At 60.2% G+C, this 55,137-nt stretch carries 59 protein-coding genes and 1 pseudogene (2 of these 60 only partly in view); 27 read left to right on the top strand and 33 right to left on the bottom strand.

Annotated features, from left to right (window positions below):
• Positions 1-1,038, top strand: partial view of an MFS transporter gene (locus LOY35_RS17635; RefSeq protein WP_041021329.1) — the 3' portion only. 174 nt of this gene lie to the left of the window's left edge; the window shows 1,038 of its 1,212 coding nt (coding positions 175-1,212); its start codon lies beyond the left edge, outside the window; its stop codon occupies positions 1,036-1,038.
• Between the two features lie 303 nt (positions 1,039-1,341).
• Here LOY35_RS17635 and LOY35_RS17630 read toward each other — a convergent pair whose 3' ends face one another.
• Complete coding sequence (locus LOY35_RS17630; protein ID WP_258625209.1) at positions 1,342-1,842, bottom strand: DUF3916 domain-containing protein; 501 nt, start codon at positions 1,840-1,842, stop codon at positions 1,342-1,344.
• A gap of 497 nt (positions 1,843-2,339) precedes the next feature.
• Here LOY35_RS17630 and LOY35_RS17625 point away from each other — a divergent pair, with 497 nt between their 5' ends.
• Positions 2,340-2,975: a hypothetical protein gene (locus LOY35_RS17625; RefSeq protein ID WP_258625208.1), complete on the top strand. Its 636-nt coding sequence runs from the start codon at positions 2,340-2,342 to the stop codon at positions 2,973-2,975.
• A gap of 144 nt (positions 2,976-3,119) precedes the next feature.
• Here the strand turns inward: LOY35_RS17625 and LOY35_RS17620 are convergent, their stop codons facing one another.
• The gene (locus tag LOY35_RS17620) at positions 3,120-3,665 is read right to left on the bottom strand and encodes a hypothetical protein (RefSeq protein ID WP_258625205.1); all 546 of its coding nucleotides are present in this window, start codon (positions 3,663-3,665) and stop codon (positions 3,120-3,122) included.
• Positions 3,666-3,801: 136 nt separating this feature from the next.
• On the opposite strand from LOY35_RS17620, the pseudogene LOY35_RS17615 reads away from it, so the two are divergent.
• The 8 genes and pseudogenes from LOY35_RS17615 (at position 3,802) to LOY35_RS17580 (ending at position 10,335) form a co-directional block, all read left to right on the top strand.
• Positions 3,802-4,198 (top strand): annotated as a pseudogene (locus tag LOY35_RS17615) (GFA family protein).
• 337 nt (positions 4,199-4,535) lie between these two features.
• Positions 4,536-5,123, top strand: coding sequence for a DUF805 domain-containing protein (locus tag LOY35_RS17610; protein ID WP_258625203.1), 588 nt, complete (start codon positions 4,536-4,538; stop codon positions 5,121-5,123).
• 281 nt (positions 5,124-5,404) lie between these two features.
• On the top strand, positions 5,405-5,968 hold the full coding sequence (locus tag LOY35_RS17605) for a hypothetical protein (RefSeq protein ID WP_258625200.1): 564 nt from the start codon (positions 5,405-5,407) through the stop codon (positions 5,966-5,968).
• A gap of 222 nt (positions 5,969-6,190) precedes the next feature.
• Positions 6,191-6,871: an EcsC family protein gene (locus tag LOY35_RS17600; protein WP_258625197.1), complete on the top strand. Its 681-nt coding sequence runs from the start codon at positions 6,191-6,193 to the stop codon at positions 6,869-6,871.
• 222 nt (positions 6,872-7,093) lie between these two features.
• Positions 7,094-7,582, top strand: coding sequence for an ATP-binding protein (locus LOY35_RS17595; protein WP_258625195.1), 489 nt, complete (start codon positions 7,094-7,096; stop codon positions 7,580-7,582).
• Positions 7,575-8,021, top strand: a complete 447-nt coding sequence (locus LOY35_RS17590) for a MarR family winged helix-turn-helix transcriptional regulator (RefSeq protein WP_258625192.1) — start codon at positions 7,575-7,577, stop codon at positions 8,019-8,021. The genes LOY35_RS17595 and LOY35_RS17590 overlap by 8 nt, the downstream gene beginning before the upstream one ends.
• Positions 8,022-8,531: 510 nt before the next feature.
• Positions 8,532-9,491 (top strand): hypothetical protein, encoded by a 960-nt coding sequence (locus LOY35_RS17585; RefSeq protein WP_258625190.1) that lies wholly within the window; start codon positions 8,532-8,534, stop codon positions 9,489-9,491.
• Positions 9,492-9,654: 163 nt separating this feature from the next.
• Positions 9,655-10,335, top strand: a complete 681-nt coding sequence (locus tag LOY35_RS17580) for a phytanoyl-CoA dioxygenase family protein (protein ID WP_258625188.1) — start codon at positions 9,655-9,657, stop codon at positions 10,333-10,335.
• Positions 10,336-10,351: 16 nt separating this feature from the next.
• On the opposite strand, the gene LOY35_RS17575 is transcribed toward LOY35_RS17580, so the two are convergent.
• The 10 genes from LOY35_RS17575 to LOY35_RS17530 all read right to left on the bottom strand — a co-directional run bounded on the left by LOY35_RS17575 (position 10,352) and on the right by LOY35_RS17530 (position 19,738).
• Positions 10,352-10,909 carry a GNAT family N-acetyltransferase gene (locus LOY35_RS17575; RefSeq protein ID WP_258625187.1) on the bottom strand — a complete coding sequence of 186 codons (558 nt, stop codon included), beginning with the start codon at positions 10,907-10,909 and terminating at the stop codon, positions 10,352-10,354.
• 432 nt (positions 10,910-11,341) lie between these two features.
• Entirely contained in the window at positions 11,342-12,409 is a 1,068-nt protein-coding gene (locus tag LOY35_RS17570; RefSeq protein WP_258625186.1) for a chemotaxis response regulator protein-glutamate methylesterase, read from the bottom strand.
• 2 nt (positions 12,410-12,411) lie between these two features.
• Complete coding sequence (gene cheD, locus LOY35_RS17565; RefSeq protein ID WP_408981162.1) at positions 12,412-12,921, bottom strand: chemoreceptor glutamine deamidase CheD; 510 nt, start codon at positions 12,919-12,921, stop codon at positions 12,412-12,414.
• The gene (locus tag LOY35_RS17560; protein WP_258625184.1) at positions 12,918-13,754 is read right to left on the bottom strand and encodes a protein-glutamate O-methyltransferase CheR; all 837 of its coding nucleotides are present in this window, start codon (positions 13,752-13,754) and stop codon (positions 12,918-12,920) included. Before LOY35_RS17560 ends, cheD begins: the two co-directional genes overlap by 4 nt.
• The gene (locus LOY35_RS17555) at positions 13,751-14,287 is read right to left on the bottom strand and encodes a chemotaxis protein CheW (protein ID WP_258625183.1); all 537 of its coding nucleotides are present in this window, start codon (positions 14,285-14,287) and stop codon (positions 13,751-13,753) included. The genes LOY35_RS17560 and LOY35_RS17555 overlap by 4 nt, the downstream gene beginning before the upstream one ends.
• 38 nt (positions 14,288-14,325) lie before the next feature.
• Complete coding sequence (locus LOY35_RS17550; protein WP_258625181.1) at positions 14,326-15,984, bottom strand: methyl-accepting chemotaxis protein; 1,659 nt, start codon at positions 15,982-15,984, stop codon at positions 14,326-14,328.
• A 33-nt stretch (positions 15,985-16,017) separates the two neighbouring features.
• Positions 16,018-18,108 (bottom strand): chemotaxis protein CheA, encoded by a 2,091-nt coding sequence (locus LOY35_RS17545; protein WP_258625179.1) that lies wholly within the window; start codon positions 18,106-18,108, stop codon positions 16,018-16,020.
• Positions 18,109-18,145: 37 nt separating this feature from the next.
• Entirely contained in the window at positions 18,146-18,430 is a 285-nt protein-coding gene (locus LOY35_RS17540) for a lipid asymmetry maintenance protein MlaB (RefSeq protein WP_258625176.1), read from the bottom strand.
• 16 nt (positions 18,431-18,446) lie between these two features.
• Positions 18,447-18,815 (bottom strand): response regulator, encoded by a 369-nt coding sequence (locus tag LOY35_RS17535; protein WP_003203044.1) that lies wholly within the window; start codon positions 18,813-18,815, stop codon positions 18,447-18,449.
• Between the two features lie 11 nt (positions 18,816-18,826).
• Positions 18,827-19,738, bottom strand: a complete 912-nt coding sequence (locus tag LOY35_RS17530) for a methyl-accepting chemotaxis protein (protein ID WP_392396973.1) — start codon at positions 19,736-19,738, stop codon at positions 18,827-18,829.
• Between the two features lie 721 nt (positions 19,739-20,459).
• Between LOY35_RS17530 and LOY35_RS17525 the strand changes: the two genes are divergently transcribed.
• Both LOY35_RS17525 and LOY35_RS17520 read left to right on the top strand, forming a co-directional pair.
• A complete protein-coding gene (locus LOY35_RS17525; RefSeq protein ID WP_258625171.1) occupies positions 20,460-21,806 on the top strand; it encodes an MATE family efflux transporter in 1,347 nt (448 codons plus the stop codon).
• A gap of 141 nt (positions 21,807-21,947) precedes the next feature.
• A complete protein-coding gene (locus LOY35_RS17520) occupies positions 21,948-22,613 on the top strand; it encodes an HAD family hydrolase (protein WP_258625169.1) in 666 nt (221 codons plus the stop codon).
• A 130-nt stretch (positions 22,614-22,743) separates the two neighbouring features.
• Here the strand turns inward: LOY35_RS17520 and ppnN are convergent, their stop codons facing one another.
• On the bottom strand, positions 22,744-24,117 hold the full coding sequence (gene ppnN / locus LOY35_RS17515) for a nucleotide 5'-monophosphate nucleosidase PpnN (RefSeq protein WP_024777331.1): 1,374 nt from the start codon (positions 24,115-24,117) through the stop codon (positions 22,744-22,746).
• A gap of 217 nt (positions 24,118-24,334) precedes the next feature.
• Between ppnN and LOY35_RS17510 the strand changes: the two genes are divergently transcribed.
• Positions 24,335-24,868 (top strand): DUF3087 domain-containing protein, encoded by a 534-nt coding sequence (locus tag LOY35_RS17510; RefSeq protein ID WP_258625165.1) that lies wholly within the window; start codon positions 24,335-24,337, stop codon positions 24,866-24,868.
• A 57-nt stretch (positions 24,869-24,925) separates the two neighbouring features.
• Here LOY35_RS17510 and LOY35_RS17505 read toward each other — a convergent pair whose 3' ends face one another.
• The 8 genes from LOY35_RS17505 to LOY35_RS17470 all read right to left on the bottom strand — a co-directional run bounded on the left by LOY35_RS17505 (position 24,926) and on the right by LOY35_RS17470 (position 31,493).
• Positions 24,926-25,153 carry a hypothetical protein gene (locus tag LOY35_RS17505; protein WP_258625162.1) on the bottom strand — a complete coding sequence of 76 codons (228 nt, stop codon included), beginning with the start codon at positions 25,151-25,153 and terminating at the stop codon, positions 24,926-24,928.
• A 63-nt stretch (positions 25,154-25,216) separates the two neighbouring features.
• Positions 25,217-25,399, bottom strand: a complete 183-nt coding sequence (locus LOY35_RS17500) for a general stress protein (protein ID WP_258625160.1) — start codon at positions 25,397-25,399, stop codon at positions 25,217-25,219.
• A 276-nt stretch (positions 25,400-25,675) separates the two neighbouring features.
• Positions 25,676-26,239 carry an ATP-dependent Clp protease proteolytic subunit gene (locus LOY35_RS17495; RefSeq protein ID WP_139648624.1) on the bottom strand — a complete coding sequence of 188 codons (564 nt, stop codon included), beginning with the start codon at positions 26,237-26,239 and terminating at the stop codon, positions 25,676-25,678.
• A 105-nt stretch (positions 26,240-26,344) separates the two neighbouring features.
• Positions 26,345-27,400 (bottom strand): DNA topoisomerase IB, encoded by a 1,056-nt coding sequence (locus tag LOY35_RS17490; RefSeq protein ID WP_258625157.1) that lies wholly within the window; start codon positions 27,398-27,400, stop codon positions 26,345-26,347.
• Between the two features lie 228 nt (positions 27,401-27,628).
• On the bottom strand, positions 27,629-28,708 hold the full coding sequence (modC, locus tag LOY35_RS17485; RefSeq protein ID WP_258625155.1) for a molybdenum ABC transporter ATP-binding protein: 1,080 nt from the start codon (positions 28,706-28,708) through the stop codon (positions 27,629-27,631).
• A gap of 3 nt (positions 28,709-28,711) precedes the next feature.
• On the bottom strand, positions 28,712-29,392 hold the full coding sequence (gene modB / locus LOY35_RS17480) for a molybdate ABC transporter permease subunit (RefSeq protein WP_258625153.1): 681 nt from the start codon (positions 29,390-29,392) through the stop codon (positions 28,712-28,714).
• A complete protein-coding gene (gene modA, locus LOY35_RS17475) occupies positions 29,393-30,145 on the bottom strand; it encodes a molybdate ABC transporter substrate-binding protein (protein WP_258625151.1) in 753 nt (250 codons plus the stop codon).
• Between the two features lie 274 nt (positions 30,146-30,419).
• Positions 30,420-31,493 (bottom strand): nitronate monooxygenase family protein, encoded by a 1,074-nt coding sequence (locus tag LOY35_RS17470; RefSeq protein ID WP_258625150.1) that lies wholly within the window; start codon positions 31,491-31,493, stop codon positions 30,420-30,422.
• A 149-nt stretch (positions 31,494-31,642) separates the two neighbouring features.
• Here LOY35_RS17470 and LOY35_RS17465 point away from each other — a divergent pair, with 149 nt between their 5' ends.
• Positions 31,643-32,131, top strand: coding sequence for a GyrI-like domain-containing protein (locus tag LOY35_RS17465; RefSeq protein ID WP_258625148.1), 489 nt, complete (start codon positions 31,643-31,645; stop codon positions 32,129-32,131).
• Here the strand turns inward: LOY35_RS17465 and ada are convergent.
• From ada to LOY35_RS17440, 5 genes are all read right to left on the bottom strand, one after another.
• Positions 32,095-33,168 (bottom strand): bifunctional DNA-binding transcriptional regulator/O6-methylguanine-DNA methyltransferase Ada, encoded by a 1,074-nt coding sequence (ada, locus tag LOY35_RS17460; RefSeq protein WP_258625147.1) that lies wholly within the window; start codon positions 33,166-33,168, stop codon positions 32,095-32,097. The two genes, LOY35_RS17465 and ada, sit on opposite strands and share 37 nt — an antisense overlap.
• Positions 33,169-33,256: 88 nt before the next feature.
• Complete coding sequence (alkB, locus tag LOY35_RS17455) at positions 33,257-33,934, bottom strand: DNA oxidative demethylase AlkB (protein WP_258633666.1); 678 nt, start codon at positions 33,932-33,934, stop codon at positions 33,257-33,259.
• A complete protein-coding gene (locus LOY35_RS17450) occupies positions 33,924-34,646 on the bottom strand; it encodes a 2OG-Fe(II) oxygenase (RefSeq protein WP_258625146.1) in 723 nt (240 codons plus the stop codon). The genes alkB and LOY35_RS17450 overlap by 11 nt, the downstream gene beginning before the upstream one ends.
• A 262-nt stretch (positions 34,647-34,908) precedes the next feature.
• Positions 34,909-35,079: a hypothetical protein gene (locus LOY35_RS17445; protein WP_258625144.1), complete on the bottom strand. Its 171-nt coding sequence runs from the start codon at positions 35,077-35,079 to the stop codon at positions 34,909-34,911.
• Positions 35,080-35,105: 26 nt separating this feature from the next.
• A complete protein-coding gene (locus LOY35_RS17440) occupies positions 35,106-35,408 on the bottom strand; it encodes a DUF1883 domain-containing protein (protein ID WP_258625143.1) in 303 nt (100 codons plus the stop codon).
• 207 nt (positions 35,409-35,615) lie between these two features.
• On the opposite strand from LOY35_RS17440, the gene LOY35_RS17435 reads away from it, so the two are divergent.
• The gene (locus LOY35_RS17435) at positions 35,616-35,966 is read left to right on the top strand and encodes a hypothetical protein (protein ID WP_258625142.1); all 351 of its coding nucleotides are present in this window, start codon (positions 35,616-35,618) and stop codon (positions 35,964-35,966) included.
• Between the two features lie 26 nt (positions 35,967-35,992).
• On the opposite strand, the gene LOY35_RS17430 is transcribed toward LOY35_RS17435, so the two are convergent.
• Together LOY35_RS17430 and LOY35_RS17425 are read right to left on the bottom strand one after the other, a co-directional pair.
• Entirely contained in the window at positions 35,993-36,274 is a 282-nt protein-coding gene (locus LOY35_RS17430; RefSeq protein WP_258625140.1) for a hypothetical protein, read from the bottom strand.
• Positions 36,275-36,392: 118 nt separating this feature from the next.
• Positions 36,393-36,608 (bottom strand): hypothetical protein, encoded by a 216-nt coding sequence (locus LOY35_RS17425; protein ID WP_258625138.1) that lies wholly within the window; start codon positions 36,606-36,608, stop codon positions 36,393-36,395.
• A 234-nt stretch (positions 36,609-36,842) separates the two neighbouring features.
• On the opposite strand from LOY35_RS17425, the gene galU reads away from it, so the two are divergent.
• The 4 genes from galU to ahpF all read left to right on the top strand — a co-directional run bounded on the left by galU (position 36,843) and on the right by ahpF (position 41,840).
• Positions 36,843-37,682 (top strand): UTP--glucose-1-phosphate uridylyltransferase GalU, encoded by an 840-nt coding sequence (gene galU / locus LOY35_RS17420; RefSeq protein WP_003182953.1) that lies wholly within the window; start codon positions 36,843-36,845, stop codon positions 37,680-37,682.
• Between the two features lie 378 nt (positions 37,683-38,060).
• The gene (gorA, locus tag LOY35_RS17415; RefSeq protein WP_258625136.1) at positions 38,061-39,416 is read left to right on the top strand and encodes a glutathione-disulfide reductase; all 1,356 of its coding nucleotides are present in this window, start codon (positions 38,061-38,063) and stop codon (positions 39,414-39,416) included.
• Between the two features lie 173 nt (positions 39,417-39,589).
• Entirely contained in the window at positions 39,590-40,153 is a 564-nt protein-coding gene (gene ahpC, locus LOY35_RS17410; protein ID WP_258625134.1) for an alkyl hydroperoxide reductase subunit C, read from the top strand.
• A gap of 124 nt (positions 40,154-40,277) precedes the next feature.
• Positions 40,278-41,840 carry an alkyl hydroperoxide reductase subunit F gene (gene ahpF, locus LOY35_RS17405; protein WP_258625132.1) on the top strand — a complete coding sequence of 521 codons (1,563 nt, stop codon included), beginning with the start codon at positions 40,278-40,280 and terminating at the stop codon, positions 41,838-41,840.
• A 187-nt stretch (positions 41,841-42,027) separates the two neighbouring features.
• Here the strand turns inward: ahpF and gloA are convergent, their stop codons facing one another.
• Positions 42,028-42,549 (bottom strand): lactoylglutathione lyase, encoded by a 522-nt coding sequence (gene gloA / locus LOY35_RS17400; protein ID WP_139648649.1) that lies wholly within the window; start codon positions 42,547-42,549, stop codon positions 42,028-42,030.
• Between the two features lie 172 nt (positions 42,550-42,721).
• Here gloA and LOY35_RS17395 point away from each other — a divergent pair, with 172 nt between their 5' ends.
• Positions 42,722-43,258 (top strand): DUF4946 domain-containing protein, encoded by a 537-nt coding sequence (locus tag LOY35_RS17395; protein ID WP_258633664.1) that lies wholly within the window; start codon positions 42,722-42,724, stop codon positions 43,256-43,258.
• 91 nt (positions 43,259-43,349) lie between these two features.
• Here the strand turns inward: LOY35_RS17395 and LOY35_RS17390 are convergent, their stop codons facing one another.
• Together LOY35_RS17390 and LOY35_RS17385 are read right to left on the bottom strand one after the other, a co-directional pair.
• Positions 43,350-43,715 carry a histone-like nucleoid-structuring protein, MvaT/MvaU family gene (locus tag LOY35_RS17390; RefSeq protein WP_258625130.1) on the bottom strand — a complete coding sequence of 122 codons (366 nt, stop codon included), beginning with the start codon at positions 43,713-43,715 and terminating at the stop codon, positions 43,350-43,352.
• Positions 43,716-44,037: 322 nt separating this feature from the next.
• On the bottom strand, positions 44,038-44,904 hold the full coding sequence (locus tag LOY35_RS17385) for a LysR family transcriptional regulator (RefSeq protein ID WP_258625129.1): 867 nt from the start codon (positions 44,902-44,904) through the stop codon (positions 44,038-44,040).
• Between the two features lie 230 nt (positions 44,905-45,134).
• Between LOY35_RS17385 and LOY35_RS17380 the strand changes: the two genes are divergently transcribed.
• Positions 45,135-46,079 (top strand): DMT family transporter, encoded by a 945-nt coding sequence (locus LOY35_RS17380; protein WP_258625127.1) that lies wholly within the window; start codon positions 45,135-45,137, stop codon positions 46,077-46,079.
• Positions 46,080-46,327: 248 nt separating this feature from the next.
• Positions 46,328-47,404, top strand: coding sequence for a 4-hydroxyphenylpyruvate dioxygenase (gene hppD / locus LOY35_RS17375; RefSeq protein WP_258625126.1), 1,077 nt, complete (start codon positions 46,328-46,330; stop codon positions 47,402-47,404).
• A gap of 104 nt (positions 47,405-47,508) precedes the next feature.
• Here hppD and rarD read toward each other — a convergent pair whose 3' ends face one another.
• Both rarD and LOY35_RS17365 read right to left on the bottom strand, forming a co-directional pair.
• Positions 47,509-48,393 (bottom strand): EamA family transporter RarD, encoded by an 885-nt coding sequence (rarD, locus tag LOY35_RS17370; protein ID WP_258625123.1) that lies wholly within the window; start codon positions 48,391-48,393, stop codon positions 47,509-47,511.
• A gap of 177 nt (positions 48,394-48,570) precedes the next feature.
• Entirely contained in the window at positions 48,571-49,584 is a 1,014-nt protein-coding gene (locus tag LOY35_RS17365) for an aldo/keto reductase (protein WP_258625121.1), read from the bottom strand.
• Between the two features lie 333 nt (positions 49,585-49,917).
• On the opposite strand from LOY35_RS17365, the gene LOY35_RS17360 reads away from it, so the two are divergent.
• The 5 genes from LOY35_RS17360 to LOY35_RS17340 all read left to right on the top strand — a co-directional run.
• A complete protein-coding gene (locus LOY35_RS17360) occupies positions 49,918-51,054 on the top strand; it encodes a glycerate kinase (protein ID WP_258625119.1) in 1,137 nt (378 codons plus the stop codon).
• A gap of 7 nt (positions 51,055-51,061) precedes the next feature.
• Entirely contained in the window at positions 51,062-51,199 is a 138-nt protein-coding gene (locus LOY35_RS17355; protein ID WP_258633779.1) for a hypothetical protein, read from the top strand.
• Positions 51,200-51,291: 92 nt separating this feature from the next.
• On the top strand, positions 51,292-52,482 hold the full coding sequence (locus tag LOY35_RS17350; RefSeq protein WP_258625118.1) for a pyridoxal phosphate-dependent aminotransferase: 1,191 nt from the start codon (positions 51,292-51,294) through the stop codon (positions 52,480-52,482).
• A gap of 215 nt (positions 52,483-52,697) precedes the next feature.
• Positions 52,698-54,722 (top strand): hypothetical protein, encoded by a 2,025-nt coding sequence (locus tag LOY35_RS17345; protein WP_258625117.1) that lies wholly within the window; start codon positions 52,698-52,700, stop codon positions 54,720-54,722.
• 104 nt (positions 54,723-54,826) lie between these two features.
• A protein-coding gene (locus LOY35_RS17340) for a hypothetical protein (RefSeq protein ID WP_258625116.1) crosses the window boundary here: on the top strand, positions 54,827-55,137 show its 5' portion. The gene runs 1,651 nt beyond the window's last position; 311 of the gene's 1,962 nt are visible here — the first part of the coding sequence; its start codon is at positions 54,827-54,829; its stop codon lies beyond the right edge, outside the window.

Genomic DNA, 55,137 nt, shown 5'->3' with positions numbered 1-55,137 from the left:
CAGGTGGGACTGATCACCCTGACCTTCCAACTGACCGCCTCCCTGTTGCAACCCTGGGTGGGCTATCACACCGACCGTCACCCCAAACCCTGGTTGCTGCCTGCCGGCATGGTCTGCACCCTCATCGGCATCATGATGCTGGCGTTCGTCGGCAGCTTTGGCGCGATCCTCCTGGCCTCCGCGCTGGTGGGCATCGGCTCGTCGACCTTCCACCCGGAAACCTCGCGTGTGGCCCGGCTTGCTTCAGGCGGTCGCTATGGCCTGGCGCAGTCGACCTTCCAGGTCGGCGGCAATGCGGGCAGCGCCTTCGGTCCGTTGCTGGCCGCGGCCATCGTGATTCCGTTTGGTCAAGGCCATGTTGCCTGGTTCGGCCTGTTTGCCGTCTTCGCCATCTTCGTGCAGTACGGCCTGAGTCGTTGGTACCGTAACCACCTCAACCTGTTCAAGTTGAAACAGGGCGGCAAGGCAACCCATGGCCTGTCCAAGGCGCGGGTGACCGCTGCACTGGTGGTCCTGGCGTTGCTGGTGTTTTCCAAGTATTTCTACATGGCGAGTTTCACCAGCTACTTCACGTTCTACCTGATCGAGAAATTCCACCTGTCGGTCACCAGCTCCCAGTTGTACCTGTTCCTGTTCCTGGGAGCGGTGGCCGCCGGCACGTTCTTCGGTGGCCCCATCGGCGACAAGATCGGCCGCAAGAAGGTCATCTGGTTCTCGATCCTGGGCGCGGCACCTTTCACCCTGGCGCTGCCTTATGTGGACCTGTTCTGGACCGGCGTGCTCAGCATGATCATCGGCTTCATCCTCGCCTCGGCGTTCTCCGCCATCGTCGTCTTTGCCCAGGAGCTGGTGCCGGGCAATGTTGGCATGATTGCCGGCGTGTTCTTCGGCCTGATGTTTGGTTTCGGCGGCATCGGCGCGGCGTTGCTGGGGTATCTCGCGGACATCCACGGCATCGAGTATGTCTACACGCTGTGTTCCTACCTGCCGTTGTTGGGTGTGTTGACCATTCTGCTGCCTTCGACCAAAGGCGTTTAAAGGCGGGACGGCTTTATTGGCCGGTGTCTCACATTTCCTGAGGTGGTCACAGGGTCCGCGTCCGCTGCAAATCCTGCGGGAGCAAAGCTTGCTCGCGATAGCAACAGACCAGTCAACGTTGTTGCTGACCGAACTCCCGCAATCGCGAGCAAGCTTTGCTCCCACAGGTCTATGGCTTAACTGACTGGTATTAGGGCAAGCCCAGCTCCCACAGGTCCGGCGCTGTAAGCAGATGGCGTGAACCTCGCAAATCCCCTGTGGGAGCGAGCCTGCTCGCGATAACGGTGTGCCTGGCATTGACCATCAGGCAGGCTCTCCGATACACCACCAGTGGACCTCGACCTCATCGTCGCTCTGGGTTACGTCATGTCCATGCTCAATGAATGAATCAGGCACGTCCAAGGCAAGCTTGTCACTCAAACGGAGCGGAGCCAGGGTGTTGTGTTGTCCCAGAAAGCCCAAGTAGTAGTCACGATCGTAAAACACCGTGACTTCACTTTGGTGCAACGAGGGCCATGTCAGCAGGCAGGCGACGCGGTAGTAGCCCTGGCTGCGATCCGCCGCCCGGGATAAATGGGCCGCCGCTTCGAGCAACTGCTGAACACAGAAGGCTTGCACTTCGATGGAAGCCTGCGGCCCCTGCACCAGGAAAACGTGTACCGGGATTTTCCAGTGGTCGTAACGCTGGTCCTCATAGCGACGAGGAAAGTAGTTGCCATTGAAACTCGCAGCCCAGCGCTCCAATGCACGGAGACGGCGGGGGATACCTCGGAGCTTTTTGTCGCTGAGGGCTATTTGACGCAAGGGAATGTCCTTATATTGCCTGACGGTAACGGGTGTTCGACTATCCAACCAGTCAGATGCTGCCTGTGATTTGCGTGCAGATCCGTTCGCCACGATATGCGCAGAAAGAGGGCGGAATCATCATCGTAAGATGCGTGGAGATTAACCTGTCAGGTGCGCGGCGAGATCATGGATACGGGGCAATGCTGAGGGAAAATAATGACATTGAGTGTCGAAAGGTTGGTCAAGCTGGCAATGGCCAATCCAATGCTGAAACCACCTCGCGCCTGTCTTCACTCCGTTTGAATTAATATTTCCTCACCGCAGGCTGCCTTTTCCAAGCTGTCTGGAATCATCAGGCGCGTCTGTCGAATGAGTGGGCAAGCTCGCTGGCAGGTGCGGGACTAACCGGTTCGCAAGTAATCCGGGTAGTGGCCTTTTGATTTCAATCGGATCCCGCTAGAATCCGCACCCCCTCTCCGTGAGCGGCATATAGCAAATTACGCAAGGAAGTTGATATGCAATTTGGAAAAGCCATAGGTCTCGCCCTGGCCCTGAGCCTCACTGGCTGCGCCAGCTTCACCAAAGATGAAGTCGCCCCAGTGAACCTGCCTTCGATGGCCAGCTACTCGAACAAGCCTAACGTCTATGTCGACTTCGATTTCTATCAGGGCGAACCCGACAACGCCAAGGCCACCGAGATGCCGCAAGCCCGGGACATGCTCAAGCCTGAGCTGAAACGAACCTTCGATGAGTCAGGGCTGTTTGGCCGTGTGATTTTCGACGAATTCCAGAAGCAACCCGGCGACTACAGCTTGCGCTTGAAGGTCTACAACCACGCGCCAGGCGGCGGTCAAATGGTCCTGGCGTTCATCAGCGGTTTTTCGCTCGGGGTTATTCCCGCACTGGGAACGGACCAGTACACCATGAGCCTGGAAACACTGGATGAGCACGGCCAGCCGTTGAGCAAGACCAGCAACCACGATGCGATCAACACGTGGATCGGCATCTGGTTCCTGCCACTGGCAGGCAACACGCCCAAGGCTGCCGTCACCGATACCTTCAACCGCCAGGTCAATGCGCTGTTGAAGAACTGGGTCGACAACAACCGCATGAAATACTCCGCTGTCGACACCCAAATTCCACGGGGCTGACACCGATAAAAAAGAGCCGCGATTACGTAATACCAGTCAGTTAAGAATCAAACGGCGCAAAACCTGTGGGAGCAAAGCTTGCTCCCACAGGTTTATGGCTTAATTGACTGGCCTTAGCCGCGACTGCGGCTCTTTTTTTTGTGCTTACTTCAACGCTTGAGTGAACTGCGGGTCGCTGTACAAGTTCTTGAGCAGGTCCTGCACCATCGGGTTGTAGTTGTTCGCTGCAGCCGGGATGGCGATCGGGCCGAAGAAACTGCTATCCCATTCACGCTGCACGTCCTTGGTGGTTTCGTAGAGAACCTGGTCACCCTTGCGCAGCGTGAAGCGCGCAGACAGCTCGCCATGACCGCTGCTCATGCCGGCAGTCAGCTGGTTCTTGACCAATTGAACCTGCAATTGCCGATCGGCACGTGGGTCCAGCAGACCCGCCTGGCGCAGCTCATCGTTGATTGCCGTCTGGATGTGCAGTGGAACGCTGCCTGCGGGCGAAGAGATCGGGTTCATCCGCACCATCAGCGACCCTTGGCCGGAATCGGCATTCACCTGGGCTTCGCGCAGAGGCTGCATCGGCTCGTGTTGCTTGAGCTGCTGAACGTTCTGGAAATTGGGTTCATAGCGGGCCATGGTCACGCCGCAGCCTTGGAGCAACAGTGCGCAAAATGGTAGAGCCAGGTAGAGCTTCTTCACAGCAAATCCTTATGTGCTTTTTTGGAAGGGGGATTATCGGTGGATGGCACTAAGCTATCAAGGATTGGAAGTGCTGGTGTGCTCTGAAAACATCGAGATGATAGGATCAGGCCCCTTCACATGCGCGATTGACAACATGGACCAGAGATTCCAGGGAAGCTGCTTGTGCTCAGCGGTCAGGTACGAACTACTCACTTCGCCAATGTCATTGCAGTCATTGCAGTCAGTGCCGTAAAGGCCATGGAGCCGCATTTGCTTCATACGGCAGCGTTCCGCGTAACGCGCTACGGATAGTTGAGGGCGCTGCCAGTATCAAGGCATTTGCTTCCTCGAAGACGGTATTACGCGAGTTCTGCGGGGAGTGTGGTTCGGGCTTGTTCTGGTCGAAAGCTGAAGGTCAGTTCGCTGATTGGGTATCGGTAGCGTTGGGTACTCTTGATATGCCCTTCGTGCCTGGGAAGCAGAAACATGTGTATGTGGACGCTGTAATCGATTGGTATACGCCATTGGAATCAGGTTTTCAGAGTGACTGAAGCCTTGGGATGGGACTCTGGTCGTTCGGGCGGTAATGGATCAAGAGGTGCCTTTTGTGACCGGCAGTGATGGGGCGACTTCAGTCTTTCGCGACGGGCAGCAATCGGCCAGAAGCCGTCGGTCAGAGTAGGGACATGACCCGCCTTCTTACTAGCGGCGAAACACTTCATAAGGTGTACTGCGCGCACCATGCGACAGGCCCACACATGCTGTGGTGCACACAGCCCCCCTTACACGATAGCGTTTTCTCTTGAGCTTGATGCCAGCCTTCGATTAGATACGAGGCGTAAACGTTGTGACGTGAATAGCACCATCAAACACGAGGGATAGCACTAAATGGCAAGGATAGAACCTGTTTTCGGCAGCATCAGCAGCGAAATCGAAAATCCATACCAACTGGGCGACGCCCAACTGATTGACGACGAGGTTGTCACGTTTTCAAAACCCAGGATTCTTGATTTTTCCGGGCGTATTTCTCTGGCGCGCTTCTGGCTGATTCGTGTGCCCTTGGTGTTGGTTCTTCCGTGCATTTTGCTGGCGTTCTTTATGGTGGGGTTGCGCCATCAATTGGTGGTTTTGCTGATAGTCGGTGTCACCGTTGTCGTTCCTGCCATCCTGCTCGACGTGTCTCTACTGGTACGCAGGGCACGTGATCTAGGCTGGAGTCCGATGATATGGGGAATTCTCTTCGTGTTCCCTGTTATCGGTTTTGTGGCAACGCTTCCGCTCATCATGCTTCCGGGGCGTAAAGCGATTAATAAATACGGCCCGCCCAATCCACCTCTCTCGACGTTGGTAAAGCTACTTACCGCGCTGTTGGTGGTGCTGGCGCTTGTAACTTCAACCGTGCTAGTTGTGTATTTTCCCCAATACCACCCACAGGCACTCTACGAGTGGTTCGTTAATGCATTGGTTCAGGCATAACGTTAGCGTACGCGAAGTCCATGCTTCGCCTTGTTGCGCGGCGCCAAGTGCTCAGGTGCCTTTGTAGAGAGCGCTGCGCGCACTACGCGATAGCCCTGCATACGCCGCGGTGATGTCCATTGGGAAAAGAGAACAGATTTATTTCTCTACTCTAAACGTCCGCTCTTGGCCGAATGCGGTCATTCCTGAGCAGCAGCCATCGGCCAAGAGCTGACGCTCCAAGGGATATGCACTTAGGCCGCCAAATAAGAGGCCTCTCAAATATTCGCGAGTAAAAATCCATGACTACACCTGCAACCCTGTATCCAATAGAGAAACACAAACACCTTTATGCCAGATGGTGCGCCGCCGCCGCGTATGGTCGCGGCCTGGCCGGCGGGGGTAATTCCTTGGCTTTCGAGCTGATAGAGACAAGTGGCCTAGGCCAGGTAACCGGGCCAGAGCAAATTGGCCAGAACGTCGATAAATGGCAGATGAGCTTTATGAAGAAGATCGAAGCCGAGGCTGCACGCGTGGGCTTGACCGATTTCTCCTTCGGCCGTGCCCAGAAGCTAGTCAACATCTACTTGAAAACAGTGCTCGTCTGCGGTGGCCACCACCAACACCCGAGCGTTGCCTTGCTCCATCCGCCGCTGGACTTTGAACTATTTAAAGGGTTGCGCAGTTTTCTATCGAAGAACCGCGCCGCGATGGGTAAGGCGCGCTCAGCATTCATCGCCGCACAAAAGCGTAATCCGCGATGGACTAAGTTCTCTGAGGCTGATTACGTGGCGCACATAGATGTCATCAAGTTGCTGATGGTCGGCAAGCCGCTCTATCAGGTCGAGGAATATTGGATGCTCTGAGCAGGTAAGGGGCTGTAGCGAGTTATAGCCTACTTGGAACGGCAACTGTGGGTCGATAACAGCCGTCCACAAAAGGCTCGGCCTCCACTCGGAGTACCGCCGAACCTCTTCACGACATATAGCCAGGAGGGTGATGTTGTTTTGATATCAATTGTGCCATTCTTCATGTCAGCGCTCAGACTCGAAAAGCGGCCAATAAATATCTCTCGAAAGGAATCCGGCATGACAACAGGAAAAGGCGAAGACAGCTCCTCACTGATGAAGATGGTGGAAGCCATCGCCATTAGCCCGCAGGATGCCCGTGAGCTGGTTGACCAGTATAAACGCCAGGCACGTAGCTTGGCGTCGTCCGCCACGGACGAAAAGATTCAAGACGCTGTGGTCGACAAAATTATCAGCCGCTACTCAAAGCTGGCCGCGACATCTGGCGCAGCCACTGCCCTTCCGGGTGTCATTCCCGGTATCGGTACTGTGGTGAGCGCTGTTGGGGGAGGGCTGGCGGACATCTCCGTGTGCATGAAGCTGCAGATCGACATGACCATGTGCCTGGCAGTGGCCATCAACGGCAAGATGTCAAACGAAGATGCCAAGCACATGTCGTACATCATCGCGCTGTACGGTTCCCTGGAACAGATGGGGTCTTCCAGCGCAACCAAAATCGCCAGCAAGGCCGGCGTGCGTATGGTGCATCAATATTTGAAGGGGCCGACACTTCAGATCATCAAGGAGTTGTTCGCGAAAATCGGTATCTCGTTCACTCAGAAAGCCGCAGCAAAAGTGATTCCGTTCGGAATCGGAGTTCTCGTTGGCGGAACGGCGAATTATGCGCTTACCACCTACGTGGGAAAAACCGCTCGTGACACTTTCCGCCTGAACCTGAAAGAAGAGGCGGCTACAGAGTAACTGTCAGCGTTAACTGGGCCGCGCAAAGCGGCCCATCGAATTACAGATCGTTTTCGGTCTCTCATGATCACACGCTGGCAATTTCACCGAAAAGGGGACAGATTTATTTTCCTGATAATAAATCTGTCCCCTTTTCGCTTGTCCCCTTTTCGGTGTGAATTGACAACGCCAGTCTGACGTCTAGATACTGTATCGGTAAAGTACCTGGAAACAAGGTGACAGATGAGCGCCGTACACATTATTTTCGGCCCTCTCGGGGCCGGTAAGTCGACACTAGCTCGGCAGATAACGGCCCAGCTAAACGCAGTCTGCTTCTCGATTGATGAATGGATGCAGCGTCTATACGGCCCAGATCTGCCTCAGCCCCCTAGCCTGGAATGGGTGCTTCCCCGTGTTAGACGTTGCGAGTCGCAAATATGGGAAACGTGCGTTCAGGTTCTAGCGTCGGGTAAGGACGTGGTGCTGGATCAAGGCTTTATGACGAAAGCAGACCGCACTCAAATCCGACGGCAGGCCCACAACGCGGGATATGAGGTGCTTAGCCACTTCGTAAATGCAGATAAGCCGCTACGCCGTGAGCGCGTACTGCAACGAAACCTAGAAAAAGGTGCGACCTATTCGTTCGAAATAACGGCCCAAATGTTTGATGTCATGGACGCGCGCTTTGAACACCCATCCCCATCCGAACTGAAGGAGTGTCGCAATGTCTGACTACACACCGGGTGCGGAAGGCACTTCGCCCTCAACACTTGAACGCTATATCCGCATATCCCGGGCATACACTGCCGCCACTCGGCGTATCGACGCGAAACTCTCCGCCGTGCATGGGTTGAGCTTTAGCGACTTCATGATTCTGCACCATCTTAAACAAGCCCACGGCGGCAGGCTTCGTCGTGCAGATTTGGCAGAGTGCATGGGCTTAACTGCGTCAGCCGTAACCAAGTCCCTTCTACCCTTGGAGAAAATAGGTTGGGTATCTCGTCAAAGCGATCCCCGCGATGCGCGCGTTGGTTACGCATGCTTAACCAACGCGGGCGCGCAGCTTGTTGACGACGCGGTGCTGACCGCAGAGAGTTCGTGTCAGGAGGCCTACCAAGCCATCTTCGGCGAGATGACCGTCTCCCTTGAGCCAATCGCCGCGAGCGAGTGATAGTCGCTATGACAAGTTACGCATATGCACTCGGGTAACTGAGAAGCATCCGGAGGCATACAGGCGGTTTGAGCATCATTTTTTCCCGCTTCAAGGTCCGCTCCTGGTCGATTGCTGTTGTTCACTAATGGAAACTTTCAACGGCTATTGACCGTTAGATCCAGAGCCAAAACGGTCATTGCCGGCGGGCAAAAACCGGTCAGCGCCCGTCAGAACTTAATGAACCAACGTCCCAAAAACCGAGGCAAAGGGGAAGGATCTGCATCCGGGCTGAGGTGACTAGCGGTGACTACCGAATAGATGCACACACATTTTACCAGCGGCAAGGTTACTCGACTGACGAGCGTCGGTTTGTAAAACGGTATGGATATTCCGAGACAGAGTAACGTTAATTCGGCGCGCACATTACCCTGATTAAAATATCCGAGAGCGTTGTAGGTATCGTGAGAGTTCTGCGCGGAAACGAACCAACATTTTCAGGATTCGTAGGATAGTGGGAAGGAGTTCTGCATGTTGATCGGCCACCGCTTCGAACGCACTGCCCAGGATGACCTGCACATCCACTCGCATAATCGGGTGCAAAGTACCGCCGTGCTGCTGGTAGGCGCGCTTGCCTTCCTCTTGCCGATGGCGTTCGCCGTGTTCGCGGTCGCTGATGGACTTTCGCCATCGGCTGGCCTTGATCCGCTGTCCTCACTGCTCATCGTTCTCGGGCTGCTGCTGATTCCGGCCCTTGGCCTGATGCTGATGGTTTATACCGGCATCCGCGAGACCTTGGTGTTGTCGCGCGTCGACGGTGAAGGCAAGCGTCTGACCCGGAATTTTTTTGGACGTCGCGAGTGTGTGCAATCGGTATTCAGGATCGATGCCGTCAAATGCCTTGAACTTCGTCGTCTTCCGCAGGCTGAGCAAGCCCGAACCCAGCTGTGGCTGGTGATGCGTGATGGCAGTGAGCATCGCCTGACCACCGATAACGTTCCGGTAGTGCCGGGCAGTCAGCGCACCGATTTGTGGTTGCGTGAGTTGGCCGATTACCTGAACGTGGCGGTGCCTACCGAGGTCGTCGGTGCTTCGGCGATGGCGGCGAAGGCCGCCTACAGACCGGCTCCAGCGCCCACCAGCGGCAAGGCGGTGAGGGAAGCCAGGCGGCGCAGAGGGAAGGGGGGCACCGCTGCGCCCGAATCGAGTGCGAATCTCGGGATGCCTGCACGTGCCTTGCTTATGTTGTTGGGTACTTTCCTGGCGGTGCTGGAGCTGATTAACCTCGTCGCATTGGTGCCGTCTCTGTTTACCGGACGGCTGCACGCCAGCGGTTTTCGAACCGGCTCGACGATCTTCTACTGGGCCGAGCAACCGCTGACCTTTTCCTTCAATTTGCTGGTGGGGGGCGCGGAGGTGTTGATTGTTGGAGCCATAGCCTGGGGATGCTTGCGCATGGCGTTTCGGGGGCGGATGGGTTCCAATTACTGAGGACAGTTTTAGAGCCTCGATGGGGGCCGCTTCGCAGCTCAGCGGGGATGAATCCCCTCGCCACAGGGTATCTGTGTGGTCTTAGGGTAGAGGGCAAATCGCAAAAGCAGCCGCTGATTTCTACTGTTACTCGACGCATGGACACAAGGAAATTGCCAGCGCCATGACCAACCGTAATCAACTCCACCAGAATGGCTACGTCCTCCTGCACCGAGCGATCCCAACCGAATGGCTCGCAGGGCTGCGTAGCCTATTCGATGCGGGCGTAATCCCGTCGGATCAATGGCCAACCCCCCGTGGCTGGGACTGGCGTCATTCGCTACTGGACTGCAATCCAGCGATACAGACGGTGTGTCGGCTGCCACCGTTGCTGGCGGCAGTGGGTGAGTTGATCGGCGAGCGGTTCTTTCTCGCGCAGGTGGAGGGACGCGAGCCCCTGGCAGGTGGTGGTCATCAGCAGTTGCACCGCGACCTGTCGGCCCAGCGGCCAGGCGATACGGCTGTCGCGCTGGCTTTTTTCGACGACTACGGTCCCGAGAACGGCGCGACACGTATCGTGCCCGGCAGCCATCGCCCGCCAGCGCAAATGCCGCCCTTCGATTTCGCTGACGAGTCCCACTCCGTGCAGCTTTCGGGGTGCGCCGGCGACATTCTGGTGTTCGATGCCGAGCTGGTCCACGGGGCCAGTCTGAATGTGAGCGGAGCACGTCGTCGCTCGATTCTGATGGGCTATTTTTCTGAGCGGCTCTATGAGGCGCACCTGGAGACAGCGCACTTACGGAATATCCGGATGGACACGAGCGAGCGATTCGAGCCTGCCGATTTTGTCTTTGGTTCGACATAGCCGGTGCAGTAGTCAATTACCGTATCTGCGCAGTACGCCCTAGCCACTGCTCGCGGTCCAACGCCCAAACTTCCTTGTCCAATTCCCCGCTGACAAATCGCCCCCGTTCAGTCCTGAGCAATCGCATTCCCTCCCGCTCGGAAATGCGCCGCGAGGCCTGGTTGCCAACAGCCTTGGGCACCACCATCACCGTGCGATCAAGCGTCACGAACCAGTACTCGTTGATCACTTCACACGCCTCGCCCATGTAGCCGTGGCCCTGCCATGGCGGTGACAGCCAAAAGCCACGGTGGTTGTCTGGTTGGTCGAAGAGGGAAATGCTGCCGATGATTTGGGTCGCGTCGAACGCCAAGCGGATCACCCAGTGCCATTCTTCGCCGCGCTCGATAGCGGGCAGGGCGTGGTCGCGTACGTAGGTCAGCGCGCCGTCGGCGGGGTAGGGCCAGGGCACTCGGCTATCGAGGTAGCGGACCACTTCCCAATGGGGGAACAGCGCCTGGATGGCGGGTGAGTCGGCCAGTTGCAGTGGGGTGAGGATCAGGCGTTGGGTTTGGAAGGTTGGGAGGTGGGGCATGCGGTCGGTCCTTGAGCGCGGAGAAGTGAAGATAGTTGGGTTTGGGTAATGGTGTCGATAGCGGTGGGTCTGCTGGCATTGGTGCTGAATGCACCGCCGTCATCGCGAGCAGGCTCGCTCCCACAAAAAGCAGAGGGCTTCGACAGACTCGGGATTCCTTGGTGACCCTATCGAGGGTCGTGGCGAGGGCATCTGATCCGGTTTTTTTGCTGGCAGGTGCAGCTGTAATGCAATCTGAGTTTCAAGCCAGAATCCTGTGGGAGCGAGATGGCTGCTTGCTGTGTATTTCTTTCAGGAGTGCTTATGACGAAGATGGCGATTTTTCTGGGTGGCTTCCTGGCGTTGACCTTGCTGATTGGCGTGCTTGCGACCATTCCGCCGGTGTAGACCGACTGTGGTGAAGGGGATTCATTTGTGGCAAGGGACTCATGGCTACCGATGCAAAATCACCTGGGCAATCTCCTGCAACCCCATCACCCGTTGCGCGGCGTTGAGCTTGATGGCTTCCTTGGGCATGCCGAAGACCACGCAGCTGGCTTCGTCCTGGGCCACGGTGGTGCTGCCGGCGTCGAGCATTTCCTTCAGGCCGCGGGCGCCGTCGTCGCCCATGCCGGTCATGATGATGCCGGTGGCATTGCGGCCTGCGAACTTGGCCACCGAGCGGAACAGCACGTCCACCGACGGGCGATGGCGATTGACCAGCGGCCCGTCCACCACCTGCACGTGGTAGAACGCGCCGCTGCGGGTCACCATCATGTGCTTGCCGCCGGGGGCGATGAGGGCCAGGCCCGGGTGGATGCGGTCGTTGTTGCGGGCTTCGCGGACTTCGATCTGGCACAGGCTGTTGAGCCGGGCGGCGAACGAGGCGGTGAATTTTTCCGGCATGTGCTGGACGATCACGATGCCCGGGCACACCCGTGGCAGGGCGGTCAGCACCGCTTCCAGGGCCTGGGTGCCGCCGGTGGAAGTCCCCAGGGCGACGATGCGTTCGGTGGTCTGCGCCATGGCGTGGCCGTTCGCGGCGGGCAACATGGCATCGGCGCTGAGCTTGGTGGCCGGTACCAGGGGCGCGGGGCGCTTGCCCAGGTTGCGGACGTTGACCTGGGCGGCGCCCCTGATCGCCGCCACCAGTTCCGGCGCCGATTCCAACAGAAAGCTCTTCAAGCCGCTGGTGGGCTTGGTGATGATCTCCACCGCGCCGGCGGCCATTGCCTGCAAAGTGGTTTCCGCGCCCCTGGGGGTCAGGGACGAGCAGATCACCACCGGGGTCGGGCGCTCGCTCATGATCTTCTTCAGGAAGGTGATGCCGTCCATGCGTGGCATTTCCACATCCAGCACGATCACGTCCGGCCACTCCCGGGCCAGCTTGTCCATGGCGAAAATCGGATCGGAGGCCGCGCCCATGACGTGGATGTCCGGGGTGTCACTGAGAATCGCCAGCAGTACCTGGCGGACCACGGCAGAGTCGTCCACCAGCAATACATTGATCTTTTTTGACATGGTTAATGCCGGGTCCTTATCGGTTGGTGCCTGACCCACACGTCGCCGCTGCACAGGTCGAAGATGATGCTCCGGTAGCCGGTGCTACCCATGTCCTGGGCAATCAGGTCCAGGCGATAGAGGGCGGCCATTTCCAGTGCCGCATTGACGTTCAGCCGCGCAACGTCGCCGAAGGGGACTTGCCGTTGCAACTCGGGGAACATCTCGCCGCCGCCGAACAGCTTGAGCTGGTATTCCTCGGGTTCGGTGTGATGGGCCCGCGCCTCGCGGATGAACAGTTCGATGGCTTCGTCGGCGTACATGCCGTTGAGGGCCGTGGAGCAGCGTACGCGGCTGGGCAGCATGAAGTGGCACATGCCGCCGATCCGGTGCTCTGGATGCCACAGGGTGATCGCCACGCAGGAGCCGAGGATAGTGCGCAGGCGGGTCGGGCACGTGGCGAAGCGGAATTCACCCGGTGCCAGGTAGACCTCGGCAACGTCCCTTGTCGCGAGTTGCAGGGCGGCGCTCATGGTTTGCGATAAATCGATGGCATCACCATTTTCAACGCATCGGACACCCCGTTGAGGCTTTCCGAATGGCTCACGATGAAGTACCCGCCGGGCTTGAGCCGAGGGATCAATCGGGCAACCACTTTGCTCTTGGTGGGTTGGTCGAAATAGATCATGACGTTGCGCAGGAAAATCACATCGAACTCCCCCAGCTCCGGCAAGGTTTCGTTGAGGTTGACCTGGACGAAGTTGACGCGGTTGCGCAACGCCCGGTCGATCAGGAACGTGCCTTGCTGGCTGCCTGTACCCTTGAGGCAGTATTTCACCAGCAGCGGCTGGGGCAGGGTGCGGGCGCGCTCCATCGGGTAATGCCCGGAGCGCGCCTTGGCCAGCACCTGGGTGCTGATGTCCGAACCGATGACTTCCCAAGGCGTGGTGCCCAACCCTTCGGCCAGGGTCATCGCCAGGCTGTAGGGTTCTTCTCCCGATGAACTGGCCGCGCTCCAGAGGCGAAAGGTCTTCCCCGGTACGGCCTGGGGCAGCACGTGCTGACGCAGGAAGTCGAAATGCTTGGGTTCTCGGAAGAAGTAGGTTTCGTTGGTGGTGAGCAGGTCCAGCGCCACCTGCAGTTCGTCGCTGCGCTGGCCGTTCATGATCAGTTTGAAATACTCGCCGTAGCTGCCCAGTTCATAGTGCTTTAGGCGCTTGGACAAACGTCCGGCCACCAGGGCTTTCTTGGCGTCGGACAGGTTGATGCCGGCAGCCTTGTACAGCCAGGATTGAAACTGGCTGAACTCTCGATCACTGAGGGCCAGTGAGTTCACGGTGCGTTCCTTGCAGATGGCGGTGTTCACTGGTTTTCAAACTCCAGCGCGGTGGGGCTGGCTTCGGCCAGTTGGGACATTTCGTCGATGGACAGCACACGGCCCACCTCCAGCACGATCACGAACTTGCCGTCGACCTTGGCCATGCCGCTGATGAAGTCGGCACGGATCTTCGCGCCGAAACCCGGCGGCGGTTCGATCTGCGAGGCCGGGATTTCCAGTACCGCCGACACCGTGTCCACCAGCAGACCGATGTCCTGGGCGTGGCCGTCTTCGGTGTTGGCCTCGATGATCACCACACACGAGCGCCGCGTAATCGACGAGTTCTGCCGGCCGAAACGGGCCGACAGATCCACCACCGGCACCACCGCACCGCGCAGGTTGATCACCCCACGGACGAAGGCCGGCATCATCGGCACCACGGTCAGATTGCCGTATTCGATGATCTCCTTGATGCAGAGGATGCCGATGGCAAACATCTCCGTGCCCAGCATGAATGTCAGGTATTGCGCTTCTTCCTCGACCGCGATGGCGGTTTGACGGGTGGTAGCGATGGCGCCCATGGCTTTTCTCCTTTAAGCGAGCCTGTGGAACCGGACCGTCAGAACCGGGTGAATTCGGATTCGTCCGGCGCGCTGGCCATGTTGTAGGCAAACGCCTTGGGCAACGTGGTCACCGAGGCCCGGGCCGGCTTGCGGCTGGACGGCCCGGGTGTGTGGTCGACCTTCACCGGCAGGCTGGCCGATTTGGGCGGCGTGTCCAGGGTGAAGAAACTCATGGCCTGTTGCAGTTGTTCTGCCTGGCTGCTCATTTCCTCGGCGGTGGCGGCCAGTTCTTCGCTGCTGGAGGCGTTCTGCTGGGTCACCTGGTTGAGCTGTGTCATGGCGGTGTTGATCTGCGCAACGCCTGCGGCCTGCTCTTCGGAAGCGGCGCTGATTTCCTGGACCAAGTCCGAGGTCTTGTTGATCGACGGCACCATCTCGTCGAGCAGATTGCCGGCTTTCTCGGCCATGTCGACGCTGCTGGAGGACAGTTCGCCGATTTCCTGGGCGGCGACCTGGCTGCGTTCGGCCAGTTTGCGCACTTCGGCGGCAACGACGGCGAAGCCTTTGCCATGCTCGCCGGCGCGGGCGGCTTCGATGGCGGCGTTGAGCGCCAGCAGATTGGTCTGGTAGGCGATGTCGTCGATGATGCTGATGCGCTGGGCGATTTTCTTCATCGCCACCACGGTCTGTTGCACCGATTCGCCACCGTCGGTGGCTTCCTTGGCGGCCTTGCTGGCCATGCCGTCGGTGACCTTGGCGTTCTCGGTGTTCTGGTTGATGCTGGCGCTCATCTGCTCGATGGAGGCGCTGGTTTCCTCGACGCTGGCCGCCTGTTCGCTGGTGGCCTGGCTCATGGACTGGGCGGTGGCGCTGACCTCTTCGGAGGCGCTGGCCAGATTGTCCGCCGCGTTGCGCACTTCACCGATGATGTGGGACAGCTTGCCCACCATGTTCTGCATGGCGTTGAGCACCATACCGGTTTCGTCCTTGGAGCCACCCTCGATTTTCGCGTTCAGATTGCCTTCGGCCAGTTGTTCGGCCACCTGCGCGGCCTGCTTCAAGGGGCGGGAAATGACCCGGGAGATGAACAACGCCAGGCCCAGGCCGATCAGCAGGGCGGCAGCCAGCACGGCGATGATCGACAGGCGCGATTTTTCAAACAGCGCCGTGCCGCGGTCGCTGGCCGCGTCGGCACCGGCATCATTGAGTTCGACCAGCTTTTGCAGGTCGCTGGTTACCAGGTCGAATCGACGCTTGGACTCGCCCCGCAGCAGCGCATGGGCTTCATCGGACCGATTCTGCCGGGACAGGGCGAGCAGCTCTTTACTGACCGCGAGATAGGCGACCCAATCATTGCGGGTTGTCTCGAACAGTTGGCGGTCTTCGGCGCTGGAAAGCAGTTTTTCATAGGTCGCCAGACGGGACTCGACCCCTTTCCTGGCTTCTTCCGCTTCCTGTTCGACCGTGGTGCGCTCCTGCTCGGAATCGGCGGTGATATGGCGGTTTTCCTTGAGGCGATAGTTCGCGCCATAGAAACGCATGCCGGACGCCGCGCGCATCGATGGCATCCAGTTTTCGCGGATTTCGGTGGTGATGCCGTTCACCTCGCCCAGCTGGATGATCGAGAACACTCCCATGACAGCGGTCAGGGCCAGCACCACAAGAAATGACGTGATCAGTTTGGTGGCGATTCTAAGATCGTAGAACCATTTCATTGGGAAATACCTCTCCATGGAGTTGCTAAAGCGTCAGCGAGCGTTGGCTTGTGAGAATTGGGTGGATGTGTAGCGGTTTTCTATCTGGGCGATCTGGGTGAGCAGCGCCGGCACGTCGAGAATCAGCGCCACGGCGCCGCTGCCCAGGATGGTCGAGCCGCTGATGCCGCGCAGGGCGCCGAACAACTTGCCCAGCGGCTTGATGACGGTCTGGAATTCACCCAGCAAGTCATCCACCACCAGTCCGGCCTTGAGTTCGGCATAGCGCACCACCACGACGTTCTGCCGGCGTGAAGCCGGGCCTTCGTGATTGAAGTGATCGCGCAGGTACACTAGGGGCAGCACCTCGCCGCGCAGGTCCAGGTAACCCTGCTCGCGGCTGGCGGTGCCGTCGTCTTCGCTCAGCTCGATACACTCCTGGACCATGTCCAGCGGAATGACATAGGTGGACTGGTCGATGCCCACCAGGAAGCCATTGATGATCGCCAGGGTCAGCGGCAAACGGATGCGCACCACGGTGCCCTGACCCGACTGGCTGTCCAGGTCCACGGTGCCGCGCAGCAGGGTGATGTTGCGCTTGACCACGTCCATGCCCACGCCCCGTCCCGACAGGCTGGTGACGGCCTGGGCGGTGGAGAAGCCAGGTTCGAAAATCAGGTTGTAGATCTCCTGGTCGGTCGGGCTGGCGCCTGGGGCGACCAAGCCACGTTCCTGGGCTTTTTCCAGGATCCGGTCACGGTTCAGGCCGGCGCCGTCGTCGGCGATTTCCAGCACGATACTGCCCGAGTCATGGTAGGCGTTGAGGTGCAGATGCCCCTTGGCCGGCTTGCCGGCCGCCAGCCGCGCTTCGGCGGTCTCGATGCCGTGGTCCATGGCGTTGCGCAGCAGGTGCATGAGCGGGTCGCCGATTTTCTCCACCACGGTCTTGTCCAGTTCGGTTTCCGCGCCGCTGATGATCAGGTCGATGTCTTTGCCCAGTTCCTGGCTGACATCGCGCACCACCCGGCGGAACCGGTTGAAGGTTTCACCGATGGGGATCATGCGCAGGCGCAAGGCGCCGTCGAGGATTTCCTCCACCAGCCCGGATACCGTCGAGGTGGCTTCCTGTAACGAATCGTCTTGACAGTTACGGGCCAGCAGGCTGGTGCCGGCACTGGCGATGACCAGTTCACCCACCAGGTTGATCAACTCGTCGAGCTTGTCGGCATTGACCCGCACGTAGGCGCCGTCCTTGGCTTTGTTTTCACTGCTGGCCGGCGGCCTGTCGGCCGGGAGTTGGGCAGACGTTCGTGGGGTCTTGCGCTGGTCCGGCAGCAGGTCGCCGACGGTGACCAGCGCGGTGCTTTCGTCGCTGGGTTCCTGGACGGTGGCAACCAGACCGGTGTTCGCCCGGTCATCAACGGCCACGATTTCGATCAGGCAATCTTCCCGGACGAAATCGAAGACTTCATTGATTGCCCCGTGGCTGGCGGCCGAGCGGAAATCGATGTCGAACCCCAGGTAGCAGGATTCGGCGTCAAAAGCTTCGACGCTGGGCAACGCCTCGGTCAGTGTGTCGAGGTGGACGATTTCACCGAGGGTCTGCAGATAGCGCAGGAATGACAGCGGGTCCATGCCGTTGCGGAACACGTCCTGGCCGAAGCGCAGGCAAATACGCCAGAGGCGCGTTTCGGACGGCGCCTGCGTAGTGGTTTCAGCCGCCGGTGCCGGGGCGTCGTCAGGCGGGGGCGCCTGGTACTCCTGCAGGACCTGGCACAGCTCCATCTCCCGTTTCAGGGCCGGCGGCGTCAGCGTCCCGCCCTGGTTGGCCACCACGTTGATCAGTTCCAGCATGTGATCGCTGGACTTGAGCAGCACCGCGATCAGGCCTGTATCCACCTCGACGCTGCCGTTGCGCAGGCGATCGAGCACGTCTTCGACGATGTGGGTGAAGCTGACGATGGGTTCCAGGCCGAACAGCCCGGCCGAGCCCTTGATGGTATGGGCCGCACGGAAGATCGCACCGATGGCGTCATCGTCGCCCGGGTCGTTTTCCAGTTGCAGCAGGGATTCTTCCATCGCCTGCAACTGCTCCCGTGCCTCGACGATGAACGTCTGTTGTGCCTGGTCGAGATTGATGCTCACGCTCATATCCTTTGTCGTGTCGGGCGGTGATGCGGGGCTATGCCAGCAGGTTGCACAGCTCGAGTGTTTCGCGGACGGTCTTGCTGCGCGCGGTCAGGGTCAGCCGGCTACCGGCCTTCGGCGCTTCACGCTGGGCTATCAGCAGCAGTTGCAGGCCGGCCCCGTCCATTTCGGTCACCTGTGACAGGTCCAGTTCCAGGTGCGGCGTATTGCCCAGGCATGGCAGCAATTGCGCGGCCAGGTCGGCGGCGGTGTAGATCGTCAGCTCGCCGTCGATCCGCACCTGCGCGGTGTCACCTTGTGTTTCGTACAGCAGCGGCATTACAGCCTCCGGCCCTCTAAGGCAGAATCAGTTTGGATACCGCCGCCAGCATCTGCGCCGGTTGGAACGGCTTGACCACCCAGGCCTTGGCACCTGCCGCCTGGCCTTCCTGTTTCTTCGATTCCTGGGATTCGGTGGTCAGCATGATGATCGGCGTGAACTTGTAGCTGGCCAGCTTCTTGACCTCCTTGACGAAGGTGATGCCGTCCATGTTCGGCATGTTCACGTCACTGATGATCAGGTGCACTTTCTGCCCGTTGAGCTTGCCCAGCGCATCCTTGCCATCGCTGGCTTCGATCACGTCGTAGCCGGCACTTTTCAACGCAATGCCGACGACCTGCCGAACGCTCGCGGAGTCGTCGACAACCAATACACTTTTAGCCATGAACGGCTCTCCTAGAAGAAGGTTATTTCCTGTGAAGCTTGTTGCACGCCCGAGTCGCCGTGGTGGTTGCGGCGTTGCTCGTCGGTGGCATAGGTGGTTTCCATGCGGGCCAGCCATTGGCGGGCATCGATGGACACGGCCTGGTCGGGCGACTGGTGGGCCTGCTGCATATGCACGTGCAGGTCCTCGATGTTGTCGCGCACGTGGCTGAGGATCTGGCTGACCCGATCCTGGAATTGCAGGCTGACCAGCACCTCGGTGAGTTCGTCGCGGATGCCGAAGCTTTCCTGTTGCAGCAGGTCCGCCGACTCGGCGAGCTGCCCGGTTACGCTTTTGAAACGTTCCAGTACGCGCTGGATACTGTCTTCGGAACTGGACACCGAATGGCTGTCCTGGTCGGCGCCACTGGAGGCGGCCTGGACCAGTTGGGTGATGGCGGTATTGATGATGTCGACCTTGGCTGACATCTGTTGGCCGGTCTCGCTGGATTTGCTCGACAGGCTGCGCACGGCGTCGGCCACCACCGCAAAACCGCGCCCGGCTTCACCGGCCCGGGCGGCTTCGATGGCGGCGTTGAGGGCCAGCAGGTTGGTTTGCGCGGCAATCGCGGCGACGTCGGCGGCCATGGTCCGCAGCTCGCCGGTGTAGGCGGTGAGGTTGCGCACCTGGGCCAGGGTTTCGTCGCGGCTGGCTTGGGTGGCTTTCAGGGAATCGATCACCCGCACCAGTTCATTTTCGCTCTGGGCCAGCACCTGTACGGCGCCACCGCTGCTTTTCCCGGCCAGCTCACCGGCGGCCAATTGAGAGGCTTGCACGGTTTCTTCCAGGCGCGACGAAATGCCGGTGAAGCGGCTGGTCAGCGAGACGATCGCGGTCTCGGTCTGCTGCCGGGAGCTTTCCACCTGCTTGGCCCAGATCGGCATGGCACCGAGGATGACTTCGTTGAGTTGCGCGCTGGCTGTGCGGGGGGCGTGCTCGGCGGCTTGCAGGTCTTGCCGGGCGATGGTCGCTAGCGCGTCGTCGAACTGTCGACGCCGTGCCCGCGCGCCCCATAGGCCTGCACCCAGGCCAACGACCAGCAGCGCTGCGCTGAAACCGATGTTCTGTGCATTCGTCTCGTTGAGCGCCAGCACGCCGACAGCGCCGGCAACGGCCACGAGCACGGGGCTCCAGAGAACGCGAGGCGGGGTTGCGGAAAGGGAGTGACCGTGTGGGTACGACGTCATGGTTCGGTCCTTGAACAGTGTTGCTAACTGGTTATTGGCGAATAACTGGTTATCTGCGACCTCGGATTTGACTTGAAGACCAGTCGTCCGATTTCCGAATGCTGTAGGCAAAGGCCTACTCAGGGCGTGGCACTGTGCTACTTCAGATTAGCCCCAGTCTGTGAAATGTCGAATCGGCCTGACAGGATGAAACCGATGGGAGCAAGGCTTGCCCTGATACCAGTCAAGCCACGAACCTGTGGGAGCAAAGCTTGCTCGCGATAGCGGCAGACCAGCCAAAATGGTTGCTGGCAGACTTACGGCAATCGCGAGCAAGCTTTGCTCCTACAGTTTTCGCGCCGCCTTGCTCCCACAGTTTGCTCAGGATTGCGCTAAATTACCGACACCTGAATTGTCGAACCTGCCATCAAGAGCCCTCATGCCGACCCAGCCGCTCTGGAAAACCTATCTCCTGTTCCTCACCCCCATGGTCCTGTCCAATTTCCTGCAGTCCATGTCCGGCACGCTCAACAGCATCTACATTGGCCAGATGCTTGGCACCCAGGCGCTGGCGGCGGTGTCGGGGATGTTTCCGATCCTGTTCTTCTTCATCGCGCTGGTGATTGGCCTGGGCGCGGGGGCCGGAGTGTTGATCGGGCAGGCTTACGGCGCGCGGGAAACCGGCACGGTGAAGGCGATTGCCGGCTCGACGCTGCTGCTGGGGGCGATCATCGGTCTGGTGGCGGCAGTGCTTGGCAGTATTTTTACCCGTCAGGCCCTGCAAGGCTTGGGCACGCCGGCCGATGTGCTGGAGGACGCCGTTGCCTATGCCCGGGTCATGATGTGGATTCTGCCGATATTGCTGGTGTTCGTCCTGTTCACCCAGTTGTTGCGAGGGGTCAGCGATACGCTGACGCCTTTGCTCGCGTTGCTGGTGTCCACCGGGGTTGGGATGCTCCTCACGCCAGCGTTGATTCGTGGCTGGTTGGGACTGCCGCAGATGGGCATCCAGAGCGCGGCACTGGCGGGGCTGCTGGGCACGGCGTCGGCGATGGTGTTGCTGGCGTGGCGCTTGAACCGTCGCGAGCACGCCCTGGCACCGGACCGGGCGTTGTTCGCGGCGATGCGCCTGGACCGGGAGATCCTCGGCAAGGTGCTGCGCATTGGTCTGCCGACGGGGTTGCAGATGGTGGTGATCTCCCTGTCGGAACTGGTGATCCTGGCGCTGGTCAATCGCCACGGTTCCCAGGCCACGGCGGCCTACGGCGCGGTGACGCAGATCGTCAACTACGTGCAGTTTCCGGCCTTGTCGATTGCCATCAGCGCCTCGATCCTCGGTGCTCAGGCCATTGGCGCCGGACGCCTGGAGCGCCTGGGGCCGATCCTGCGCACCGGGCTGCTGATCAACGTCTGCCTGACGGGTGGCCTGGTGTTGTTGGGGTACCTGTTGTCCCACTGGCTGTTGGGGCTGTTCATCACCGACCCGGCGGCACGGGTCCAGGCCGAACACCTGCTGCACATCATGCTTTGGAGCTTGCTGGTGTTCGGTTTCCAGGCCATTGTCGGCGGCATCATGCGCGCCAGCGGCACGGTGTTGATGCCGGTGGCGATCTCGATTTTCTGCATCGTCGGCGTACAGGTGCCGGCGGCTTACCTGCTCGACGCCCACTTCGGCCTGGAAGGGGTATGGATGGCGTTTCCCGTGGCGTACCTGAGCATGCTGTTGCTGCAGGTGCTGTATTACAAACGGGTCTGGCAGCATCAGTCGATCGAGCGGTTGGTATAAATACCCCAGACACCATAACCCCTGTGGGAGCGAGCCTGCTCGCGATAGCGGTGTGTCAGGCAACCTCCATTCGACGGTGCCGACGCCTTCGCGAGCAGGCTCGCTCCCACAGGGGTCCAATGTTTTGACTGTGAGAATCCGATGTCCTTAAAGCACTCACCCAAGGCCTACCACGCCTTCCTCTTCGACATGGACGGCACCCTCCTGAACTCCATCGCCGCCGCCGAGCGGATCTGGACCCGCTGGGCGCTGCGCCACGGCGTGGACGTGGCGACATTCCTGTCCACTATCCATGGCGTGCGCGCCGTCGACACCATCGCTCGCCAGCATCTGCCGGGGGTGAATGCCCAGGCTGAAGCGGAGCAGATTACCCGAGAGGAAATCGAAGACGTTGAAGGCGTGGTGCCGGTGCCTGGCGCCGTGGCGTTCTTGAACGACCTGCCGCCGGAGCGCTGGGCGATCGTCACCTCGGCCCCCATGGCACTGGCCTTGCGTCGAATGGAGGCCGCCGGCATTCCGCGTCCCGCCGTGATGGTCACCGCCGAAGATGTCAGCGACGGCAAACCCAACCCGGCTTGCTATCGACTGGCTGCCGAGCGATTGCGGGTGGCAGCGGAGGAGTGCCTGGTGTTCGAGGATGCCGACGCTGGTATCCGCGCCGGTGAGGCGGCGGGGGCGGAGGTGATGGTGGTGACGGCGACGCATGTGCATCCGGTGGAGACTGATCATCCGTCGATCGAGGATTACCGTGGGTTGGGCGTTGGATTGGATGAGTCCGGCCTGATGTGGCTGAACACCACTCTATAACCGCCGCAGATCCCTGTGGGAGCGGGCTTGCTCGCGAAAGCGGTGGTTCAGTCGCATTCATGTTGAATGAGCCGACGCCTTCGCGAGCAAGCCCGCTCCCACAATGGGCACAGTGGGTGCTTGCGAGTGCTCAGGTCACCACGCGATAGCACGGCACATAGGCCGCGCCGCCCGGCAGTTTCATCCGGTGCTGGGCGACGAAGGCCTGGAGCAGGCGGTCGAGGGGTTCCATGATGGCGGGGTCGCCGTGGATCTCGTAAGGGCCGTGTTCTTCGATCAGGCGGATTCCCTTGTCCTTGACGTTACCGGCCACGATCCCGGAGAACGCACGGCGCAGGTTGGCGGCCAGCTCATGGGACGGCAGGTCGAGGCTCAGGCCCAGGCTGGCCATGTTGGCGTGGGTCGGATCGAACGGACGCTGGAAGCCTTCATCGATCTTCAGCAGCCAGTTGAAGTGGAAGGCGTCGTTGCGCTCGCGGCGGAACTGTTTCACTTCCTTGAGCCCCTGGGTCATCTGCCGTGCCACTTCGGCCGGGTCGTCGATGATGATCTGGTAATGCTTCTGGGCCGCTTCGCCGAGGGTCGCGCCGACAAAGGCATGCAGCTGATCGAAGTACGGCGCGGCGCTTTTCGGCCCGGTGAGGACGACCGGGAAGGGCAGGTCCTGGTTGGCCGGGTGCATCAGGATGCCCAGCAGGTACAGGAACTCTTCCGCGGTACCGGCACCGCCCGGGAAGATGATGATGCCGTGGCCGACCCGCACGAAGGCTTCCAGGCGCTTCTCGATGTCCGGCAGGATCACCAGCTCGTTGACGATCGGGTTCGGCGCCTCGGCGGCGATGATGCCCGGTTCGGTCAGGCCCAGGTAGCGTCCGCCATGGATGCGTTGCTTGGCGTGGGCGATGGTGGCGCCTTTCATCGGGCCTTTCATCACGCCGGGGCCGCAGCCGGTGCAGATGTCCAGGCTGCGCAAGCCCAGTTCGTGGCCGACCTTCTTGGTGTACTTGTATTCTTCGGTATTGATCGAGTGACCACCCCAGCACACGACGATCTTCGGCTCCACGCCGGGACGCAAGGTGCGGGCGTTGCGCAGCAGGTGGAACACGTAGTCGCTGATGCCCTGGGACGAACTCAGGTCGATGCGCTGGCTATCCAGTTCGTTCTCGGTGTAGACGATGTCGCGCAGGGCGCTGAACAGCATTTCCCGGGTACTGGCGATCATCTCGCCGTCGACGAAGGCGTCGGCCGGCGCGTTCAACAGTTCCAGGCGCACGCCACGGTCCTGTTGATGAATGCGGATCTCGAAGTCCTTGTAGGCTTCCAGGATGGTCTTGGCATTGTCGACATGGGCGCCGGTATTGAGGATGGCCAGGGCGCACTGGCGGAACAGGGTATAGATGCTGCCGGAACCGGCTTCGCTCAGTTGCTGGACTTCGCGCTGGGACAGGGTTTCCAGGCTGCCTTTCGGGCTTACCGAAGCGTTGATTACATGTCTTTGAGTCATTCAGCTTTCCTTGAAAACGATGCCGTGCACACTGAGGCGGCATCTTGAAAAATACGTCCACGCAGAAAGATCGCACGATCCTTGCGGTATCGCCATGGACTTTGATCCGGATCCTTCGGGTCGGGTGCCACACAAAATGAGCCCCAGCATAGCTAAATCGCCCGGGCAGGCGATAATGCTCGACTCTTTTCGTGCCGTACAAGGAAATTGCACCGCGATGTTCGAGATCAAATCCTGGGATGCCGACCTCTACCGACAGCAGACCCGCCGCAGCACGCTGATCATCGCCGTGGTGTTCCTGGCTTTGGCGATGCTGTTGTCCAGCTTGGCCGTGATGCTGTTCGGCACGCCCGGGGCCGATAACTTTCGCTTCAACCTGGGCGGGGTGATTGTGGCGGTGCTGGTGATGGCCGCGCTGATGCGCCTGTATCTCTGGACGCAACCCTGGATGGCCGCGGCGGTGTACGGCTGGCAGCTCAAGCGCAGCCTGATGCGCATCACCAATGTCATGCACCAGGTGACGGCCGGCGTGCAGGCCCGGGATCCGGTCGCCATGAAGGTGTTGCGGTTCTATCACCTGGGGCTGGCCCAGATGCACCAGCTGGATGCCAATTCCAGTGACCAGGGGACGTTGGCGCGAGAAGCCAATGAACATGTGGAGAGGATGCGGGAGATGGGCCTGGATACTGAACAGTCGTGTCTGACCCCGGCGTGGATCGATACGCTGAAAAGTACTTATGCGCAGCGCTGATCGACCAGGAGGCGGCCAATGCCCCGGATATCGTTATAAACATTTAAACAATATCGGCTATGGCTGTTTAAAGTGTCCGGGTACGCCATGTTCCTGTTCAATGGGTCGTGTTCTTTTCTGAACTTGAACATCACTCAGTCGAGCATCTTTGAGTTCGCTGAAAGAAGCTCTCAACAGGGCTTCGGCTTCGCTGACACTCAATGTCTCGCTATCGGCTTCCATCACCCGGTTGTCAGGTTGGCCGTCGGCGATAAAACTGACGATGAACCGCTCCTGGTTGCTCATGCTTCACCTCGACTCATCAAGCACCAGGGCGCAGCAAGGCTGCGCCCCAGCGGATTTCAGGGGTTACGACTTGCGGCCACCGCCGCTTTGGCCGCGCCCGCTGCCTTTGCTGCCGGCACCGGAGCCTTTCTGACGGTCGTTGGTGTTGTTGCCGCCCGACGCCTGTCCGCCTTTCTTACCGGCTTCAGATGCTTTTTCACGATCATTTGCGAAGTTGCCTGGGTTTTTGTTTCCGCTGTTAGCCATTTCGAGAATCCTCATGCTGGTTTAAGCGAGCAACGTGCCTCGCATTAAATGTGAAAGGTAAGCGGCGAGGGAAGTTTAATAAAAGCGTTGCGCTGGCGACGAATGGTCATTCTCGGTAATTAAGGAATGTATTATCGCCGCTTCGCTTCGTAGTTGTACGGATTAAACAATTTTATAAGTGGGGCAAGAAATATTTCATTTTATTAATCACAATAAAAGGCGTCTTTCTCCTGTCGGGTAATGGCTTGACTGAAAGTCGTGGGGTCACCTGAGCGCCTAGTCCTCGCCACCACTGACTTTCCAATGCCTGGCATCTGTTGGGAAAACCACCTGTTCAACCCGGTGAGCGATGCCGAAGGCCAGGGAGTTTTCCGCCGGGATGACCCGTTCCTCGTTGCACAGGCATTTGAAGATATCCAGCTGCGTGGCGGCTCCGGCGGTTTCCTTGACGTAGATCTCTACATATCGCGCCACGTCGTTGTCCAGGCTGGACAGGTATTCGCGCAGGCGCGAGTGATCCACCGATTTCTGGCCGAAATACCAGTTCATGGGATGGATCAGAAAGCGCGAATGAGGGGTGGTGGTGCGGTCGCTGGCGGCCAGGTACATGACGATGCCCATCGACTCGATATTGCCGGCGTTCACCGCACGCACCGGCACCGGCAGGGACTTGATGAAGGTGTAGAGGGTGAAACCGAAGTTGGTGCTGCCGCCGACCGTGGAGAGATTGAGCATCAGTGAATCTGCGCCTTTCTCGATCGCTTCCAGGCAGTTGTCGCGGAAGCGCTCGGTGGTTCCCTGATCGATCTGGCAATGAAAATGGACAATGTGTTCGGACATCGAGGACTCCTGTCGATTTCACGCGTGAGGTGTTGCGGGATCGTACAGTTGGGAGTTCAGCGCTGGCTGGATGTTCCTGATGGATGGGCCGTTGTTCGGGTGGTGTCAGGCGCCGAACTTCGACTCGCACGCTTGCGTGGCTTGCATCACCCGTTGCAAAAACATCGCCAGCCCGGCTTCTTCTTCGCTGAGGCCTTTACGGGCCCGGGGCTTGGGCAATTGCTTCAGGGTGCCGAGCAGGAAACCTTCCAGCACCGCAGGATGAATGTAGCACTTGCGACACACGCTCGGCGTGTTGCCCAGCTGCCGGGCGACCTGCCTGACCATCTCGGCGATGTGCTTTTTCGCCTCTGTCTCGGTTTCCCAGCGCAACGTCCGCAAGCCTGCCAGGGCCGCCGCGCTGCCGGCCCAGGTGCGGTAATCCTTGGCGGTGAACTCGGCGCCGGTCAGGGTCTTGAGGTAGGCATTGATGTCCGAGGAACTGATGGCGTGGCGTTCGCCGTTTTCGTCCAGGTACTGGAACAGATTCTGCCCCGGCATTTCCTGGCAGCGCTTGATGATCCGGGCCAGGCGTCGGTCCTTCACGGTGATCTGGTGTTCGACGCCGCTCTTGCCACGGAACTGGAAGGCGATGGCGCTGCCGTTGACCTCGACGTGTTTGCTGCGCAGGGTGGTCAGGCCGTAGGAGCGATTCTCCCGGGCATATTGGCTGTTGCCGACGCGGATCAGGGTCACGTCCAGCAAGGTGATGACGGTGGCCATGACTTTGTCACGACTGAAACCGGGCGTTGAGAGAATCGCCTCCAGGCGTTTGCGCAAGCGGGGCAGGGTGCGCCCGAATTCCAGCATCCGCGAATACTTGTCGGCATCGCGCACCTCGCGCCAGCGCGCGTGGTAACGGTATTGCTTGCGTCCACGGGCGTCCCGGCCGGTGGCCTGGAGATGCCCGCGCGGGTCACTGCAGATCCACACATCGGTGTAGGCCGGCGGCACCGCCAGGGCATTGATGCGCTGGATTTCGGCCGCATCGGTGATGCGTTGGCCGTGAGGATCGAAATAACAGAACTTGCCCCGCAACTTCCTACGGGTGATACCCGGGCTGGTGTCATCGACATAATGCAGGTCGGCCGGCAATGCTTCCGGTGGCGAGGTGTCGGGCATGGAGAAATCCTTGGCAGCGAATGCGGTGGCCTATGGATTCATTGACCGCGGCCGGTTGCGGTCGTGCCGAAATTCTGAGAACCCCCATCCATCTGAGGGGAACCCTCTGAACCTGGGTGGGAGCGGGCTTGCTCGCGAAGGCGGTGGATCAGCAACCCTGGATACTGGAAGTGCCGACGCCTTCGCGAGCAAGCCCGCTCCCACAGGGGATGTCTGAGGGACTGGCTGTTATGCCAACACCGCCACCGCCTTGATCTGCGCCCACAGCACCTGCCCCGGATGCAAGGCCAACTGATCGCGGGAGTAACGGGTAATGCGTGCCAGCAGCGGCGTGCCGGCGGCTTCCACTCGGATCAGCACGTGGGCGGCGTTGTCGGCGGCCAGTTCGCCGGTCACCGTGACCGGCAAGCGATTGAGGATGCTGGTCTGGGCATCGTTCGCCAGGCTGAGGCTGACGTCCCGGGCCTGGACCTTGAAGCGCAGCGGTTGCCCAATGGCCAGCGGCGTATGGGCGACCCGCACGTGCAGTGGGCTACCGGGCAGTGTCAGGGTGAGCAACTGATAGGCGGGGTCGTAATCGCTGACCGTGCCCTGGATCACCACGCCCGCGTCGTCCCCCTGGGCCAGTGGCAGGTCGAGCCGTGCCAGGGTTTCGCCAATCGGCCCGCTGGCCAACGCGCGACCGCCGTCGAGCAAGACGATGTGGTCGGCCAGGCGCGCCACTTCGTCCTGGGAATGACTGACGTACAGCACCGGGATGTCCAGTTCATCGTGGAGCCGTTGCAGGTAGGGCAGGATTTCGTTCTTGCGGCGGGTATCGAGCGCGGCCAGCGGCTCATCCATCAACAACAGGCGGGGGCTGGTCAGCAGAGCGCGGGCGATGCCCACCCGCTGGCGCTCGCCGCCGGACAGATTGTGGGGCCGGCGTTCGAGCAAGTGGCCGATGCCCAGCAATTCGGTGGCCTGGTCCATGTCCACGCGCCGTTGCCCCGGGGCGATGCGCTTGAGACCGAATGCCAGGTTGGCCCGCACCGACAGATGGCTGAACAGGCTCGCCTCCTGGAACACATACCCCAGCGCCCGTTGATGGGGCGGTACGAACACGCCGCGCTCGCTGTCCTGCCACACGTCGCCATTGATCCGCACCAAGCCACGCGGGGCGCGCTCCAGGCCTGCGATGCAGCGCAGGCAGGTGGTCTTGCCGGAGCCGGATGGACCGTACAACGCCGTCACGCCCCGGCCCGGCAGTTGCACATCCAGGTCCAGGGAGAAACCGCCATGGTCGAGCTGCAAATGCGCCTGAATCATCGTTCAGCTCCAGGCTGTCCGGGTCCTGCGGCTGGAATACAGCGCCAGCAGCACAACGAAAGAAAATACCAGCATCGCCGCCGCCAACCAGTGGGCCTGGGCGTATTCCAGGGCTTCGACGTGGTCGTAGATCTGCACCGACACCACCCGGGTCTTGTCCGGGATATTGCCGCCGATCATCAACACCACGCCGAACTCGCCGACGGTGTGAGCGAAGCCGAGGATGGCGGCGGTGATGAAACCGGGGCGGGACAAGGGCAGGATGACGCTGAAGAAGGTGTCCCAGGGACCGGCGCGCAGGGTGGCGGCGACCTCCAGGGGACGATTGCCGATGGCCGAGAAGGCGTTTTGCAACGGCTGCACCACAAACGGCATGGAGTAGATCACCGAGCCGATCACCAGCCCGGTGAAACTGAAGGTGAGGGTGCCCAGCCCGAGGGCCTGGGTCAGCTGGCCGATCCAGCCATTGGGGCCCAATGCCAGGAGCAGGTAGAAGCCGATCACCGTGGGCGGCAGCACCAGCGGCAGGGCCACCACCGCGCCCACCGGCCCGCGCAACCAGGATCGGGTGCGCGACAGCCACAGGGCGATGGGCGTGCCGATGAGCAACAGGATTACCGTCGTCAGCGAGGCGAGTTTGAGGGTCAGCCAGATCGCTGAATAATCGGCACTGGTCAGCGGCATTTAGCGTTGGTAACCGTAGGCTTGGATGATGGCGGCGGCTTTCGGGCCCTTGAGGTAGTCCATCAGGGCCTTGACGGCGGGGTTGTCGCGGCCTTTACCGAGGATCACCGCGTCCTGTTTGATCGGGTCGTGCAATTCGGCCGGGACGATCCACGCCGAACCGCCGGTGAGCTTGCCGTTCTTGTATACCTGGGACAGCGCCACGAAGCCAAGCTCGGCGTTGCCGGTGGAGACAAATTGATAGGCCTGGGTGATGTTCTGGCCTTCGACGATCTTGCCCTTGACCTGTGCGGCGACCCCCAATTTGTCCAGCACCTGGGTCGCGGCCAGGCCGTAGGGCGCGGCCTTGGGATTGGCGATGGACAGGTGCTGGAAGTCGTTGTTCTTGAGCACCTGGCCCTGGTCGTCGACATAGCCGTTCTTGGCCGACCACAGCGCCAGCGTGCCGATGGCGTAGGTGAAGCGTGAGCCCTTGACGGTGTCGCCTTCGTTTTCCAGCTTGACCGGGGTGGTGTCGTCGGCGGCGAGGAACACTTCGAAGGGCGCGCCATTCTTGATCTGGGTATAGAACTGCCCCGTTGCGCCGTAGGCTGCCACCAGTTTGTGCCCGGTTTCTTTTTCGAAGTCGGCGGCAATGGCCTGGATCGGTGCGGTGAAGTTGGCGGCCACGGCCACCTGCACTTCATCGGCCTGGACGACGCCGGCGGTCAGGAAGGTGACCAGCAGCAATGGCGCGAAGCGGGTGGGGCGCATTGAAGACTCCGTAGGGGTGGTTTCGCTATATACGGAAATATATAGCGAATGCCAGGCAAACGGAATGTGAGTTTTGCGCTGTTGCAGTTGGCATTGGTTGAATGTGCCGGCCTCATCGCGAGCAGGCTCGCTCCCACAGGGGACTGTTGTGACAGCTAGCCTTGTGCTTGCCCGCTCCCACAGGATGCGCGGCATGCAACAGGATTTGTGTTCACTGCAGATCCCTGTGGGAGCGAGCCTGCTCGCGATGGCGCCCTGGCCGGCGATGAGCCTCTCAGGAACCTGAACCCTTGCCAAGCCGCGCCAGTGCCTCATCGGCCAGCCGCCGGGTCAGCTCACCGGTTGGCAACTCCCGGCCCATGGGAAACGCCTGGCCCGCCCAGAGGTTGCTGAAATCGGCTTCATCCTTGGCCCGCAGCGGCATCAGCGCACCGCCTGCCAGGGGGAATGCCGGTGCCAGCCGGCTCATCGGGCCGACTTCGCGCATCACCCGGTTGACGATGCCCCGCGCCGGCCGCCCGGTGAACAGGTTGGTCACGGCGGTCTGGCTTTCCCTGGCGGTGCGCAGTGCCCGGTGATGGGACGCGCTGATCTTGGCCTCGGGCGTGAACAGGTACGCGCTGCCCAGTTGCACCGCCGATGCGCCGAGGGCAAACGCCGCAACGATCCCTCGCGCATCGCCGATGCCGCCGGTGGCGATCACTGGCACTTTCACCGCATCCACCACCTGGGGCAGCAAGGCGAACAGGCCCACCTGGGTGTTGAGGTCGTCGCTGAGGAACATCCCCCGATGGCCACCGGCCTCGTAGCCCATGGCGATGATCGCATCGCAACCGCGTTGCTCCAGCCAGATGGCCTCCTCGACGGTGGTCGCCGAAGAAAGGATCTTCGCTCCGGTGGCCTTTACCCGATCCAGCAGGGATTGCTCCGGCAGGCCGAAATGGAAGCTGACCACTTTTGGTCGCATCTCTTCCAGCACCCGGCAGGCGGCATCGTCGAACGGTGTGCGGTTGGACACTGGCGTCGATGCCTCGAAATCGGCGCCCAGTTCCTCGTAATAAGGTTTGAGCCGCTGCTTCCAGGCCTCGGCCCGCTGCTCGTCGAAGGCCGGTGGCTGATGGGAGAAAAAATTCACGTTGAACGGCTTGTCGGTCTGTTCGCTGATCGTCGTCAGCGCCTGGCGCAGTTGCTCGACGTCCAGCATCGCCGCCGGCATCGAGCCCAGCCCGCCGGCATTGCAGGTGGCGACCACCATGGCGGCCCCGGTCACCCCGGCCATCGGCGCCTGGATGATGGGCAGCTCGATACCGAGCAGGTCGAGGATGCGGGTGTCTGGCCATTGGCTCATGTGCAAGGTGCTCCGGCAGGGCAAGAAACCCTGTTTGTAGCAGGTGTGACCCCGCCAGGGCCAGTCGAGTTTTTCAATCGAAGGCCAGCGCTTGATCCCTCGGGCGAGAGGATTACCATGCGTGCTTCACTTACTCAGGAGCCTTAGCCATGGACGTAAAACTCAAGGCAGTCGAACCCTTCAGCGTGGCGGGTTTGCAAGTCCGTACCCGCAACTCCGATGAGCAACAACCCGACACGGCAAGGATCGGTCCGATGTGGGAGCGGTTCTTCACCGAGGGGCTGTTCGACCGGATTCCGGCCAGGCGCTCGGAGTCGTTCGTCTATGGGGTCTATTCCAACTATGAGTCCGATGCGACCGGGCACTTTGATGTGACGGCCGGGGTGGAGGTCGATGCGACGAGTCCAGGCTACCCCGCCGTGGACATCGAGGGCGGGGATTATCTGGTGTTCTCGGCCAAGGGGCCGATGCCCGACTGCGTGATCCAGACCTGGGGCCTGATCTGGGCGTATTTCGCCGACAACCCGCAGACCCTGCGCCGCTTCGCCACCGATTTCGAGGTCTACAGCGGCCCCGATTCGGTGGCGATCTACATCGGCGTTCAGTCCGCGGACGAGCGCTCCAGCGCCAGCAACTGACGCTTGCGCTCCACGCCCCAGCGATAGCCCGAAAGGTTGCCGTCGCTGCGCACCACCCGGTGACAGGGGATCGCCACGGCCAGGCTGTTGGCGCCACAGGCCTGGGCCACCGCGCGCACGGCCTTGGGCAGGCCGATGCGCTGGGCGATCTCGGCGTAGCTGGCGGTGCTGCCCGGTGGAATCTCCCGCAAGGCCTGCCAGACCCGCTCCTGGAACGCCGTGCCCTGCAAATCCAGGGGCAGGTTCAGGCCCAGGGCGGGCGCCTCGATGAAGCCGACCACCTGGGCGACCAGTTGCTCGAACTCCCGGTCGGCGCCGATCAGGTTGGCGCGACGGAATTTGTCCTGCAGGTCGCGGACCAGCGCGTCGGGGTCGTCCCCCAGCAAGATGGCGCACACGCCTCGTTCACTCTGCGCCACCAGGATCGCCCCCAGGGAACATTGCCCGACGGCGAAGCGGATGTCGGTGTTCTGCCCGGCGGCACGGTAGTCGGCGGGTTTCATGCCCAGCACTTTATCGGCTGCTTCGTAAAAGCGGCTGTTGGAATTGAAACCGGCGTCGTACAACGCTTCGGTGACGGTCCCGGCATCGGCCAGGCGTTCGCGCAACTTGCGCGAACGGTGGGCGGCGGCATAGCCCTTGGGAGTCAGGCCGGTAACGGTCTTGAAGATCCGGTGGAAGTGGAAGGGGCTCAAGCCAGCGCTTTGCGCCAGTTCATTGAGCCCTGGCAGTTCTTCCGCCGCCTCGATCTGCCGACAGGCCGCCGCGACCCGGGCGGCTTGTTGGGCGGCCACCTGGGTCTGGTCCCTGGCGGCGCGTTTGCTGGGGCGATAGCCGGCTGCCTGGGCCTGTTCCGGCGTGTCGAAGAATTCGACGTTGCGCGGATTGGGCAGACGCGACAGGCTGCTGGGGTGACAGTAGATGCCGGTGGTTTTCACGCCGTAGACGAATTGCCCGTCGGCGCGTGGGTCCCGGGCGAGCACGGCGGCCCAGCGAGGGTCGAGTTCAGGGGCGAGGGTGTTCGAAGTGGTGTTCATGGTCGTTTTGTCCATTGGCCCGTTTTGGCTACGGTAACCAGCCAGCGGAAGAACGACACTCCGGGTCTTGCGGTTGAATTCTGCATGGTTATCCGGCGGTGCGGAATGTCAGGTTGATCCGCTGCGCGCCCAGCCGTGGATGCTGACCATCCTTGAGCGGCAATACGCCGTGGTAACGCAGCCGGTCGACACCACCCCAGACCACGATGTCGCCATGGAAGAGTGGAACGCGCAAGGCCTTGTCGCTGCGCTCGAATCCGCCGAACTGGAACACCGCCGGCAGGCCCAGGGACATCGAGACGATGGGGGCGCAGAGGCTGCGTTCATTCTTGTCCTGATGCAACGACATCCGCGCCCCCGGCACGTAGCGGTTGATCAGGCAGGCATCGGGTTCGAAATGCTCGAAATGCGCAGCCCGGGCAGCGGCCTGGGCCAGTTCGCGGAACAACACCGGCATGTCCGGCCAGGGCCGGCCGGACTGTGGGTCATGGGTGGTGTAGCGATAGCCGCTGCGGTCGGTGGTCCAGCCCAACGCCCCGCAACTGCTCAGGGCCACCGACATGGTGAAACCGCCGGGGGTGACCATCTGCCGGAACGGCGCGGTCTGCAAGACCGTTTCCAGGGCCGGCAGCAACCGCTCCAGCCAAGGCAGGGCGAAGCCGCGGAGCACGAACGCCTGCTGGCCGATCTGTTCGATCTGCCCGGCTGTCGCCGACGGTTCGTCAGCGAACAGGTCCAGGGTGATCGGGTTGTCGTCATTGCGCATCATGAAAAATGATTCCGAGGGTGTGCCGTTGGCCGCTGTGCACGCGGCTGACGCCATGGCGCATGTTCACCCGATAATAACCGCGAACGCCTTTGACCGGCCGTTGATGCACGGCAAACACCACGGCATCGCCCTGTTTCAGACCGATGACCTGGGGACGCGACTGCATGCGCGGGCGTTGTTCGGTGAGTACGAACTCGCCGCCGGTAAAGTCCTGGTCCGGTTCCGACAGCAAGATCGCCACCTGCAACGGAAACACCTGTTCGCCGTACAGATCCTGGTGCAGGCAGTTGTAATCCTGGGGGCCGTATTGCAGCAGCAACGGCGTCGGACGCTGTTGCCCGGCGCCATGGCAGTGCTGGATGAAATCGCAGTGCGCATCGGGATATCTCACCTCAAGGCCCATGCGTTCGTTCCAGCGATTGGCCAGAGGGACCAGCAGCGGATACAACGCTTCACGCAGTTGCTGGACGATAGCGGGCAACGGGTAGCGGAAATACTGATATTCGCCGCGCCCGAATCCGTGGCGGGCCATGATTACCCGGGAACGGAACAGCCCGGGCTGCGCGTACAGGCTGCCGAGCTGTCGGCATTGAGTTGCCGACAGCAGACCGCGAAGCACGCCGCTGCCATCCTGCTCGAGGCTCTGTTCCAGGGCTGGCTGGTCGATTGCATCGGTGGACTGGGTCAGCGAATGCGAAGTAGAGGACATGGTGGCAATCCTGGGGAATAGGATCGGGCAGTCTGGCGGGTGTTCTGTTGGTCAACACTCCGGGGCTTGCGGTCAATGTTCTATCCTGGACCGGGACCATCCTTCACACCGCATCACCCTGTGGCGAGGGGATTTATCCCCGCTGGGCTGCGAAGCGGCCCCAAAACAATACACTCAAATCTGTCTGATACACGTCAGTCGCCTGGTTTAGGGCTGCTGTGCAGCCCAGCGGGGATAAATCCCCTCGCCACAAACAGTGGGTTTACAAAGCCTTGCTGACCTTGACCTCGCTGATCACATCGCCAATCTCTCCATGCAATGCTTCCAGCGCCGCCCGGGCTTCTTCTTCGGTGCCGGTTTCCAGCTGCGCGAACTCGAAGCGGCGTTCGCCGTTGAGTTTGTACTTGATGACGTATTTGGTTGTCTGGGTCACGGTTTTGCCTATGTGAGCAGGGGGGCTCAGCTCAGTTTCGAGCTGGAGCGCCGGATGATTTTGATCTTGTGGGTCAGGGTCGGCTTGCGCGTGACGCTGATGGCCCGGCGGTTGACGGTGTCGATGGTGATGTTCCAGAAACCAGTGCTCGGTGCGGTGATCCGCGCCGGGAACGTATCGAACGCGCCGCCGTGGTAAGTGTGGCGCCCGCCATTCTTGAAACTGCGGAAGTTCGCATCGTTCATCAGGCGGATGTTGCACGTCTGGGAGCATTCGATGACGACAATATCGTCTTCGTTGAGATGCTCGCGTTGGTGGATGAATTTCATGGGCGCCTCCAGAAGGGCTTTTTTCTACACGCTCGACACGGTAGGGGGCTGCAATAATGGGACGCAGTTTATCAGCACCGAGGGCTAAATAGCCGGTCCTCGACGTGGCTTTGCCGATTCAACGTGGCGCTGCCTCATAAAAAAAGTGCAGGGCGCCGGATAAAAACGGCCTCTACACTGTCGGAGGGTCTTTGCCGGAGGAATCATATGAAGCGTAGTGCGTGGGTGTTGGCATTGGCCGTGAGTGGATGTGCATCGGTATCGGACATCAACCAGACGCCGCCCACCATGAGTGTCATCTCCGGTAAGAAACCCCACGAATATGCCAAATGCGTTGCCGACAAGCTGGCCGACAGCCGCGGCGCGTTGCAGATGGAACCCCACAAGAACGGCGTCCGCCTGATCGTTCCCGGCAAACTTTCGAGCCTGCCGGCAGCGGTGTTCGACATTGACGAACGTTCCAGCGGCAGCAGCATCAAGCTGCATGAAAGCATGTCCAATGTACCGGTGCGTCCGGGGGATGTGCAGGCTGCGGCCAACGCCTGCATTTCCGGCTGAGGAAGGGTTTCAGGTTCGCCTGGATCTTACTTGCATACCACCACGACACTGCGGCTGGTGAAGTTGCCGACATCCACGCCCAGAGTCTTCTCGCTTTCCTTGGCCTGGGGCGTACCATCGGTGCCGACGATACGGTAGCCGGTGCCGGCACAGGAGGCATCTGCCTTTTCATAGCACGTGGCCCAGGAATTGGCTTCGCCTGAACAGTCGATGGTCAGGCCCTGCTCGCCGTTGGCCAGGTAGGTATTTTCCGTTGAGGCACAACCCGCCAGGGCCAGGACCGTAAACAGCGCCAGAAACTTTTTCATGGAGTGGTCATCGAAAGGGAAGGGACAGCGCGAGGTTATAGCGAATGGTCAATTCGGTACAGATAAACAACGGGCCTGCACCCATGCCGCGAGGTGATTGACGCAGGCCTGTCCGACTTTATTTCTTGCGGCGATCGGTGCGTGCCGGAGCTTTTTCACGCTCTTTGGCCGCAGGAGCAGCGCGCTCATCCTGGAACACCGCGGCCACTTCCACCGCCATGGTCTTGGTGGGCAGGGGACCGGCAACCTGCTCGCCATGGTAATTGACAATCCACCACTGGCCGTCCTTGTCCTGACTGACCGAATAACCGTTTGCGTTTCGTGTTGCCGACATCTAGCTGCCTCATTGGCGGGATCAAGGGCGTCATGATACGCCAAATGCACGCAAACGGTGCCAGCGGGCTTGCAGTTGTACCGTTGAACCCCCGAAACGAAAGGCGATTGAACTATCCGCCGGTTTATTTCTCTATGATGGCATCGGTTGGCCAGTGCGGGCATTGTAAGGTGCCTGCGGCCTGATTAGACTGCGCCGAAACTCGTCGTACACACCGCCTTTTAAAGGATTCATATGATCAAGAAATGCTTGTTCCCAGCAGCCGGTTACGGTACTCGCTTCCTGCCAGCGACTAAGGCCATGCCCAAAGAAATGCTGCCGGTGGTGAACAAGCCACTGATCCAGTACGGTGTCGAAGAAGCCCTCGATGCGGGCCTGACGGAAATCTCCATCGTGACCGGCCGTGGCAAGCGCGCGCTGGAAGACCATTTCGACATCAGCTACGAGCTGGAAAACCAGATCAAGGGCACCGACAAGGAAAAATACCTGGTCGGTATCCGCAAACTGCTGGATGAGTGTTCGTTCTCCTACACCCGCCAGACCGAAATGAAAGGCCTGGGCCACGCGATCCTGACCGGCCGCCCATTGATCGGCGACGAACCCTTCGCCGTGGTGCTGGCGGACGACCTGTGCGTCAACCTGGAAGGCGACGGCGTGCTGACCCAGATGGTCAAGCTGTACAAGCAGTTCCGCTGCTCCATCGTGGCGATCCAGGAAGTCGATCCGCAGGAAACCAACAAGTACGGCGTGATCGCCGGCGAAATGATCCGCGACGACATCTATCGCGTGCACAGCATGGTTGAAAAACCAAAGCCTGAAGACGCTCCGTCGAATCTGGCAATCATCGGCCGCTACATCCTGACGCCGGACATCTTCGACTTGATCGAACAGACCGAACCAGGCAAGGGTGGTGAAATCCAGATCACCGACGCTTTGATGAAACAGGCCCAGAACGGCTGCGTCATGGCCTACAAGTTCAAGGGCAAGCGTTTCGACTGCGGTGGTGCCGAAGGCTACATCGACGCGACCAACTTCTGCTTCGAGAACTTCTACAAGACCGGCAAGGCTTACTGATAGCCCACCGCGACTGAAAAAAACGCCCCGACTGGTTCGGGGCGTTTTTTTTGGGGCAAGTATATTGCCACGGCTGGCATAGAACCCTGTGGCGAGGGGATTTATCCCCGCTGGGCTGAGAAGCAGCCCCAAACCAACCAACTCAATCTGTCTGACACACCCAGGTCGCCTGATTCTAGGGCTGCTTCGCAGCCCAGCGGGGATAAATCCCCTCGCCACAGATAAATCCCCTCGCCACAGGAATCCCTCGCCACAGGAGCCGCGCTCGGCTTTGATGAAGCTCACTCTGGCATTTCCATTTTCCGCCCCCATAACCAACGCAACGCTGACCCGTCTGGAAACAGCGGGTATGCTGATGGCCTGCCTAAGGAGACAGTAATGGCCTACGATTTTGACCTGTATGTGATTGGCGCCGGTTCCGGTGGTGTGCGGGCTGCGCGGTTTGCCGCCGGTTTTGGCGCCAGGGTGGCGGTGGCGGAAAGCCGTTATCTGGGCGGTACCTGCGTAAACGTCGGTTGCGTGCCGAAGAAGCTGCTGGTCTACGGCGCCCATTATGCCGAAGACTTCGAGCAGGCTTCGGCCTATGGCTGGTCGGCGGGGGAGGCGAGTTTTGACTGGGCCACGCTGATTGCCAACAAGGACCGGGAGATCAACCGTCTCAACGGCATCTATCGCAACCTGCTGGTCAACAGCGGCGTGGCGTTGCATGAGGGCCATGCGAAGATTACCGGTCCCCATGAGGTCGAGATCAACGGCCAGCGCCATACCGCCGGACACATCCTGGTCGCCACCGGTGGTTGGCCGGTGATCCCGCAGATTCCGGGGCGCGAGCATGCCATCAGTTCCAATGAAGCTTTCTTCCTCAAGGAACTGCCCAAGCGCGTGCTGGTGGTAGGAGGTGGCTACATCGCGGTGGAGTTCGCCGGGATTTTCCACGGCATGGGCGCGCAGACGTCCTTGCTGTATCGCGGCGAGCTGTTCCTGCGCGGCTTTGACGGTGCCGTGCGCAAGCATCTGGCCGAAGAGCTGACGCGCCGGGGCCTGGACCTGCAGTTCAATGCCGATATCCAGCGCATCGACAAGCAGGCCGATGGCAGCCTGGAAGTGACCCTCAAGGACGGCCGTACGCTGTTGACCGATTGCGTCTTCTACGCCACCGGCCGGCGGCCAATGCTCGATAACCTCGGCCTGGAGAACACCGCTGTCGCGCTGGATGAGAAAGGCTTTGTAAAGGTCAATGAAAAATACGAGACCACCGAGCCGTCGATCCTTGCCATTGGCGACGTGATCGGGCGCGTACAGTTGACACCCGTTGCCCTGGCCGAAGGCATGGCGGTGGCGCGGCGTTTGTTCAAGCCTGAGCAGTACCGGCTGGTGGACTACCGGATGATTCCCACTGCGGTGTTCAGCCTGCCGAACATCGGCACGGTCGGCCTGACCGAGGAACAGGCCAGGGAAGAGGGGCATGAGGTGCAGATTTTCGAAAGCCGTTTCCGGCCGATGAAGCTGAGCCTGACCGACTGCCAGGAGCGCACGCTGATGAAACTGGTGGTGGATGCCCGGACCGACAAGGTCCTGGGTTGCCATATGGTTGGCCCGGACGCCGGGGAAATCGTCCAGGGCCTGGCCATCGCCCTCAAGGCCGGCGCCAGCAAGCGCGACTTTGACGAAACCATTGGCGTGCATCCTACCGCCGCCGAAGAGTTCGTCACCATGCGTACACCCGCGGCCTGACGCTGTTGCGTAGAAGCTGCCAGGCTATGGCAGCTTCTACAGATTTTTTCTATCTATACAGTTCCCTGATAGCCAAAACCAATTATTCGCATCAGCTTTGCCAATGAGCCAGCTGGGGGATGAGTGGGTAAGCTTCCCTCCATCAACTTTTCAACCCTGATGGAGAAACATCGATGCCTGTCATCAACAGCCAAGTTAAACCGTTCAAAGCTACCGCATTCAAAAACGGCGCTTTCGTCGAAGTGTCGGACGCCGACCTGAAAGGCAAGTGGTCTGTCGTGTTCTTCTACCCGGCTGACTTCACCTTCGTCTGCCCAACCGAGCTGGAAGACCTGGCCGACAACTACGCCGAATTCCAGAAGCTGGGCGTCGAGATCTACAGCGTGTCGACCGACACTCACTTCGCCCACGCGGCCTGGCACAACACCTCGCCAGCCATCGGCAAGATCCAGTACACCATGATCGGCGACCCGACCCTGACCATCTCCCGCAACTTCGACGTGCTGATCGAAGAAGCCGGCCTGGCTGACCGCGGTACTTTCGTGATCAACCCTGAAGGTCAGATCAAGATCGTCGAAATCAACGACGGCGGTGTAGGCCGTGACGCTTCCGAGCTGCTGCGCAAGATCAAGGCCGCTCAGTACGTCGCCGCTCACCCTGGCGAAGTCTGCCCAGCCAAGTGGAAAGAAGGCGAGGCCACCCTGGCTCCGTCCCTGGACCTGGTTGGCAAGATCTAAGTCCATGAGTTATCCGAGGGCGATCAGCTCTTGATCAAGTAAGCCGCTTCGCCCCCAAAAACGCCCGGGCGAGATTCGCTCGGGCGTTGTTTTTTCTGAAATTCAAAAAATGGAAATCGCCCGTATGTTGGACGCCAATCTTAAAGCTCAGTTGAAGTCATATCTGGAACGGGTCACCCAACCGATCGAGATCGTTGCATCCCTCGACGACGGTGCGAAATCCCAGGAAATGCTGGCGCTGCTCAAAGACATTGCCAGTCTCTCTACCCAGATCATCTTGCTCGACAACGGCACCGATGCGCGCAAGCCGTCGTTCTCGTTGAACCGCCCGGGAGCCGATATCAGCCTGCGTTTCGCCGGTATTCCCATGGGCCACGAATTCACTTCGTTGGTGCTGGCCTTGCTGCAAGTCGGCGGTCACCCTTCGAAGGCCAGTGTCGAAGTCATTGAACAGATCCGCGCCCTTGAAGGCGAGTTCAACTTCGAGACCTATTTCTCGCTGTCGTGCCAGAACTGCCCGGACGTGGTCCAGGCGCTGAACCTGATGGCGGTGCTGAACCCGAACATCCGCCACGTCGCCATCGACGGCGCGCTGTTTCAGGCCGAGGTCGATGAGCGTCAGATCATGGCCGTGCCGAGTATCTACCTGAACGGTCAGAACTTTGGTCAGGGCCGCATGGGCCTGGAAGAGATTCTCGCCAAGATCGACACCAGCGGCAGCGAACGCCAGGCCGAGAAAATCAGCGCCAAGGACGCCTTCGATGTGCTGGTGGTCGGTGGTGGCCCGGCCGGTGCGTCGGCGGCGATCTACGCGGCCCGTAAAGGCATCCGCACCGGTGTGGCGGCCGAACGTTTCGGCGGCCAGGTGCTCGATACCATGGCCATCGAGAACTTCATCTCGGTCCAGGAAACCGAAGGGCCGAAACTGGCCGTCGCCCTGGAAGAGCACGTGAAGCAGTACGACGTGGACATCATGAACCTGCAACGCGCCGATGCGCTGGTGCCTGGCACGGACGGCGCACTGCACGAAGTCCGGTTCGCCAGCGGCGCGCGCCTCAACGCCAGGACCGTGATCCTGGCGACCGGCGCCCGCTGGCGTGAAATGAACGTGCCGGGCGAGCAGCAATACCGCAACAAGGGCGTGGCGTACTGCCCGCACTGTGACGGTCCGCTGTTCAAGGGCAAGCGCGTGGCGGTGATCGGCGGGGGCAACTCCGGTGTCGAAGCGGCCATCGACCTGGCCGGCATCGTCGCCCATGTCACTTTGCTGGAGTTCGATGTGCAATTGCGCGCCGATGCGGTGTTGCAGCGCAAACTGCACAGCTTGCCGAACGTGACGGTGATCACCAACGCGCAGACCACCGAAGTGACGGGCGACGGTCAGAAGGTCAATGGCCTGCGCTACAAGGATCGTCCAAGTGGTGAAGTGCGCGACGTGACGCTGGAGGGGATCTTCGTGCAGATCGGCCTGTTGCCCAACACCGATTGGCTCAAGGGCATCGTCGAGCTGTCACCCCGTGGCGAGATCATCGTCGACGCCCGGGGGGAAACCTCTATCCCCGGCGTGTTCGCCGCCGGTGATGTGACCACTGTGCCATACAAGCAGATCGTGATCGCCGTAGGCGAGGGGGCCAAGGCCTCGTTGAGCGCCTTCGACCATCTGATCCGTACTTCCGCGCCGGCATAAGCCGCCGAACGCTGGAAAAACAAAACCCCGTGGGCCTGGCCCATGGGGTTTTTTGTTGAGCTTTCATACCGCCACCGAGCCCTGTGGGAGCGAGCCTGCTCGCGATGGCGTCAGATCAGGCAACGAGTGTCGACTGGCCGGGCCTCATCGCGAGCAGGCTCGCTCCCACATGAGGTCAAGGTGAGCGTCAGAGCGGCGCAGGCTGGATAATCTCGACCCAGTAGCCATCCGGGTCCTTGATGAACGCCAGGCTTTTCATGCGGCCGTCGCTCAGGCGCTTCTGGAAATCACAGCCCAACGCTTCGAAGCGTTCGCAGGCGGCGACTACATCCGGTACCGAGATGCAGATGTGACCGAACCCGCGTGGATCGGTGTTGCCGTTGTGGTAAGCGAATGCCGGGTCGCTTTCGGTGCCATGGTTGTGAGTCAGTTCAAGGATGCCGGGGATCGATTTCATCCACTCGGTGCGCGCCGCAGCGTCCGCCGGGATCTGGCGCTTGTCCACCAGCGCGAGGAAATACAGGCTGAACTCGGCTTCGGGGAAGTCGCGTTTTTCCACCAGCGAGAAGCCCAGGACACGGGTATAGAAATCCAGGGACTTGGTAATGTCCTTGACCCGCAGCATGGTGTGATTGAAGACGAAGTTGGCCGTGGCGGCATCGGGTTGGGCGGTGACGCCCGGGAAAGTGTCGAGTTCGTGCAGGCTCATGGGTCCTCCGGAAAAATAAGTGGGCAACGACGTCGCGGGGCTTGGCGCGACGGTTCCGTGGCTTGTGTCAAACATGATACGCAGGGGCCGCGGCATCGCCAAACCGTGTATGGCTATTGCCTGGTGCAGCAGTGAGCTTCAGACTTCGCGATTCGTCCTTGAGTGCAGCGCAATGATTCGACCGTTCCTTTCGTTGTTCGTCCTGTTTTTTGCCATGGCCGCGAGCGCCGGCGTCCAGGCCGCCGAACCACAGGTCACCTGGCCCCAGGGTTGGTTCATCGAGCCGCTGCCTTCCGATGCGTCTGCCGCGCCGGCGGTGCCGGGAACCTCTCGACAACGGGCGACCAAGAATGACCCGGCAGGTAATGCCGTCATGGTCATGGAACTGACCGCAACGCCTATCGAGCCCGATCATCAAGTCAACTTGCAAGGCGTGCTCCTGGAAATGCGCAAGTCAATCCAGAAGGATTTTTTCCAGGGTGGTTATCAAAGTGTATGCAATAAGATTCATGCTTCCCAATTGGGCGGGGTAAGCGCCCTGGAAACTACTTGTACGATCACGCAGAACGGCCGACATGTGTTGTCTCAGACACTGGTGGCAGCACTTAATGAAGGCCGGGCTTATGTTCTGTCCTATGCGGGACAGGCGCAGGTGTTTGTTGAAAGCCAGGATGAAATACAGGCAGTACGAAATAGTCTGAAACTATAAGGCTATCAGCCTAATGCGCCAGGCCTACTCCAGAAGTTTGAATCCATGAAAAAGCCCTGGGTGTCCAGGGCTTTTTAATTCATCCTGGATGTCAGGTACGTACCCAGGAGTCGACGGTGCTCGCGCCGTATTGTTCTTTCCAGGCTTTCAGGCCGCGGTGATTACCGCCCTTGGTTTCGATCAGTTCGCCGGTGTGCGGGTTCTGATAGACCTTGACCACCCGCGCACGGCGGGTTTTAGGCGCCTTGGCCGATGAAGAGCCCGCTTTTGACGGGTTCGGGTCAAGAATTGCGATGATATCGCGCAGGCCCTTGCCGTAGGTCTTCATCAGTCCCTGGAGCTTTTCTTCGAATTCGATTTCTTTCTTGAGCCCGGCATCATTCTTCAGCAATTCCAACTGTTTGAGCTGATCCTGAAGGGCCTTTTCGGCTTTACGAAATTCAACGAGTCTGGACAATTATCGTTACTCCAATCAAATATTTGGCTGAGACCAACCGCAGACAAAGCTATAAGCCAAGCGCTTTGAAGCGCCTCGGTGATAAATGACTCTCCTGCTATCCAGCACAGGCAGAAAAATTGTAGTAGTTAAACCGGAAAGTGTAAATCGTATCTTTTTCCTCATGTAACAAGAGCAAACGTTTTCCTCAAGTTGCATCGCTGTCTGCGCAAGGCCGGTGTGTGTACCAAGTATAGATTCAGATGAGTAATCCGATTGAAGTTGTGCTTCGATTGTCGATGGGTGGCACTACGAGATCGTCCAGTGAAACCCGGTCTTTTCTTCATTCGATAGACGAGGCCAACTCGATAAATGCCCGAGTGGCGGGCGAAACCTGGCGACTGTCCAGCACCGCCAGGCCGATCCGGCGCGGAACCGGGGGCGACAAGGGCCGGATGACGAAGCCCTGATGATCCCCCTCCGGCAGCGAGCCCTCGGAGACCACGGTCAGGGCCTCACCCCGGCTGACGGTGTTCAATGTGCTGAGCAGTTGTGAACAGCGATAGCGCACATTCGGTGTGAGCCGGGCGGCATTGAACAGGCGCGTGACCAACTCCGCCGATCCGGCTTCGGTGAGCACGAAGGGATCGCCGCACAGGTCGCTGAGGCTCAGGCTGGTTCGAGCGGCCAGGGGATGGGCAGTGGGAAGGAGGGCCACCATCTGGTCTTCCGTAAGGGCGAACGTATCGAAACGGTCCTCGGGCAGCACCACGAAGCCGACATCGATCCGTCGTTCATCCAGCCATTGGATGACTTGCCGGTCCGGCCCTTCGTCGATGTGCACTTCAATACCCGGATGCAAGGCCCGATAGCGTTGCAGAATGGTGGGCAACAGCTTCATCGATGAGGTCGGGCCGAACGAGCCGATGCGCAAAGTGCCACGGCGCATGCCGCGGGCGTCGGCGGCTTCCTGGCGCAGGGTATTGGCCAGTCCAAGCATGGCGCGGGCGCGCAGGAGCAGTTGCTGGCCGATGTCGCTGAGTTCCACTACGGACTGGTGACGCCTGAGCAGTTCGACCCCCAGTTCCTGTTCCAGCGCCTTGATGGCGTGGGACACCGCCGACTGGCTGATGCCCAACCGTGTCGCCGCGGCGGTAAAGCCACGCAGCTCGGCGACCAGGGAGAAGATTTCGAGTTGGGTGAGGGTCATGAGGAAATGCTCATTTTACGATGACTTTATATGAGCTGGATAATGGGGCATCCGATTCGAACTGAATAGACAAACCTTGTGGCGAGGGGATTTATCCCCGCTGGGCAGCGTAGTGGCCCCAAAATCTTGCGATACGACAGGTCATTCAAAGGGACCGCTACGCGCTCCAGCGGGGATAAATCCCCTCGCCACAAGGTTGTGTAACCCGATTCATTTGTCTGTGGTGACCCATGAAAAACCTCGAACACACCCTTTCGACCCCCTCGGACCTGCCTGTCTACCTGAAGCTGTCCATGGTCACCATGATCTGGGGCGGTACCTTCGTGGCCGGCAGGATCCTGTCCGATGCCCTGGCGCCCTTGCTGGCGGCCAGCCTGCGTTTCCTGCTGGCCAGTGGGGCGCTGCTGCTGTTCCTCGGACTGGTGCGGATCCCGCTGGCCAGGCCCACCGTGAAACAGGGCCTGCAACTGGCGGTGCTGGGGTTCTTCGGCATCCTTTTCTACAACCTGTGTTTCTTCTATGGCTTGCACTACATCAATGCGTCGCGGGCCTCGCTGATCGTGGCCTTGAACCCGGCGGTGATCGGCCTGGCGTCCTGGTGGCTGTTCAAGGAGCGGCTGAGCCGGTTGAAAGTGGGTGGAATCGTGCTGTGCATCGGCGGCGCGGGGCTGGTCATCGTCAGTCGCGATCCTTCCTTGCTGGAGGCGTCCGCGCAGGGCTGGATCGGTGATCTGCTGATTTTCGGCTGCGTACTGGGGTGGGGCATTTATTCGCTGTTTTCCCGAAGCTTGAATGAAAGCCTCGGCCCATTGCAGACGGTAACCTGGTCGATCCTGCTGGGCACGGCGATGTTGTGGCTGGCCTGTGCGGCCGGGGGCGAGGTTCGCTTCGAAGCCCTGCACGGGCTGGACATCAGGCAATGGCTGAGCTTGCTTTACCTTGGTGTATTGGGCTCAGCCCTGGCCTACATCGCCTGGTACGACGGCATCCGCCGGATCGGCGCAACCCGTTCCGGGGTATTCATCGCGCTCAACCCGCTGACGGCGGTGCTGCTGGGGGCGCTGCTATTGGACGAACGGCTCACGGCCTTGATGTGCGTGGGCGGCGGGTTGATCCTGACGGGCATCTTCCTGTGCAACAGACCCCTTGCGCGGGCGGCGGGAAAGGCGATTTGATAGAGGAGGCGGACAAATCCGGTTACGCTGTGTAGAATCGGTTTACGCATATAAGAATAACGTCTTCTGGCAGCAGAAGCCTCGCCCGCAAAAGCCTTGGGTCGACAATGAAGATACTTGGGTTACAACTGATCTATGGCGATTTCCTCGCCCGCAGCGTTCGCGGTATCTCCTGCGCGCCACCGTGTGCCCTCAGCATGGCCAGCAACTAACGTTCCGTTAATTGACAAGCATGATGAGGCGCCGACATGGCAGATCTATATGAAAACCCGATGGGCCTGATGGGCTTTGAATTCATCGAATTCGCATCCCCTACACCCAATACCCTGGAGCCGATCTTCGAGATCATGGGCTTCACCAAAGTCGCCACGCACCGTTCCAAGGACGTGCACCTGTATCGCCAGGGCGCGATCAACCTGATCCTCAACAACGAACCCCACAGCGTGGCCTCGTACTTTGCAGCCGAGCATGGTCCGTCGGTCTGCGGCATGGCGTTCCGGGTCAAGGATTCGCAGCTGGCCTACCGGCGTGCCCTGGAACTCGGTGCCCAGCCGATCCATATCGAAACCGGCCCGATGGAGCTGAACCTGCCGGCGATCAAGGGCATCGGTGGCGCGCCGCTGTACCTGATCGACCGTTTTGGCGAAGGCAGCTCGATCTATGACATCGACTTCGTGTTCCTCGAAGGCGTCGACCGTCATCCGGTGGGCGCGGGCCTGAAGATCATCGACCACCTGACCCACAACGTATATCGCGGCCGCATGGCCTACTGGGCGGGCTTCTACGAGAAGCTGTTCAACTTCCGCGAGATCCGTTACTTCGACATCAAGGGCGAATACACCGGCCTGACGTCCAAGGCCATGACCGCCCCGGACGGCATGATCCGTATTCCGTTGAACGAAGAGTCGTCCAAGGGCGCCGGGCAGATCGAAGAGTTCCTGATGCAGTTCAACGGCGAGGGCATCCAGCACGTGGCGTTCCTCACCGACGACCTGATCAAGACCTGGGATGCGCTGAAGAAGATCGGCATGCGCTTCATGACCGCGCCGCCGGACACCTACTACGAGATGCTCGAAGGCCGTTTGCCGAACCATGGCGAGCCGGTGGATGAACTGCAATCGCGGGGCATCCTGCTGGACGGTTCTTCCAACCCGGACGACAGGCGCCTGCTGCTGCAGATCTTCTCGGAGACCCTGATGGGGCCGGTGTTCTTCGAATTCATCCAGCGCAAGGGCGACGATGGGTTTGGCGAAGGCAACTTCAAGGCGCTGTTCGAGTCCATCGAGCGTGACCAGGTGCGGCGTGGGGTGTTGGCGACCGAGTAATACCCGAATCCTGTGGGAGCGAGCCTGCTCGCGATGGCGGTGTGTCAGTCACCAGTGCATTGACTGGCAGGCCGTCATCGCGAGCAGGCTCGCTCCCACATGGGTCAAGTCCGGCGCCGCTGCCGCGTCAGGTGCTTGAAGCCTTCGAATACCAACACCGCCACCGCCAGCCAGATGGGGATGTAGGTCAGCCACTCGTTGGCCTTGATGCTTTCTCCCAACAGCAGCGCAACGCCGAGCAGCAACACCGGTTCGACGTAGCTCAACAACCCGAACAGGCTGAACGGCAGCAACCGGCTGGCGACGATGTAGGTCACCAGCGCTGAGGTGCTGATCACGCCGAGCACGGGGATCAGTAGCGATAACCACGGGTGCTGATCGAAGACGGCGAAACCCTGTTCGCCGCTTTGCACGAACCACAGCGCCACCGGCACGATCAGGGCCATGTCCAGCCAGAGACCGCCCAAGTGGTCGGTCCGAAGGCGTTTGCGCAGGATGAAATAGATCGGATAACCCACCACCACCAAAAGGGTCGCCCAGGAAAAACCGCCGGCCTGGACCAGCTCGTTGAGCACGCCGAGGGAGGCGAGGAAGACGGCGATTTTCTGGAAATAGGACAAGCGCTCGCCAAAGAACAGGCGTCCGGTCAGGACCATCGACAGCGGCAACAGGAAATACCCCAGCGACACATCCAGGCTGTAGCCGTTGAGCGGCGCCCACATGAACAGCCACAGTTGCAACCCCATCAACGCCGAAGAAGCCATTGCCCCGAGCAACAGGCGCGGCGTGGCGATCAGGCGCCGGACCAGCTCCGTGACCCGCGTCCATTCCTTTGCCATCAGCATGAACACCGTCATGCAGGGCATCGTCAGCAACATGCGCCAGCCAAAGATTTCCAGGCCGCTCAAGGGAGAGAGCAGCGAGGTGTAGTAATACATGACGGCGAACAGCGCGGAGGCTGAAACCGATAGGGCGATGCCTTTGGACACGATAACTCTCTGGAAGAATGAAACAGCACCTGAACAATGAGCACAACACTGTGGGAGCAAGGCTCGCCTGCAATGAAGTTAACGCGATTCACCTGGGAACCGAGGCGCCTTCGTCGCGGGCAAGCCTTGCTCCCACAGCCCAGCACACCTCAATGAGGTTCGCTGCGCTCAGTGGTTTTATGACGTGCGCGGCACACGCCCCGGCACGAAATGCCCCACATCGTTGAACCCAGGCGTGGACGCATGCCCCGGCGTCACCAGCGAATCGATGAAGGCTTCGTCCTCTGCTGTGATCGTCACGGCTTGCGCCTTGGTGTAGCCATCCCACTGTTCCTCGGTACGTGGCCCGACGATGGCCGAGGTGACGGCGCGGTTGTTCAGCACCCAGGCGATGGCGAACTCGACGATACCCACGCCCCGATCCCGGGTGTACTGCTGGATCTGCTGGGCAATGCGCAGGGACTCGACCCGCCATTCGGTTTCCAGGATGCGTTTGTCCTGGCGGCCGGCGCGGCTGTTGGCGTCCGGCGCCACGTCCGGCGCATATTTGCCGCTGAGCACGCCCCGGGCGAGGGGGCTGAAGGGTACCACGCCAAGGCCATAGTTCTGGGCGGCGGTGATCTGCTCGGTTTCCGCCTGGCGGTTGACGATGTTGTACAGCGGCTGGCTGATCACCGGCCGGTCGATGCCCAGGCTGTCGGCGATGCGGATCACTTCGGCGATGCGCCAGCCACGGTAGTTCGACAGGCCCCAATAGCGGATCTTGCCTTGGCGGATCAGGTCGCCGATGGCCGACACGGTGACGTGCAGCGGGGTATTGTGGTCTTCCCGGTGCAGGTAGTAGATATCCAGGTAATCGGTGCCCAGCCGGGTGAGGCTGGCTTCGATGCCGTTGAACAGATGCTTGCGGCTCAGGCCGCTGCGGTTGGGCACGCCGTCCGGCGGACCGAAGCCGACTTTGGTGGCGAGCACCCATTCCTGGCGGCGACTGGCAATCGCCTCGCCGACGATTTCCTCTGAGCGGCCATTGGTGTAGACGTCCGCCGTGTCGATGAAGTTGATGCCCTGGTCCCAGGCCTTGTCGATGATCCGCAGCGAATCTTCGGTGCTGGTCTGTTCGCCGAACATCATCGTGCCCAGGGTCAATGTCGAGACGTGTAACCCGGAGTGACCCAGCGTGCGGTAGCTCATGACAAGATCCTTTTTATCGATGGGAAAGGCTCAATCAAACCCCAGAACGACCGCACGGATCAAACACATTTAACAAACCCCCCGAACCCATATGGACGAGCCTCTGTGGGAGCATGGCTTGCCCGCGATGAAAGCGATGCTGTTCCAAGCTCAAACCGCGTTGATTTCATCGCGGGCAAGCCTTGCTCCCACAGGCCCCCCCACACTGGATCTTCGGTGTACGCACCGGCACTTGTGGATCTGAACAATAATCCCAGGTGTCTTTTATGCGGCAGACCGGCGCGACGACGCGGTCGGCTGTCAGCATGTCGAACATCGGAACCGGAGACCCAAATGAAAATAATCATCGCCCCTGACTCGTTCAAGGACAGCCTCAGCGCCCAGGGCGTAGCCGATGCCATTGCCGCCGGGTTGGGCGAGGTCTGGCCGCAAGCCCAGTTGATCAAATGCCCGATGGCTGATGGCGGCGAGGGGACGGTGGAGTCGGTGCTGGCCGCATGCAGCGGCGAATGGCGCCGTACCCGCGTCCAGGGGCCCTTGGGTGTCGCGGTCGAGGCGCGTTGGGGCTGGTTGCCCGACAGCCGCACGGCGATCATCGAAATGGCCGAGGCCAGTGGCTTGCAGTTGGTGCCGGTGGAGCAACGCGATGCCTGCTCCAGCAGCACCTACGGCACCGGCGAGCTGATTCGCGCGGCCCTGGATGAAGGGGCAGGGCGGGTGATCCTGGCGATCGGCGGCAGCGCCACCAACGATGCCGGCGCGGGTGCCATGCAGGCACTGGGCGTAGCGTTGCTGGATGAGCACGGGCAACCTTTGCCACCCGGTGGCCTGGCCTTGGCAAAACTGGCGCGCATCGACCTGAGTGGCCTGGATCCACGGCTGGCCAGGGTCTGTGTCGAGATCGCCGCCGATGTCGATAATCCTCTCTGCGGGCCCCACGGCGCTTCAGTGATTTTCGGTCCCCAGAAAGGCGCATCCGCACAGCAGGTGCGGCAGCTGGATCAGGCCCTGGCGCATTTCGCCGGCCAGTGCGCCCAGGTGTTGAGCCGCGATGTAAGAGACGAACCGGGCAGTGGTGCCGCCGGTGGCCTGGGGTTCGCGGCCAAAGCGTTTCTGCGCGCGCAGTTTCGCACCGGCGTGGACGTCGTCGCCCAACTGACTGGCCTGGCCGATGCCATCGAGGAGGCCGACCTGGTGATTACCGGGGAAGGCCGCTTCGATGCCCAGACCCTGCGTGGCAAGACGCCCCTTGGCGTGGCTCGCGTTGCGCGCCGTCACGGCGTACCGGTGCTGGTCATCGCCGGCACGCTGGGGGAGGGTTACCAGGCGCTGTATGAACACGGCATCGATGCAGCCTTCGCGCTGGTCAGCGGGCCGATGACATTGCAGCAGGCCTGTGCCGATGCACCACGGTTGTTGCGCGAACGAGCCCGGGACATCGCCCGGCTCTGGCAGGCCGCTACCCGGTGACTGGACGGTGGAGAGGGCACGCTCGTTCGTCCGCGACCTGGCGACGCAATCGGCTTCGGGCGCGCAGCAAATCAACGACGCGAGCCACGAACTGTCGCGCCTGGCGGTGGGCTTGAATGCGATGGTGGCGCGGTTTGTGATTTGAGATAGGGTTGAGTCTGCACATCGCATAAACTAGTGGCCTGTGTGGCTAATTCGTGCACTCAAATTAACCGTACAGGCCTCCAGGAGCAGTACATGCGCTATTCAGCCTTGACCCAACGCATCACCGGCGAGGGCGCCGCCGCGTGGCAGATCCACGACCGGGCACTGGCCATGCGTGAGCAGGGCAGGGACGTGTTGTTGTTATCGGTGGGCGATCCGGATTTCGACACACCGCGGGCCATCGTCGAGGCCGCCGTGGACAGCCTGCGGGCCGGGGATACCCACTATTGCGACGTTCGCGGCCTCCACGGTCTGCGCGCCAGCATCGCGGGCCGTCATCGTCGGCGTAGCGGCCAGCCGGTCGGGGCTGAGCACGTCACGGTGCTGCCGGGCGCGCAGTGTGCGGTGTATGCGGTCGCGCAATGCCTGCTCGACCCCGGCGACGAAGTCATCGTGGCCGAGCCCATGTATGTCACCTACGAGGCGGTATTCGGCGCCTGCGGAGCGAAGGTGATACCGGTGGCGGTACGCCCGGAGAATGCGTTTCGGGTCGAGCCCGCCGATGTGGCCCGCCTGATCACCCCTCGGACCCGGGCCCTGCTGCTCAACAGCCCCAACAACCCCTCCGGTGCCAGCCTGGGTTTGCCCACCTGGCAGGCGCTGGCGCAGTTGTGCATCGAACATGACCTGTGGCTGATCAGTGACGAGGTCTACAGCGATCTGGTCTACGAGGGCGAACATATCAGTCCGGCCAGCCTGCCAGGCATGGCCGAACGCACCGCGACCATCGACAGCCTGTCCAAATCCCACGCCATGACCGGTTGGCGCATCGGCTGGGTCATCGGCCCTGCCTCCCTGTCTGGACACTTGGTGAACCTGTCGTTGTGCATGCTGTTCGGCCTGCCGGAGTTCGTGCAGCGGGCGGCGCAGGTTGCGCTGGAGGAAGAGCTGCCCGAAGTGGCGTCCATGCGAGACGAGTATCGCCAGCGCCGGGACCTGGTGTGCGCCATGCTCGATGATTGCCCCGAGCTCACGCCGGTGCGGCCCGATGGTGGCATGTTCGTGATGGTGGACGTGCGCCGGACGGGGCTCGATGCCCAGGCGTTTGCCGAGCGGCTGTTGGATGGGTATGGCGTGTCGGTGCTGGCGGGTGAGGCGTTTGGACCCAGCGCAGCGGGGCATATCCGGATAGGGTTGGTGGTCGATCAAGTGAAGCTGGCGGATGCATGCAGGCGAATTTCCTTGTGTGCTGGTCGGTTATACAAGCTCGCTGAAGTTTTATAACCCTCAACACACGCTATCGCAGCGTATTCAAAAAGAACTCCCGATTCAAAGGGCGATGTTCGCGTGCAAGGCGCTTTCATATTGAACTGAGATATTGCCGCTTGATGTTTGCCAAGGCGACGAACGGTATCCGCACCTGTCAACTCTGACAGTATTCAATCAGCCAGATAGAGAGTCGAATAGATTTCACTTGGGTTCTGCCGTGCAGACCCGACGTGAACTACGCATTATTCAGCGCGGCGCAGATAATCTCAATCATCGCGAGTTTGGAGTGGCAAGTGAGCGAATCGAAAGAGAGTAAAGACTTGGGTGAAAGAGAAGGAGCTCCGATGCGGAAAAGAAGCCCGATATTGGCTGATCTGGAGAAATTATCGATTCCCTTGATTATTGACGACAGCGACCCGGACGGGTTGCTTCCCACAGGGTCGCAGAATCAATCATTACCTGTCTATATACCTGAACGATGGCCGGAATATGCGATTGCGGGTGAAGAAGACACTATCGAATTGTACTGGGACCGTCCCAACAATAGGGCTGCCACGCCCGTTCAAAGAGTAACACTTCCAGGCCCCATTACAGAGGATATGTTTCCCTATCCCCTTAGCGTACCGAAAAATGCTCTTCAACCCGATGGTCGTTTCGAAACCTGGTACGAAATTATCATTTCTGCTGGCGGTCCGGGGGCACCTTCTGAACATCGATTCGTGACGGTTGATAGCGAACCGCCCAGTTACGATAAACAACTTGAGGCATTATTGTTCCCCAGTAATCTGCCGGGAAACGTTATCACCGAAGAATATCTTCTGAACAACAATGACAAGGTCGAGTTTCGTCTTCCGTTGCCCCTTTATACCGGCGCGGCGGATCGTGATGTGCTTGAGTTGTTCTGGTCCCAAACGAACCCACCCACAGAGACTTTCGTCACGACGAAAACGATTCTTCAGGCAGAGATCGATGCCGGAGACATTCGTGTGGACCTGATGGGCGACGACATTCGTGCGCCGAACCAAAATGGCACCTTCCATGCTTTTCATAAAATTCGGGATCGTGCCGGAAACGAAACACTGACCTATTCGAAGCCTGCCACCGGGACCGTCTCACTCATACCTTGGCCCAACCGGCTTCCGCCGCCCAGCGTGCCTCTGCACGACGATGATAACCTCGTGCACCGGGCCGATGCGCGAGCGCAGGTGCAGGCGGTCGTTGATAATATTCCCCCCCCATTGCAACCCAATGACCAGATCGAACTGGTCTGGGATGGCGTTGCGTTGCCCCCACGCAACGCCGTGCTTCCGTTGAGCATACCGGTGCCATGGAATGTATTGATCGCAAATGGTCCGGGACCAGCGGTCATCAAGGTGGGGTACAACTTCATTCGCAGTGGCAGTTCGCGTCCCTCGGAAGAAGCCGATATCAACATCGATTTCACGGTCGCGGGTCAGGACCATTCCAATGCCCCGGCGTTGCTCAACCCGCTTTTACCGCTCATCGATATCGTGGGCGGTTCGGGCGTGCCGAATGTGCTGTTGCCCGGTGACCGGACCTCTCCGGTCATTCCGAAGCTGAAACTTTATCAGGCGCCCAATCCTGGGGAGGTACTTGAACTCTACTGGGGACAGTACAGCGGAGCCGTCGCCACTTATACCGTGCAGGCGGGGGACATCGAAGGCGCGGAAGTTTCATTCTCCGCCGTATCCTGGGACGTGATCGACACGGAACCGAATAACGCCAGATTGCCGGTTTACTACACAACCAGTAACGGGGTAAATGAACAGCAATCGGAAAATACTTATGTGCGAGTTCAGGTCACCACCATTGATGATTTGCCGGTCCCGGTATTTGAAGATGCGGATGGTTTTGGTTATATCGGTTGCGAAGATAAGCCGTGGGAAGGCATTCGGGTTCGTATCAACTTCGACAGCGGCCATTTTGCAACAGGCGACGAAGTCAGGGTGTTTTGGCAAGGCTATCGATCATTTAATTCTACCGATCCAATTGCAGAAACCTACGGTGAGTTTCCGCAAGAAATAAGATCCGAGCATATTCGTGACAGGTTTATCGATGTCTGGATCTTGCCTTTCGATCCGCACATAAAACCGGTGTCGCGAGGATCGTGGGGCGCCTATTACGCACTGACCAAGACGGATGGACAGTTTGGCACTTCTCCGGCACCGGAAAATTTGAAAATTGTCGAGACCGTTACGGAGGAACAGTGTGCCGCTTCAAAGCACGAGGATTGAAGGTCTGCGAGCTGTCTGATGTCGGGCTCGTTGGAAAGTAAATGAGCGGTAAGTATTTTAGCTATTCATGGATATATCTAACTGATATCTACCGGAGCTGAAAAATGAATGACCAGACAAAAAGCAAGTTGACCTCTGCGCAGGCTCGTGAGGCCTACAATACTTGGTATTTGCATGAGCGGGCCGAGCAACCGGCTGCTGTCTTGCTCCCGATTATTATTCCGAACTATTTTCCACAGTATCCCGAATATAAAAACTATATACCTCGGGCGCTGCAGGAAGATAATCTTGAATTGACGGTCCCGGAATGGCCAGAGCCAGCCCAAACGGGCGAGATAGATACGCTCATGATTTACGTCAGGCGCAAAGGGAGCGCCGATTGGGGAGACCCTACGGATATACATGATATTCCCGG

Source organism: Pseudomonas sp. B21-028 (genome assembly GCF_024749045.1).
Lineage (GTDB): Bacteria > Pseudomonadota > Gammaproteobacteria > Pseudomonadales > Pseudomonadaceae > Aquipseudomonas.
Note: the sequence above shows the minus strand (reverse complement) of the source record. Positions and strands in the feature narration are given on the sequence as shown.

Excerpts from the sequence above, each read along its gene's own strand:
- LOY35_RS17625 (WP_258625208.1), top strand. The coding sequence starts at position 2,340 with ATGCAATTTGGAAAAGCCATAGGTCTCGCCCTGGCCCTGAGCCTCACT.
- LOY35_RS17610 (WP_258625203.1), top strand. The coding sequence starts at position 4,536 with ATGGCAAGGATAGAACCTGTTTTCGGCAGCATCAGCAGCGAAATCGAA.
- LOY35_RS17605 (WP_258625200.1), top strand. The coding sequence starts at position 5,405 with ATGACTACACCTGCAACCCTGTATCCAATAGAGAAACACAAACACCTT.
- LOY35_RS17600 (WP_258625197.1), top strand. The coding sequence starts at position 6,191 with ATGACAACAGGAAAAGGCGAAGACAGCTCCTCACTGATGAAGATGGTG.
- LOY35_RS17595 (WP_258625195.1), top strand. The coding sequence starts at position 7,094 with ATGAGCGCCGTACACATTATTTTCGGCCCTCTCGGGGCCGGTAAGTCG.
- LOY35_RS17590 (WP_258625192.1), top strand. The coding sequence starts at position 7,575 with ATGTCTGACTACACACCGGGTGCGGAAGGCACTTCGCCCTCAACACTT.
- LOY35_RS17585 (WP_258625190.1), top strand. The coding sequence starts at position 8,532 with ATGTTGATCGGCCACCGCTTCGAACGCACTGCCCAGGATGACCTGCAC.
- LOY35_RS17580 (WP_258625188.1), top strand. The coding sequence starts at position 9,655 with ATGACCAACCGTAATCAACTCCACCAGAATGGCTACGTCCTCCTGCAC.
- LOY35_RS17575 (WP_258625187.1), bottom strand. The coding sequence starts at position 10,909 with ATGCCCCACCTCCCAACCTTCCAAACCCAACGCCTGATCCTCACCCCA.
- LOY35_RS17570 (WP_258625186.1), bottom strand. The coding sequence starts at position 12,409 with ATGTCAAAAAAGATCAATGTATTGCTGGTGGACGACTCTGCCGTGGTC.
- cheD (WP_408981162.1), bottom strand. The coding sequence starts at position 12,921 with ATGAGCGCCGCCCTGCAACTCGCGACAAGGGACGTTGCCGAGGTCTAC.
- LOY35_RS17555 (WP_258625183.1), bottom strand. The coding sequence starts at position 14,287 with ATGGGCGCCATCGCTACCACCCGTCAAACCGCCATCGCGGTCGAGGAA.
- LOY35_RS17550 (WP_258625181.1), bottom strand. The coding sequence starts at position 15,984 with ATGAAATGGTTCTACGATCTTAGAATCGCCACCAAACTGATCACGTCA.
- LOY35_RS17540 (WP_258625176.1), bottom strand. The coding sequence starts at position 18,430 with ATGCCGCTGCTGTACGAAACACAAGGTGACACCGCGCAGGTGCGGATC.
- LOY35_RS17535 (WP_003203044.1), bottom strand. The coding sequence starts at position 18,815 with ATGGCTAAAAGTGTATTGGTTGTCGACGACTCCGCGAGCGTTCGGCAG.
- LOY35_RS17530 (WP_392396973.1), bottom strand. The coding sequence starts at position 19,738 with ATGCCGATCTGGGCCAAGCAGGTGGAAAGCTCCCGGCAGCAGACCGAG.
- LOY35_RS17525 (WP_258625171.1), top strand. The coding sequence starts at position 20,460 with ATGCCGACCCAGCCGCTCTGGAAAACCTATCTCCTGTTCCTCACCCCC.
- LOY35_RS17520 (WP_258625169.1), top strand. The coding sequence starts at position 21,948 with ATGTCCTTAAAGCACTCACCCAAGGCCTACCACGCCTTCCTCTTCGAC.
- ppnN (WP_024777331.1), bottom strand. The coding sequence starts at position 24,117 with ATGACTCAAAGACATGTAATCAACGCTTCGGTAAGCCCGAAAGGCAGC.
- LOY35_RS17510 (WP_258625165.1), top strand. The coding sequence starts at position 24,335 with ATGTTCGAGATCAAATCCTGGGATGCCGACCTCTACCGACAGCAGACC.
- LOY35_RS17505 (WP_258625162.1), bottom strand. The coding sequence starts at position 25,153 with ATGAGCAACCAGGAGCGGTTCATCGTCAGTTTTATCGCCGACGGCCAA.
- LOY35_RS17500 (WP_258625160.1), bottom strand. The coding sequence starts at position 25,399 with ATGGCTAACAGCGGAAACAAAAACCCAGGCAACTTCGCAAATGATCGT.
- LOY35_RS17495 (WP_139648624.1), bottom strand. The coding sequence starts at position 26,239 with ATGTCCGAACACATTGTCCATTTTCATTGCCAGATCGATCAGGGAACC.
- LOY35_RS17490 (WP_258625157.1), bottom strand. The coding sequence starts at position 27,400 with ATGCCCGACACCTCGCCACCGGAAGCATTGCCGGCCGACCTGCATTAT.
- modC (WP_258625155.1), bottom strand. The coding sequence starts at position 28,708 with ATGATTCAGGCGCATTTGCAGCTCGACCATGGCGGTTTCTCCCTGGAC.
- modB (WP_258625153.1), bottom strand. The coding sequence starts at position 29,392 with ATGCCGCTGACCAGTGCCGATTATTCAGCGATCTGGCTGACCCTCAAA.
- modA (WP_258625151.1), bottom strand. The coding sequence starts at position 30,145 with ATGCGCCCCACCCGCTTCGCGCCATTGCTGCTGGTCACCTTCCTGACC.
- LOY35_RS17470 (WP_258625150.1), bottom strand. The coding sequence starts at position 31,493 with ATGAGCCAATGGCCAGACACCCGCATCCTCGACCTGCTCGGTATCGAG.
- LOY35_RS17465 (WP_258625148.1), top strand. The coding sequence starts at position 31,643 with ATGGACGTAAAACTCAAGGCAGTCGAACCCTTCAGCGTGGCGGGTTTG.
- ada (WP_258625147.1), bottom strand. The coding sequence starts at position 33,168 with ATGAACACCACTTCGAACACCCTCGCCCCTGAACTCGACCCTCGCTGG.
- alkB (WP_258633666.1), bottom strand. The coding sequence starts at position 33,934 with ATGCGCAATGACGACAACCCGATCACCCTGGACCTGTTCGCTGACGAA.
- LOY35_RS17450 (WP_258625146.1), bottom strand. The coding sequence starts at position 34,646 with ATGTCCTCTACTTCGCATTCGCTGACCCAGTCCACCGATGCAATCGAC.
- LOY35_RS17440 (WP_258625143.1), bottom strand. The coding sequence starts at position 35,408 with ATGAAATTCATCCACCAACGCGAGCATCTCAACGAAGACGATATTGTC.
- LOY35_RS17435 (WP_258625142.1), top strand. The coding sequence starts at position 35,616 with ATGAAGCGTAGTGCGTGGGTGTTGGCATTGGCCGTGAGTGGATGTGCA.
- LOY35_RS17430 (WP_258625140.1), bottom strand. The coding sequence starts at position 36,274 with ATGAAAAAGTTTCTGGCGCTGTTTACGGTCCTGGCCCTGGCGGGTTGT.
- LOY35_RS17425 (WP_258625138.1), bottom strand. The coding sequence starts at position 36,608 with ATGTCGGCAACACGAAACGCAAACGGTTATTCGGTCAGTCAGGACAAG.
- galU (WP_003182953.1), top strand. The coding sequence starts at position 36,843 with ATGATCAAGAAATGCTTGTTCCCAGCAGCCGGTTACGGTACTCGCTTC.
- gorA (WP_258625136.1), top strand. The coding sequence starts at position 38,061 with ATGGCCTACGATTTTGACCTGTATGTGATTGGCGCCGGTTCCGGTGGT.
- ahpC (WP_258625134.1), top strand. The coding sequence starts at position 39,590 with ATGCCTGTCATCAACAGCCAAGTTAAACCGTTCAAAGCTACCGCATTC.
- ahpF (WP_258625132.1), top strand. The coding sequence starts at position 40,278 with ATGTTGGACGCCAATCTTAAAGCTCAGTTGAAGTCATATCTGGAACGG.
- gloA (WP_139648649.1), bottom strand. The coding sequence starts at position 42,549 with ATGAGCCTGCACGAACTCGACACTTTCCCGGGCGTCACCGCCCAACCC.
- LOY35_RS17395 (WP_258633664.1), top strand. The coding sequence starts at position 42,722 with ATGATTCGACCGTTCCTTTCGTTGTTCGTCCTGTTTTTTGCCATGGCC.
- LOY35_RS17385 (WP_258625129.1), bottom strand. The coding sequence starts at position 44,904 with ATGACCCTCACCCAACTCGAAATCTTCTCCCTGGTCGCCGAGCTGCGT.
- LOY35_RS17380 (WP_258625127.1), top strand. The coding sequence starts at position 45,135 with ATGAAAAACCTCGAACACACCCTTTCGACCCCCTCGGACCTGCCTGTC.
- hppD (WP_258625126.1), top strand. The coding sequence starts at position 46,328 with ATGGCAGATCTATATGAAAACCCGATGGGCCTGATGGGCTTTGAATTC.
- LOY35_RS17365 (WP_258625121.1), bottom strand. The coding sequence starts at position 49,584 with ATGAGCTACCGCACGCTGGGTCACTCCGGGTTACACGTCTCGACATTG.
- LOY35_RS17360 (WP_258625119.1), top strand. The coding sequence starts at position 49,918 with ATGAAAATAATCATCGCCCCTGACTCGTTCAAGGACAGCCTCAGCGCC.
- LOY35_RS17350 (WP_258625118.1), top strand. The coding sequence starts at position 51,292 with ATGCGCTATTCAGCCTTGACCCAACGCATCACCGGCGAGGGCGCCGCC.